Source organism: Pseudoalteromonas sp. MMG022, assembly GCF_021654245.1.
Taxonomy (GTDB): domain Bacteria; phylum Pseudomonadota; class Gammaproteobacteria; order Enterobacterales; family Alteromonadaceae; genus Pseudoalteromonas; species Pseudoalteromonas amylolytica.
Genome location: NZ_JAKFZQ010000028.1, coordinates 1 through 46,247 on the forward strand (window position 1 = coordinate 1; position 46,247 = coordinate 46,247).

Consider the following 46,247-nt stretch of genomic DNA (forward strand, 5'->3'; position numbering starts at 1 on the left):
CACACCAAGTGTTCATTTTTACAACTTTTGCAGCGGCGTTTTGGACAAAAAACATACATAAATTACGTTGATTTGTCTTTTCTTCTAAATCTTAACCCGTTTTGAGCTAGCGTATTAGCAAACGTAAAAATTATCGTGGCCGCCAGTACTGCAGGTGAAGTCAGCCCCATTACTTAGATTAGTAGCGCTAAACGATATCGTTGGAGAGATACCTTAGGCACTCAGAAAGTATGAAAACTGGACAAGTTTTCATGTAAGGGAGGGACTTATCATAAGCAATCCATTTCTTCTGACAGATCAACGGCCACAGAAAATTTAGCATTTTCTACGTTCAAGGTGCCTCTATTGAACTTTCGGGCGATGCTGAGCGAGGCAACGTGCACTATTCATTACTTTTGGTATGGAGATATCAGCTACTGGACTTGAGCCGAGATATAGCCCTGAGAGTACTTTCATTGCAAAAAATAGGTGTGATTGGTATTCCAAGCAACATTGCTAAACACGGGAGTCACGACAATCACCTAGATTACGCCTTCATAGGGACTTTTAATTTACAGAAAGAACTCCAAAACGAAAAAAGCCGAGCGATAGCTCGGCTTTTTTAATGTCTTATAAAGACTTACTCTGCAGACTGTGCGTCTTCTTGAGCTTCTTCCGCAACTGGGCGGTCTAGAAGTTCAACGTAAGCCATTGGTGCATTATCACCAGCACGGAAGCCACACTTAAGAATACGAGTGTAACCACCTGGACGACCCTCAAAACGAGGACCGATTTCGCTGAATAATTTACCAACTACTTCTTTATCACGCGTGCGAGCAAACGCTAAACGACGGTTTGCTACACTGTCAGTCTTAGCCAGTGTGATTAAAGGTTCAATTACACGGCGCAACTCTTTCGCTTTAGGCAAAGTTGTTTTGATGATTTCGTGCTTCACCAAAGAACCAGCCATGTTGCTGAACATCGCTTTGCGATGGCTGCTGTTACGGTTTAATTGACGACCACTCTTACGATGGCGCATGACCCTATCCTTCTAACTAAAATATAGTAACTTAGCTTATTCAGCTAAGCTTGCCGGCGGCCAATTCTCTAGGCGCATACCTAGTGATAGACCACGTGAAGCCAGTACATCTTTGATTTCAGTTAGAGACTTCTTACCAAGGTTTGGTGTTTTCAGAAGCTCAACTTCAGTACGCTGTACTAAGTCACCGATATATTGAATTTGCTCGGCTTTCAGACAGTTTGCTGAACGTACTGTTAGCTCAAGATCATCAACTGGACGAAGTAGAATAGGATCGAATTCTGGCTTCTCTTCTTTCTCTTCTGGCTCAGAAACATCACGTAAATCTACGAATGCTTCTAATTGCTCAGCTAAGATAGTAGACGCACGGCGGATCGCTTCTTCAGGATCTAAAGTGCCGTTTGTTTCCATATCAATGATTAACTTGTCTAAGTCTGTACGTTGTTCAACACGGGCTGACTCAACCGAGTACGCAATACGCTCAACTGGACTGAATGATGCATCAAGCAACAAACGACCAATTGGACGCTCATCGTCATCAGAGGATAAACGGCTAGACGCAGGCACATAACCACGACCACGCTCAACACGAATTCTCATGCTAATTTCACTATTGTCAGCAGTTAAGTGACAAATGACGTGATCTGGGTTGGCGATTGTTACATCTCCATCGTGCTGAATATCTGCCGCAGTCACAGGGCCTACACCAGACTTAGTCAGGGTCAGAAAAACTTCATCTTTACCTTCTAGAGATACCGCTAAACCTTTAAGGTTCAACAAAATTTCAATGATGTCTTCTTGAACGCCTTCTTTCGCGCTGTACTCGTGCAATACACCGTCGATTTCAACTTCAGTTACTGCACATCCTGGCATAGATGACAACAGTATACGGCGTAAAGCGTTACCCAAAGTGTGGCCAAAACCACGCTCTAGTGGTTCTAAAACTACTTTAGAACGCGTTGGGTTGATAGCGTCGATATCGACTAACCTTGGCTTTAGGAATTCGGTTACAGAACCCTGCATTTTATCCTCTCTTAACTCTTAACTTTACTTCGAGTAAAGTTCGACGATTAGTTGTTCGTTAATGTCCGCAGACAGATCAGAACGCTCTGGTAGGCGCTTGAAGCTACCTTCCATTTTCTTACCGTCAACTTCAATCCAAGTTGGCTTTTCACGTTGCTCAGCCAACTCTAGAGCAGCGATGATACGCGCTTGCTTTTTAGACTTCTCGCGAATTACTACTACATCTTCAGGAGTAACTACGAAAGAAGGGATATTAACAACACGACCATTAACCATAACCGCTTTGTGGCTAACTAGCTGACGTGCTTCAGCACGTGTGCTTGCAAAACCCATGCGATATACAACATTGTCTAAACGTTGCTCTAGAAGCTGTAGTAGGTTTTCACCTGTATTACCCTTAAGGCGAGCAGCTTCTTTATAATAGTTACGGAATTGCTTCTCAAGAATGCCGTAGATACGACGTACTTTTTGCTTTTCACGTAATTGTAAACCGTAATCAGATAGACGACCTTTACGAGCGCCGTGCTGACCAGGTGCTGTCTCAAGCTTACACTTTGAGTCGATAGCTCTCACGCCGCTCTTAAGGAACAGGTCAGTACCTTCACGACGACTCAGCTTGAGCTTAGGGCCCAAATATCTTGCCATGTTCTTTCTCCTAACCTATTGTTAAACGCGACGTTTCTTCGGTGGACGACAACCATTATGAGGGATTGGCGTCACGTCAGTGATGTTTGTGATACGGTAACCCGCAGCATTCAATGCACGTACAGCAGACTCACGGCCTGGACCTGGACCTTTAATGAATACTTCTAGGTTCTTAAGACCATACTCTTGTGCAGCAGTACCTGCGCGCTCAGCAGCAACCTGTGCAGCGAACGGAGTAGACTTACGTGAACCACGGAAACCAGAACCACCTGCAGTCGCCCAAGAAAGAGCATTACCTTGACGGTCAGTAATGGTTACGATTGTGTTGTTGAATGATGCATGAACATGCGCCATACCATCAACAACTTGCTTTTTGACCTTTTTACGACGAATTGGTGCTTTAGCCATAACTTACCCCACCTTATTTCTTGATAGGCTTGCGAGGACCCTTACGAGTACGCGCGTTAGTCTTAGTACGTTGACCACGTAGTGGTAACGAACGACGATGACGTAAGCCACGGAAACAACCAAGGTCCATAAGACGCTTGATGTTTAAAGTCACTTCACGACGAAGATCACCTTCGACTGTGTACTTGCCAACTTCTTCACGAAGTACGTCAAGTGTTTCGTCAGAAAGATCACCGATTTTTGTAGTTTCGGCGATACCAGTCGCTGCTAAGATCGCCTTAGCGCGAGTTTTACCTACACCATAGATGCTAGTTAAACCAATAACTGCATGCTTATGATCAGGGACGTTAATGCCAGCGATACGGGCCACTAACACATCTCCTATATTTAGATCCGATACCCATCTGTTTGAAAAGCCCGCAAGGATACTCAAACGAAGATCAGATCATATTCAAAAACACAGGCTAAGTAGTATTTACTTAGCCTGCATGACTTTTATTAGCCTTGCCTTTGCTTGTGCTTAGGCTCACTGCAGATCACACGTACTACACCAGCACGCTTGATAACTTTACAGTTACGGCAAATTTTCTTAACGGAAGCACGTACTTTCATTGCTCAACTCCGTGAAAATAACCTTATCGGCCATAGCCTTTAAGGTTTGCTTTTTTCAGCACAGAATCATACTGATGTGACATCATATGAGTCTGTACTTGTGCCATAAAGTCCATGATCACAACCACGATAATCAAAATTGATGTACCGCCGAAGTAGAATGGCGTTTGCCATGCCATGGTCATAAACTCGGGCACCAGACAGATAAAGGTTATATACAAAGCACCTGCCAATGTCAGGCGTGTCATCACTTTATCAATGTATTTAGATGTCTGCTCACCTGGACGAATGCCTGGAATAAAAGCGCCAGATTTTTTCAGGTTGTCTGCTGTCTCACGCGGGTTAAATACCAACGCAGTGTAGAAGAAGCAGAAGAAGATAATAGCCGCAGCTAAAACCATCGCATACAGAGGTTGACCAGGAGTCAATACCGCAGAGATAGCCTGTAGCACATCAGCGACCGGACCTTCACCTTGGCCGAACCAGCTTGCAATTGTACCAGGGAACAAAATTATACTGCTAGCAAAGATTGGTGGAATAACACCCGCCATGTTTACTTTTAGTGGTAAATGCGTGCTTTGAGCAGCAAATACTTGACGACCTTGCTGGCGTTTAGCGTAGTTAACGACGATACGACGTTGACCACGTTCAAAGAACACCACAAGATAAGTAACTGCGAATACGATTACCGCAATCAATAGCAGTACAAGAGCATTCAGATCACCTTGGCGCGCCATTTCAGCTGTCGAACCAATTGCAGACGGCAGGTTAGCTACAATACCAACAAAAATCAGGACTGAGATACCGTTACCAATACCTCGTTCTGTGATTTGTTCGCCCAGCCACATCAAGAACATGGTACCAGTCACTAAACTCACCACTGCGGTGAAGTAGAAACCGAAACCTGGGTTAACAACTAACCCGTCCATCATGCTTGGTAAGCCAGTAGCTATACCAATTGACTGGAATGTAGCAAGCACAAGCGTACCATAACGCGTGTACTGACTAATTTTCTTACGCCCTTGTTCGCCTTCTTTCTTAAGCTCTATCATCGCAGGATGTATATGCGTTAATAGCTGCATTATGATTGAAGCCGAAATATACGGCATAATACCTAGCGCCAGTACCGAAGCACGCTCAAGCGCACCACCGCTGAACATGTTGAACATTTCAACAATGGTGCCCTTTTGTTGCTCGAAGAAATCGGCAAGTACAGCGGCATCAATCCCAGGGATCGGCACGAATGAACCTAGACGGTAAATAATGATAGCACCCAATACAAATAGTAATCGGCGCTTCAGTTCCGCAAGCCCACTTTGTGCACTTTGCATATCTTGACCTGGTTTAGCCATAGTGTACTTCCTTATTCTTCTACCTTGCCTCCGGCAGCTTCGATAGCTTCGCGAGCACCTTTAGACACTTTAATGCCTTTAACAGTTACTGCGCGTGAAACTTCGCCAGATTTAACAACTTTAACGAACAGAACGTTCTTTTTAACTAGACCAGCTGCTTGTAACGCGTTTAGGTCTACCACATCGCCTTCAACTTTAGCGATTTCGTATAGGTTAACTTCTGTAGATACTAAAGATTTACGTGAAGTGAAACCAAACTTAGGTAGACGACGTTGCATAGGCATTTGACCGCCTTCGAAACCAACGCGTACTTTACCGCCAGAACGTGATTTTTGGCCTTTATGACCACGGCCACCAGTCTTACCAAGACCAGAACCAATACCACGACCTAGACGTTTCTTTTCAGTTTTTGCACCAGCAGCAGGTGAAAGTGTATTCAAATGCATTCGAATTACCCCTCAACCTTAACCATGTAAGAAACTTGGTTGATCATACCACGTACACATGCTGTGTCTTCTAACTCAACAGTGTGGTTGATACGACGTAAACCAAGGCCACGTAAAGTTGCTTTATGCTTCGGTAAACGACCGATAGAGCTCTTTACTTGAGTAACTTTTACAGTTTTATTAGCCATGGTTAATTACCCCTGAATCTGTTCAACAGTTAAACCACGTTTTGCAGCAATACGCTCTGGAGAATTCATGTTCTCTAGCGCTGAAATTGTTGCACGAACGATGTTGATTGGGTTTGTTGAACCGTATGCTTTAGATAGTACGTTTTGTACGCCTGTTACTTCTAGTACCGCACGCATCGCACCACCGGCGATGATACCAGTACCTTCAGATGCAGGCTGCATGTATACTTTAGAACCCGCGTGGCGACCCTTGATTGGGTGCTGTAACGTGTTACCGTTTAGTTCAACGTTGATCATGTTGCGACGCGCTTTTTCCATTGCTTTTTGAATAGCCGCTGGAACTTCACGTGCTTTACCATAACCAAAACCTACTTTACCTGCGCCGTCACCAACTACAGTTAGTGCAGTGAAGCTAAAGATACGACCACCTTTAACCACTTTAGACACACGGTTTACCGCGATTAGCTTTTCAGCCAATTCAGGCTGTTGTGCTTTTGCTTCTACGTTAGCCATTGTCTACTCCTAGAATTGCAGACCGGCTTCACGCGCTGCATCAGCAAGCGCCTTCACACGGCCGTGATATTTAAAGCCACTGCGATCAAAGGCTAGTTTTTCAACACCTTTGTCAGCTGCACGTTCTGCGATCGCTTTACCTACAGCTTGCGCTGCAGCGATGTTGCTTGTGCCTGATACTGATTCAGCAATTGCTTTTTCAACTGTAGAAGCAGCAGCCAGTACTTTACCTTCAGCGTTTACTAGCTGAGCGTAAATGTGACGTGGCGTGCGGTGGATAACAAGACGCGTTGTGCCTTGTTCAATAAAATTTCTACGGGTGCGTTTAGCACGACGTAGACGAGCTGTTTTCTTATCCATCGTCTTACCTTACTTCTTCTTAGCTTCTTTACGACGCACGTGCTCATCAGCATAACGTACACCTTTACCTTTATAAGGCTCTGGTTCACGGTATGAACGGATGTTAGCAGCAGTTTGACCAACTAGTTGTTTGTCAGCGCCTTTAACTACAAGTTCAGTTTGGCTTGGAGCTTCGATAGTGATGCCCTCAGGGATATCAAAGTTCACTGGGTGAGAGAAGCCAAGAGTTAAGTCTACAACTTTACCCTTAACAGCCGCACGGTAACCAACACCAACTAGTTGAAGTTTTTTCTCATAACCTTCGTTAGTACCAACAATCATGTTGTTGATAAGTGCACGAGCAGTACCTGCTTGTGCCCACGCGTTCGCAACGTCACGAGGAGTCGTTGTGATCACGTTGTCAGCTAGAGTTACTTCAACTGCGTCGTTGATAGTACGAGACAACTCACCATTTTTGCCTTTAACTGTGATGTCCTGGCCTTTAATTGTAACTTCTACACCGGCAGGAACTGTAATTGGAGCCTTCGCTATACGAGACATTGTTCCCCTCCGATTAAGCTACAAAGCCAATGATTTCACCACCAACGCCTGCACTACGTGCTGCGCGGTCTGTCATCAAGCCTTGAGAAGTTGATACGATAGCGATACCTAGACCACCCATTACCTTAGGTAATGCGTCACGTTTCTTATAGATACGTAGACCAGGGCGGCTAACACGCTGGATGTTTTCGATTACAGCTTTGCCTTCGAAGTACTTTAATTCGATAGTCAATTCTGGTTTTGCGTCGCCAGCTACTGCGAAGTCAGTGATGTAACCTTCTTCTTTTAGTACTTTAGCAACTGCTACTTTCAGCTTTGAAGTTGGCATAGAAACTGATACCTTCTTCGCAGTCTGACCGTTACGGATACGTGTGAACAAATCCGCAATAGGATCTTGCAAGCTCATGTCTTACTCCCGTGACTCTATTACCAAGAAGCCTTTTTAAGGCCAGGAATTTCACCGCGCATAGCTGCTTCGCGAACTTTAATACGGCTCATGCCGAATTTGCGAAGGAAACCATGTGGGCGGCCCGTGATGTTACAACGGTTACGTTGACGTGCAGGGCTTGAATCACGCGGTAAGCTTTGAAGCTTTAATACCGCATCCCAACGATCATCTTCAGATGCGTTAACATCGCTGATGATAGCTTTTAGTGCCGCACGCTTTTCAGCATACTGAGCAACTAATTTAGTGCGCTTTGCTTCGCGCGCTTTCATAGAATTCTTTGCCATAACCCTACCCTTATTTCTTGAATGGGAAGTTAAATGCTTCTAACAACGCACGGCCTTCCTCATCAGTTTTCGCAGAAGTAGTGATTGTGATATCCATACCGCGAACGCGGTCTACTTTATCATAATCGATTTCTGGGAAGATGATTTGCTCACGTACGCCCATAGAGTAGTTACCGCGACCGTCGAAAGACTTAGCGCTAACACCGCGGAAGTCACGAATACGTGGCATCGCAATTGAGACTAAACGCTCAAGGAAATCCCACATACGCTCGCCGCGTAGGGTTACTTTACAGCCAATTGGGTAGCCTTCACGAATTTTAAAACCAGCAACTGATTTACGTGCTTTCGTGATAAGAGCTTTCTGACCAGAGATGGCTTCTAGATCCGCAACAGCGTTTTCTAGAATTTTCTTGTCAGCTAGGGCTTCGCCCACACCCATGTTTAATGTGATCTTTTCGATCTGAGGGACTTGCATGACAGAGCTGAAACCAAACTTCTCTTGAAGTTCAGCGACTACTTTGTCTTTATATACTTCATGCAGTTTCGCCATCGTCTACTCCAACTATTAGATAGTTTTACCAGTAGATTTGAAGATACGTAATTTCTTACCGTCTTCAATCTTGAAACCTACACGATCTGCTTTACCAGTTTCCTGGTTGAAGATCGCAACGTTTGATACGTCGATTGACGCTTCTTTCTCAACAATACCGCCAGCTTGCTGCAATTGTGGAACAGGCTTCTGGTGCTTCTTGATTAAGTTAATGCCTTCGACAAATACTCGACCAGTTTCAGTTACAACTGAAAGCACTTTACCGCGCTTACCTTTGTCTTTACCGGCTAGTACGATTACTTCGTCATCACGACGGATTTTTGCTGCCATGATAGACTCCTTATAGTACTTCTGGGGCTAGTGAAACGATTTTCATGAACTTTTCAGTACGTAGTTCACGAGTCACAGGGCCGAAGATACGAGTACCAATAGGCTGTAAGTTATCATTTAAGATAACAGCCGCATTGCTATCGAAACGGATCAATGAACCGTCCGGACGACGAACGCCTTTTTTAGTACGCACAACTACCGCGTTTTTAACATCACCTTTCTTCACTTTACCGCGAGGAATAGCTTCTTTAACAGAAACTTTAATGATGTCACCAACAGCCGCGTAGCGACGGTGCGAACCACCAAGGACTTTAATACACTGCACTTTGCGAGCGCCGCTGTTATCAGCAACGTCCAGCTGAGTTTGCATTTGGATCATATTAATGAGCTCCGGTGTAGTTACAACTCGCTTTAATTTTGTTTAAAATCAAAGCATTTAGATTATTTTCCGCTCAAAAAACGAGTTATTTGTCTTTCAAGGGCGGGCAATTGTACCAGCAAAGTATGCGTATTGATAGTTCAATTTTTAATTAATTTAGCAAACACGGTCATTGTAGTAGGTACAGTTTTACTAGGTGGGGGCATAAGTTAGCGATTTCAACAGCAAACTCCCTTTACACTTCATTAGGTTAAAAAACAACCTAACTTTTTAGCTTAGTCTGTATCTACTTAATAGGTGCACGATTTTTCTTTATGTGCTTGGTTATATTATCCACGGTATCTAGCCAATAACCATTTTTCGGCTGTTTTAGGTAAATGATTAGCTGCGCCAATGCCACACTATCTACCGTATAAGGCCCCTTCTTACCTACATCATGCCCAGCAAGTATGACCCAACTATTACGAAAGCGTAATAAATCCAACAATTGTTTGATTTCATCAAAGCTCATACCATCAATGCGGATACCCGTTAGTTGGGCAAAGTCTGTATAAGTCGGGTCATTAGCGGTTTCATCTAACCAGGTGCGGCCAGACTCAAACAGTGTAGCGACCATCGGCACGTAGCTTTTTACATTTTGTCCGCGACCTACAAACGTGTTCCCACAGGGGTAGGCAAACGACCGAGGTTTTACTTTCAGATGTTTTTCAATGTATATGTTTGTTTGTTCTATATCTTTGCGAAGCCAATCTAAACTGGTTTGCTCCAACCCTTTATTTTGCTTTCGCAACCACTGAAAATTGCCTGTGCATACGTGTGACGTAGTGTGATTGCCGATTTCGTGACCGTTTGCTACCACTTTTTGCCAATCCGGTAAACGCGCGACAACATTATCCCGACTAACATAGAAGGTTGCTTTTATACCGTGCTTGTTGAGTATAGGGACACCAATGTCCAACTGGCTATGCCTACCATCATCAAAAGTGATACTCACCGCATTGCTTGCACCGTTGGGGTAAAAAGGCTGTTCACTGTAGTCTTCATCAGCAATACTTACGAAGGATGCACTTGCCAGCAGGTATACTGTAAGCCTGACCCCCTGTGTGGCAGCCCTCATTCATCGCTCCTTGTTATGACGTAACTAATATATCACTAGAACATACGTTCTAGCGGCCATCAAATGAATAATATTGAATTTGGGTTACTCGTGAATGAGATTAACATGGCCTCTCTCGGTTCAAACTTCACTGCCTTAATGTTGCGCTAAGGTCAGCAACTTAAAAGGGGCTACATAGCCCCTTTTTTAGTATCAAATAAATGTTTCAATTATTAGCCGCCAAATAACCCCTTCAGTTTATCTTTTAGCTTGTCTTTCGCTTTGTCTTTTAGTTTATCTTTGGCTGTGCTGCTTACATCAAGGTTTACATCAACTTTATGGAATGGACCCTTTATACGCAACGGAACTTTAAAACCTGTACTGTCATCGCTACTAGCTTGACCTTCAATGGTATCAACAATGCCAGTAACTAGGCGATAATTTACATTGGTTTGTGGTAAGTCCACTTCGCCTTCACCCGTTATGCGTATTAATGGGCTGGCAAGATACAAATCGGTATTACGCCCCACCCCATTAGTGAATATCAAACTGCCAGTTAAGGACGAGAAGTCCGTCTTTTGATCAGGGTTAAAATCAGCGTTGAGACCTTCTTTTAAAGATGAAAAGTCGCCTTTGAGCATTTCCTTAGCTTGGCGTGTCATCTCAGCAATATTTGCGCCCTTTACGCCACCATCTTTCAAATCAAAGTTAAACTTTCCTGCAAGCGCCGAAACAAAGTCTTTTTGGCTTTGCCCTTGCGTCGCTAACTGCCACTGCATACCGCCTTTACCCAATACTTTATCAAAGCCGACTGCGTCAGTGAGCAGTGGCTCTGCATTAATATTATCGAGCTTAAATTGAGTATTAACCTTGTACGGTACGCGGCTGGCATCGACCTTAACAGTCCCCTGACCAACCCCCTCATAGGCGTTAAACTCATCTAGACTCAAATTGGCTGCGCCATTTTTGAGCGTCAATGATAGCTGGTTTTTACCCAACTTAATTTCTCGCGCTTTAAGGCCTGTCGAACGCACCACAACATTCGCATCCAGCGCGTTTAATGCCGATAAATTCAGTTTCGTATCATCCCACACAATTGGTGCAGCCCCCTCTGGCTCGCTAGGTTCCTCTGGTTGTGCGACTGGTTCTGGCAAATAAGGATTAAGGTCAAGCATTCCCAGATCTACATTAGCCTTTACATTCAAGCGCCCACCCAATCCAACTGTACTTTTGCCGGATATGGACAATGCATCTAATTTTGCGCTGAGCTGCTCAAGCGTAAACGTCTGCTTTTGCATTCGCATACTTCCTGTTACTTCAAAGGCGTTGAACGCATCTTCTTTAGCGTTGAGGTCAACACCTTGCCACTGTGCAATGGCTTTTACAGAGTCCCCTTTTAAGCTCAGATCTCCCTGTATATCTTTGCCCATTTGCGCGACTTCACCCTTGAAATTCATATCGGCAAGCGCCGAGTTGATTGTTTGTGTCACTGTAAAGGCTTCGCCTTTTAACAACTTTACAGGTGTTGCCAAAGTTGCATTTAGCTCAAATGCTTGCTGCTGATAGGTCACCGCGCCCGCAACCGCTAATGTCTCGTATAATGAAGGTAATTGCACACTCACGTCGATATCACTTAACTGGTGCTGCGCGCCAGTCTGACCGTCTTTAAACGTAAACTTCCCACCGTAAATCGCAACTTCACCGAGTTTAATATCAAAACCTTCTGGTAGCGATGTAGGTTTACTTGATTGCTGCTCAGTCTCTGTGCGAGTTGGCGTAGGCTGCTCAGGTAGGATCTGCCAGTTTGCGATACCATTTTTGTCTGTTTCTAGTAAAATATCCGGCTTACGAATTACAAACTTTTCCAATTTCGCTTCGCCGGTAAAAATTGACAACCAAGGAATATAGACCTCTAACGACTGCATACTGACCATGTCAGGCCTTGAACCCGTTGTCGCATTTGCAAAGTGAACATCATTTAATTCAATTTTCAGGCTCGGTATGACTGAGAGCTCACTTTGCCCCTTAATTTGCAGTTGACGCCCAGTGTTTAACTCTACTTGCTCAGATAACTCACTTATGATCCGTTCTGTGGGGACAAAAAAAGGTGCGGCCACTGCCACCACCATTAAGAGCACAATAGCCCCAACCAATATCTTCAACGCGGTTTTCATAACATTCCTTAATTAAACATAGTTCAAGCTAGTACTACTATAGTAGCGCCGCCAAACATTAAATTCATGCATATTTATGATAATTCCAAGAAAACTCCCCTTGATCTTGCTAGGCACCCCATCATAAAACTAGTAAATACCATCACTGTGATTGTAACTTCAAGATTCTTAGGTATGATCGCCCGCCCTTGTCAATTTTAGCTGGCAACGGCTAAACTTTTATGATGAATTATTAAGCTAATGTGTGGAGAACCAAACTAGCATGAAGAAGTTGCTCATTTCCCCGTCAAAGATGGCTCTAGGTGAACAAGAAAGCCAGATTTACCAAAATATTTTAAAGCAAGCGACGGAGATCAGTCTAAACCTGATGGCGGTGAAAGTAGACAACCATCCAGAAGACTTTTTGCTATGGTGCTATGAATTGTTAGATATAGCGAAAAACCGCATAAACTTCGATTTGCTGGATGACCATCAGCTTCCCATTGTTAAAAAGCTGCAAGACTTACTGAGCAACGCGATTAGCTTTTTGCAACTTAAAACGTTACGTATTACCCCTTGGCCAGTACTCGTTTCGTTTATTGAACAACACAAAGCACTACTGGCGCTTGACGAACAAATGAAGCTCATCCGTTATTTGGCAGATAAACGCTCAACACCATTGAAGGAAATGATTGTTGAGGACAGACTAGCCTTTAGCGGTAAACATACAACTTCGCTGGATACCAGTGTTTATAATTTTGATGTGGAATGGTTTAGTTCAACAAAAACAGCGAAGGGTTTTCATCAACTACTTGCTGACTTACCAGGTGCATTCGATGAGGCACTTGCACATATACCTCATGAAGGTGAAGTTAGTGAACAAGATTATCAGCGTTTTGTAGTGGCCTATTTTATGGCATTTAACGACAGCGACGAAAAGCCAACGCTCGCGCCCGCAACACGCTTACTCGCTATGCGCCGACCTGATGTATTCACGCCAGTCACCAGCTCAAAGTTAGATCCTTTATGCTCAGCGTTAGGCATCACCAAACTGAGCAACCGTGATTTTGAACGATATTGGCAAGATATCGTACTATCGATACATGCCATGCCTTGGTTTACCATGCCAAGTGCAGCAAATGAGTTTGAGCATGAGCTAGCGGCAATCAAAGCATTACTGCCTTGCTGGTTTTATTATACCGATAAAGAGACAGCAGAAAATTCGAATTACCTTAAATTACTCAATAAACCCGTACGCGCCTCAAGTACCTCAGGAAAAAAAGCCACACGCCGAGGTAAGGAATCAGCAGAAGTATTGGTTGATAGAGCGCTTAGCGATGAATCAATTCCAGAGCATATTCGTGCCAAACGTGACTCTATCGTAGCAGAGGTAGAAAAAGGCCGCAGTGTAGATGAAACTATTTCATTAATGCGCACCATTTTCGGTTAACGCTTTGCCCTTAATCTTGCACATGTCTTTGCTAGGTACATGTGCAAATTTCATCTTCAGCGCACCATACCAGTGCATCACTTCAACAAAAGCGTTTCCTTCTCACCTTAATTTAAATAAGGAAAACCATAAAAATCAAAGGTATATTTCCAGTTTGCAATTTCTCAAAAAAATGGCGTGAGCGTTGCTAATATTAATAATATCTCACAGCGCTTTTAGGAAACATCATAATGAATAAAACAACTCCTTTATTAGTCTTAGCTCTTCTATCTATTAGTTCTTTTAATTCACAGGCTGCAGTCACCGCCAACGTCGCAGCCAGCTCCAATTATTACTGGCGTGGCGTAACCCAAACTGACGACGGAGCAGCCGTTTCAGGAGGGTTAGACTACAGTAACGAAAGTGGCTTCTATGCTGGTACTTGGATGTCAAACGTAGATTTTGGCGATCAAACCAGTTACGAGTTAGACATTTATGGAGGCTTTAGTGGCGAGACCCAAGGCCTAGGCTATGATGTTGGTTATATATATTACGCGTATCCTGATGCCGAAGGCGACAGTGACTTTGGTGAAATCTATGGTTCATTGAGCTGGCAATGGCTCAGTGTAAAAGCAAGCTACATGACGCATGCGCAAAACGATGCGAGCGCCGAAGAAGATATGCTATACCTAGAACTCAACGCCAGCTTTAATGTGTTTAACGACAGTGAACTGGCATTACATATTGCACGCTCTAGTGGCGACACTGTTATGGAGTGGACGGGTGAAGATGACAGCTACATGGATTACGGAGTAAGCCTAAGCAAAGCCGGATTCACGCTAGGCTTAGTAAAAACTGATTTAGATTCACAAGACGGCGTCAAAGCATTTGTCCAATACAGTGTTGACTTCGATTTGTAACCGCTTTTATATACTTGCTGCAAACCAAGGGCCGAAAGGCCCTTTTCTCGCACGCTTTATGGCACACTGTGCCCGGTAGAGCCCTGCCAAATTCGATACCATTGTTCACGAGACAAGTGAATACTTTGCGACTCAACCGACGTTTTAACACGCTCTATATTACCAGTGCCTAATACCACAGACGGTTGACTAGGTAAGCAATTTAACCATGCATAGGCAACTTGATCGATTGAGCTGGCAGACACTTCGCGAGCAATCTCTTCCAACACGGTACGTAAACGCTTGGCCTTGATGTCTGCTTCATCAAAGAGCTTACCACCAGCCAACGGCGACCAAATCATTGGATGTACACGGTGTTGTTGACACTGTTCTAACGTACCATCATCCAGTGCTTTCATTTCATACGCCGAACATTCAATTTGATTGGTGATCAAAGGAAAGTCCAAACGAGATTGTAGCAACTCAAATTGCGAAGGCGTGAAGTTTGATACCCCGAAGTGCAGCACATCCCCTTGCTGTTTGAGTGTAATAAAAGCTTCCGCCACTTCATCAGCCGACATCAAATAATCTGGACGATGGATAAGCAACACATCTAACCTATCGGTATTAAAGTTTTTTAAGCTTTGTTGTGCTGAGGCAATAATATGTGCTTTGCTCGAATCGTAGTGATTAGCCTTACCCGCCAACCCCTTCTTAGCTAGGGCCGGGCGAATGCCGCACTTAGTGATAATATTAATATCTTCACGAACATGAGGCGCCAACTTCAGTGCTTGGCCAAAAGCCGCCTCGCACTCATATTGACCATAGATATCTGCGTGATCTGTGTCACGAATTCCCAGCTCAATACAGCGCTGTAAAAAACCTAAGCACTGTTGATCGCTCCAATGCCAATCCAGTAATCGCCAAAACCCCTGCACTAATGGCGCTATGACCCGTTGCTGTGCGTTTTTAGTCATAGTGAGATACCCACTGCATCTGAGACCTGTACCGCCTTGTTAACTGCCATTTCTAAGGTGTCTGCACGAGCTAAGGCCACCCCCATACGGCGCGTCCCCACTACCTCAGGTTTACCAAATAGGCGTATATCTGTATCGGGTTGGCTCAAAGCCTCAACCAAATTACTATATTGAACTTGCTTCGATTCACCTGTGACTAACACCACACTTGATGCCGATGGGCCATGAAAGTGGATATTTGGAATAGGCAGTCCAAGAATGGCCCTCACGTGTAACGCAAACTCACTAAGATCTTGAGATATCAAGGTCACCATACCGGTATCATGCGGCCTTGGCGAAACCTCACTAAAATAGACGTCATCACCTTTCACAAAAAGTTCCACACCAAATAAACCACGGCCACCGAGTGCTTCTGTCACTTTATGAGCGATTTCTTGGCTGCGAGCTAAGGCCAACTCACTCATCTGTTGAGGTTGCCAGCTTTGTTGATAATCACCGTTTTCCTGCCTGTGGCCTATCGGTTCACAAAAGCTTGTGCCATTGATGTGTCGTATGGTCAACAAAGTAATCTCATAATCAAAATCGACAAAACCCTCTACTATCACCCTGCCTTGACCGGCGCGTCCGCCTTCTTGTGCATACAACCAAGCAGACTCGATATCTTGGGAAGACTTCACCACACTTTGCCCTTTACCAGATGAGCTCATTATCGGCTTGACCACGCAGGGCATACCGATTTTCCCGATAGCATGTTTAAAGTCTTCTAACGTGTCAACAAAGCGATATTTTGAGGTAGTAAGGTTCAACCCTTCGGCAGCTAAGCGCCTGATCCCCTCACGGTTCATCGTCAATTGTGCCGCTTTAGCACTTGGGATGACGGTAAAGCCCTCTGCTTCTAGCGTCACTAACTTATCTGTAGCAATTGCTTCAATTTCAGGCACGATATAGTCTGGTTGCTCCTGTTTGATAATCGCTTCGAGGCGTTCTCCATCGAGCATTGACAGCACATAACTTCTATCTGCAACCTGCATAGCGGGCGCATGTTGATATCGGTCTAACACCACAACCTCACAACCTAAACGCTTGAACTCAATAACAACTTCTTTGCCAAGCTCTCCGCCTCCGCACAACAAAACTTTACACGCGGTTGCTGAAAACGGCGTGCCCAGTGGTTTAATTTTCATTTATTTTCCTATGGTAACTCGTCACTGAAACAGCGATTACTGAATCCTTACAAGCGCTGTAAAAGGCTTTTCTTCATTCAGTTGCAAACGCACTTCTGCATTATTTGTAAGCTTGCCTACCCCCTCTGGGGTACCAGTTAAAATAACATCTCCAGGCAACAGTGTGCAAAATTGACAAATATCCGACAACAGCTTTTCGTACGAAAAAATCATGTGCTGTGAATGGCCAACCTGTTTTAGTTCATTATTGAGCCAAAATCGCACTTCATTATTTTTTAGCTGTTCGATAGATGTGATGGGAGAAAATGCAGTAATAGGGCAACTACCATCGTATGCCTTGGCTCGTTCCCAAGGTTGGCCAAGCTTTTTCAACTTATCTTGTTCATCGCGCAGCGTTACATCCAGTGCCAACCCCACCCCTACAACAGCGTCGAGCACCGATGTGCTATGCTTATCAAGCTGCTTACCAATCAACAAAGCGATTTCTGCTTCATAATGGTGTGCTCCCAAAGCAGCATCTAGAACAATATCACCCGCAAAATGCTGATAAGCAGTCATAGGTTTAATAAAGAGCAACGGAACACTTGGGACTGGGTTGTTGAGCTCTTTTGCATGCGCTACATAATTGCGACCCACACACACCACTTTTCCAGCAGGTAAATTGGCTTCAGTGCCATTGACCCATTGATGCTTATACATACATTCTCCGCCTAGCTTATACAACGTCATTAAACTTCACTGCTATATAATAAGCCAATTCAAAGTGAATTAATTCCAAACAAGCTAACAAAGCTGTAATAGAGACTATCACGGTAATTTATATAACATATTATTTTATAAAGAGTTAGATAAACCCGTTTGCTCATTGATAGACACCTCTCCGCAAGCTGATGCTTTATCGTAGATATAATGAGGGTCTAGACAAAAATTTACCCAGTCATCATCACCAAGAAAGCTCAGCTTTCTCATGAACTCCCCTAAGTTCAAAGGGCCATAGTCAGGCAATAGAGCATATTCTACATAGGCATCCATTTGTGTTATTTGTTGCTGTGTCGCCTGTGAATAAAACAATGGTTGAAGGTAGTTAAAGCGCATGGTCTTTGCCCTGCGTGAAAGGCGCTGTTGCATACCTTCACTAAAGAAAGCCTGAGCTTGCTTGTCCAGCTTATATTTATATCGATAGGCCGTTGTTGAGTCTTCTAAATGTTGAGAGACTAAGGTGAGTGGAAACTGTCCCGCCACCATTTCGTCTCCTTTTTGGTAAGACAGCTCAATGTAGGCATTGTCAGATTGGCCGGGAAGTGGCTCTTTAGTCACTAGGTAAATCTCCCAATCAGTGGTCTCAGAGGTAAACAGCTCAGCTGTAAAATAGACTTTTTGGATAAACTCGGGATAACTTGTTCTGACAGACACTGGTTGTAACTGCCAACCGATAGTACCCGCCTCCAACGTAGCCTCGCTTATTTTACCTACCACACTACATCCAGTGCCAACAGACAACAATCCTATCAATACCAATATACGCTTAAGTCGCATTACTCAGCTCCTTGATAAACTGCTGGGCTTTGTCACTACTACTGATAACCTTATCAATGATACGCCCAGTACTTGGGTCAAAAATAAACTGCTTATTAGTGTTAGTTTCAAACATTAAATTGAGTGAAATACTGAATGCACTGGGCGCAACCTGTAGATGAGCATCTTTGGAGGGTTCGTAAAAGATGACTTCGTGCTTACTTAACTGATGCATACCGCAAAACTTTAAGGTGCTAGCACAGTCTACATCTAATTCATCACAATACTGATACTGATAAAAACGCGAAATATAGCCTGGTCCGTAGTAATTCGTAGTAAGAAAGCCAAAGTTATGGTCATGTAGGCACTGGTAGACATTCATCTTGTCATTCTGTCGCTTTTGCTCTCCGTCGGGGTGCCAAAAGCACACCCTCACTTGAAAAAATGGCGAACGATTTACATATAGCACAAAGGAATCATTGCCATACACGTTGCCAGTTTCAACACTTAGGGCATTTTGTAAAACATGCTCACTAATGATCCGACTCAAAAAGTACTTATTATTGGCTAGTAACTGTAACTGCATTGCCAGGTAGTGTAAGTTATGCTCTGTTAAGCTTTCAGGCCCATCATAACTTGCCGCCACATTTTCGATGAACTCTTGTAAAGAAATAGAGTGAGTTGTGGTGAATTTGAACGAATATGTCATTGTTATGCCTCCATCAACTCTAATGAAGGCAGCATCGCACTTGCACGATTACGCACAACTTCAGAACAATGGGATATTTGATATTCACGAACCAGTTGAGAAGCTTTATATCTATCTCTTAGGTAAATACCTTCAATCGCCCGCCAAGCTAGTTCATCAATATGACTGGCAGATAGCATCAATAGTGCTTGAAAACTCTTTTCACAGGTTGAACGGGCCAGTACTTCAATAAAGTTGAACAAACGTGCGTGATTTTGGTAAAGCAAAGACGTTATTATCGGCTCAAGGGTTACGGCACAAAGCTTCACACTTTTCGTGTGTATTACGTCTTTATCGTACAAAGCCAGCCAGTAAGCATCTTTTGATGCTTGATAGTCAAATGCTTGTAAATAATCGACCTGTATCGAATCACTGGGATTTAAATCACTCACCGTTGCACTGCCACAGGCTCTAAATATGCTGGCCGTACCATTGTTTATCAACTTTTCTTCTAGCGTGACTTGCTTTATCCGCAATGCGCCTTGCAATACACACAACGAATGAGGGGCCGAATTACACAACGTAGCGCCAAAACAGCTAGGGCCCTTATATAACACCAATCGATGCGATGGGCTGTCCTTGAGTACCAAGCGGCTCTTATCTGTTGTAAACGTATGCTCTGATTGCAACGCGAGCATATCAAGTACCGCTTGAATTGAATTCAAATTTTCAAATGTATTGTCATTGTTCATGATGATGTCCTTATCTATTTAGTTATCCTTAACCGTATTGCTCGTATGCCCCAACTAGCGCTGGGGCAACCCTGTTGTTAATTAGTTTGAAACGATAATAATGATCGGGATCACAAACACGGGGTCTAATGCTTGAGGATCAAAAAGTTGTACATCAAAGTTACCTAATGTATTGACTACTTCTGTAATGATTTCCATGACTATCTTCCTTTTTAGTATGTAACATATTGATGTGAGTGAGGTTCCTCCTCACTTACAGATTTGGTCGGTACAATTTTTCCGACACTGAAAAGCTAGGCGAGCAAAAGTGAAATATCAATCCAAAGTACAATTTTTCATGTACCCAAGATTGCCGAGTTATTTCAATTTTTTGAATTGCAAAGCTTGAGAACAATGCGCTTTCAATTGTGGGCGCAAAATAAAATATCTCGGGATGTCACTTTGTTAAATTAAGTTTAATAAAACACTTCATTAATGTACTGGCACGCCTCCCCTCTTGCAGCTTCCACAACATGGTGAATTTCACAATAATGAGCAACTGAAAATGTAAACATTAATAGTTTTGACTGTGGTCAACATGAAGAAAACTCATACATCATCAGTGAGTTCTTAGTTATAACAATTCTCGTATTGACGCCTTTAGATGTCAGTCATACTCTGCTTAGCGGTATATACCATTTTAAGTGCTGACAGCTCGCCTAGAGTATCGAAAGTAATGGAGATCAGCGCTGACATAAACAAGTCAAACTCTAACAATCGAACACAACAATGGACTAACACTATGCAGAATCACAAAAGCGTCCCTCTCAATGATTTTATTGAATACTCTCAACAAGATATGCTGAAACGGGCAGAAGAAAATTTGAGTGAGTACCAACGACGCCATACTATTCGAAGCTTTAGCGATCGCCCTGTTCCTGAAGAAGTTATCGCTGCATGTATAAAAGCGGCAGCCAGTGCACCTAGTGGTGCAAACCATCAACCTTGGCATTTTGTAGCAATTCACAGTGCCGATGTTAAAAAAAAAATTAGAGACGCAGCGGAAGATTTAGAGCGCTCCTTTTACCAAGGACGTGCAGGTGATGAATGGCTTGATGCGCTGAAGCCACTTGGCACGGATGCTGAAAAACCATACCTAGAGCACGCGCCTTGGTTAATTGCGATATTTAGTCAAAAGAAAGGCGGGATCCATAGCGAAGATAAGAATGCCAACTACTATGTGCATGAATCCGTCGGGATTGCGACCGGTTTCCTGATCCAAGCGTTACACCATGCTGGGCTAGCAACGTTAACCCACACACCAAAACCTATGAGCTTTCTAACAGATATTTGCGGTCGTGATAAAGATAACGAGCGCCCCTATATGCTGCTTATCGCGGGCTACCCCAGTGAAGATGCCACTGTCCCGGAGCACGCACTGGTGAAAAAACCATTCGAGGAAATTGCCACCTTTCTGTAAAAGGCTTTCGCTCTAATGATACTGGTGGTTAGCGTACTGCCAGTATCTCACCCACTGCTAATCCCGTTAACACCTCAACTTGATTACCCACCTCTTGCCCCAAGCGTACGAAACGTCGATGCAACTGCCCCTGCTCTACCACCTCAACCATAGTGAGCTGCCCATATCGCTTTACTAACTCGCGAGGAATAAGAATATGCATCTGTGGTTTTGTGGGTATAAAAAGCTGCGCATACATACCTGGCTTCACATTTTTTGCTAACTCAATATCCAGCTTCACCATAAAGCGTCTAGCGTTACTATCGGCTACGGGGACAATTTCACTGACGCTAACATACTGCGTCATGCCATTAGCCGGTATGTGTATTTTCAATTTATCACCCAACTGCAAATGACTGGCCAGTTGTTCACGTACCGCAGCTGTCACTTGGAGTTGTGCAGGATTATAAAGTGCAACTATCGGTGTTCCTGGTGTCAACATGGCACCAGGTTCTTGCAATCGTTCCACCACGATGCCATCAATTGGAGCCAAAATTTGGGTATCGCTCAAGGCCACTAATGCGCCTTCTAACTGCTGTGCCAACGCAAGTTGCTGAGCTTTAAGTTCATTGACCTTAGTACGCCACTCATCCACTACATTCTCAGCAACTAAACCTTGGTTTTGAAGCGTTTCACTACGCATTAACTGCTTATTGGCTTGCTTCAACTGAACGCCAACTGCGTCTTGTTGTGCTCTGACCCGCGATGCGTTTGCTTTCAAATCCGCATCATCAATTGTGGCTAATAACTCTCCAGCATTGACATTCTGCCCGGCTCGCACATGTAAGCTCTTCAGCTGCGCTAACAACCGACTGGCTACAAGCGTATTTACCTTTGCTGTTATGTTCGCATTTACCATTTCATTGTGGATAATCGCACGCTCATCCACTACATACTCAGCGCCCTGATAGGCTTGAGGCATAGGCTTGGTGCCTGGCATAACCACTTTGTCGAATATACCCGCCATATATGCCACGATAACCAACAGTCCAATGAGCGCTGATATTGGCAGTATCGCTTTGTGAACATTATTACTTATCCATGACATAACTATCGCCTTCTGTATTTTTAAAGACCAAGAAATAAACTAGCGGCACGACCAGCATAGAAAAAATGGTTGATGCGATAATGCCAAAAATAATTGCCAACGCTAATCCACTGAAAACAGGATCAAGAATAATAACCAGATTCCCCAGCAAGGTGGTGCCTGCAGTTAATAACACGGGTCGCATGCGTACTTCACCGGCTTGAATCAGTGCTTGTTTTAGCGCCATTCCTTTTGCGCGGGCTTGGTTTATAAATTCGACTAAGATGAGTGAGTTACGAACGACTATACCCGCCAGTGCAATCATGCCAATCATCGCTGTGGCAGTAAATAAAACGGGTTCAGGCGCGCCTGCTATCTCTCGCTCACCAAATTGATTCAGCAACCAAAACCCAGGCATGATGCCTATCATGGTCAACGGAATAGCAGACATAATGATCAAAGCCAGTGCGTTGGATGCAGTTTGCCAGCGTAAAATGACAAATATTGCGACGAGGGCAAACATGAATGCTATCCCCATATCGCGAAATACATCAACGGTGATACGCCACTCTCCCTCGCCACTAAAGCTATACGATGTACCTTCGGGCAGCTGCCACACAAGGCCTGCGCCACTGGTCAGATAACTTCGCTGTGACCAATGCGTTTGCTCACGCTCATCACTATTTTCATCTGCGACCACATCAGCGATAACTTCAGCTGGCGTACGACCATTGAGTTCAGCGGTAACATAAATCACATTTTGTAGATCTTTACGAATGATCGGCTGTGGTGCCACAAAGTTTTGCCAGTGCCCCAACTCTGATAGAGCAACCATGGGCCTAGTGGCACTTTCAAGGCCATACTCACCACCCACTTTGCTCAATGCCCTTTGCCCTCTAACTTGTAACGCATCCAAAGTAGACTGCTTATTTCTTACTTCATAGGGTAAGCGTAAATTAATAGCTACGGGTTCGGACTCATGGGGTAGGTACAATAAACCAACATTTAAACCTTCGCTGGCAATACGCAGTGATTGGTTTATATCTTCTGTACTAACACCAGATAAGGCCGCTTTGCCTTTATCGACAATAAACCTTGAAAGCTGAGTGGAATCGGCCATTGAACTATCCACTTCAACAACATGTGCTTCGCGGGATAACCTTGTCATAAGGGCTTTCGCCGCTTGCTGATGGGTTTGTGCTGATACGAATGGCTCTGCATAAACTTGAGCGACCAGTGTGCTTAGCACGGGAGGCCCAGGAGGCACCTCAACAACTTTCACTTTTACACCATTGTGATTAAACTCTTCTAGTGCTTCGCGCAGACGCAGCACCACAGCATGAGACTGATGGGCGCGCTGCGTTTTATCGAGTAACAGTACTCTTAAATCCGCTAAATGAGGTGCTTGGCGACGATAGTAGCCTCGTACCATACCATTAAAATCCATACTCGATGGTTTACCAACATAGGCGGCAATAGCAGATACTTCCTGCTGCAGCCAAACTGCTTGCTGCACCTGGCGCGTCAATTTTGCGGTTTGCTCCAAAGTGCTGCCCTCTGGCAACTCAATTAACACCTGAATTTCATTTTTATTATCGAAGGGCAATAGCTTTAAGGGAACTGCACGGAACACGGGCAGACTGACACTAACCACAAATAGCCCTAGCGTGATCCATAACACCACTTTTGCACGCCAAGGCTTGACGAACATCGGCATTAATATTCGACTGTATCCAGAAGCTTTTTGTGAGACTTGCGACTCTTTGAGCGGGTGACCATGTAATAACTTCTTTGCTAGCCAAGGAGTTACTAGGAATGCAACCACTGTGGACGCTATCACACTAACAGGTACATTGAATGCCATTGGGGCCATGTAAGGCCCCATCATGCCCGTGATATAAGCAAGTGGTAAAAATGCTACGCTGATAGTCAGAGTCGACATAAGCAATGCCCCCTTTACCTCCGACATGGCAGCGGTCACTTGTCGATCTGTGTGCGCTTGTGATGAGTTTTTTCGTACCGACAAGAAGCGACTAATATTTTCGACCCCAGTAATAGGGTCATCCACCAGCAAGCCCAGCGATAGAATCAAAGCAAACAAAGTCACTCTGTTGATGGTATAACCAAAGGAGAAATCCAGTGCCAGTGTGATCCCGTAGCAAATGGGCACCGCAAGGCCAACCACAATCGCAGGCCGCCACCCCAAAAATACACCAACAAAAATAACCACTGTTAACACTGCAAAACTCAGGCTCGCGATCAGATCATTTACCTTTTCATTTGCCGTATCCCCATAATTTCTCAATACTTTTACATCTATATCTGAGGGTAACAACTGTGCTTTTAAGGTCTCTATCAGTGCCAAACTCTGTTCGGCGACCACAACGGCATTACTACCTCGTTGCTTAGCAATACTGAGCGTTACTAAAGGCAAGTTTTGATTCTTCTCATCAATTGCTAACCATTGATAAGCATGAGGTTCACTGGGCCCATCCATTACCTTCGCCACATCTTTTAGTAATACTTGTTGGCCATTAAGTACGTTGACCGTCAGTTGTGATACCTGCTCCGCACTGCGCAATACATCCCCTGACTGTAAGGCGATCAGTTGCTGACCATTTAGCAATGAACCTATTTGCTGTAACTGGTTACTGACTTGCAGCGCCATTAATACGTCTAAAGGTGTAGTCTGGTGGGCCGCAAGTGCTGTCGCATCCAGTTGTACTTGCACTTGTCGCTTTCGCCCAGTAATCACTTTCACTTCACTTGTGTTGGGTAGTGTTTGTAACTGAGTTGAAAGCTCTTGAGCAAAGCGAGTTAATTCGAAGTCACTATAGCGCTCGGTCGATTGACTATACAAACCCAACATCATGATCGGCACATCATCCACTTCAATGGGTTGAATTTGCCAATCTTTCACCACTTGAGCCATATTATGTTGGTTGGCATACAACTTGGTATAGGTATTTAGAATGGCTTGCTCTCGACTTTGTCCTACATGAAAGCGCAATGTTGCAACCGTGCCACCGGTATCCGTCGTGGAATATACATGTTCCACTCCAGGAATTTGTAATAGCAACTTTTCAAGCGGTTCAGTCACCAAGCGTGCGACTTCAGGCCCACTTAAATTGGGTGTATTGACTCTAATATCCAGCATTGGCACAACTATCTGCGGCTCTTCTTCTCTGGCTGTAAATTGCATAGCCAACAGACCCATAACTAAAGCCATGAAAAGAATAAACACTGGAAGCCTTCCCGCTAGACTCGTAGTCATTACTCTATCAAAAAGTGTCATGTGACTTTTTCCTAAGGAGCGCAAAATAATTGATAAAGTTTAAGAAGTATGGCTTTTACTTTGTCATCTACCACTTTGTAGTAGATAGTCTGGCCTTCTCGACGCGTCGCCACCACATTAGCTTTACGTAGACTTGCCAAGTGCTGAGATAAAGCAGATTGCGTAAGAGGCACAGTCTCATTGAGTTCACTGACGCTGAGCTCTTCTTCCATTAAGCTACACAAAATCATTAGGCGGTTTTTATTCGCCATCATTTTTAACAACGCTTCCGCCTTTTGAGCGTTATCTGCCATCGTTGCAAAGTCCATATTTACCCCGTTCTTCACTATGAGTGGGCAAAGTATAGACAAATACATTAGCAATGTCTAATATTAGTGGTTACTAATATATTTGGAGATCTGTTATGAAACTAAATCCAATGCTGCGGTTAATCGCTGGTATGATGTTTTTAATATCATTGGCACTAACACACTATGTGAACCAAAATTGGCTATGGTTTAGTGTGTTTATCGCTGCTAATTTAATTCAATCGGCATTTACAAATTCATGCCCCATGATCACCCTACTTAAAAAGCTCGGTGTAAAGGAATAAGCTATGTTGACTTCAGTACAAGACCTACTAAAGATTGTAAAACCTACCCAACGCTGTATTGATGCACAGCAAGCGAAAGCGGAAATAGCTCACAATAGTGGACTTTTGATCGATGTGAGAGAGCCACAAGAATACAGCCAAAAATCGGCAACAGGAGCCGTTAATATCCCAAGAGGGCTACTTGAGTTTAAACTTCCTGAGATAGAAAAAAATGCCGAGCGACCTATCTATGTGCATTGTGCAGCAGGAAGTCGAGCAGTCTTAGCAGCAGAGCAACTTACCCGTTTGGGCTATCAAAATGTCAGCGTGATATCTTGTAAGGCGGAGGAGATCTGTAACACCTTTTAACTGCGTGTATCGCCACAATTTCAGTTGTCAATCCGAAGCGAAGCAATGCGGTGATATTATCACCGCATTACGATTTAAGCTTTGTTTGGAATAATTTGAATTTCTACGCGGCGATTTTGTGCACGCCCTTGTTCTGTGTCGTTACTCGCGATAGGTTGTGACTCCCCCATGCCTTGGGTGTGAAGCCTTGCAGCAAGTACCTGCTGACCTAATAAATAATTTTTCACACTGTTCGCTCGCTGTTCACTCAAGCGCTGATTCAGTTCACTTGTTCCTGTGCTATCTGTGTGGCCAACAATGTTCAGGAAAGTTTTTTCGTATTTGTTCATCACCTTAGTGATAGCGTCTAGCGTGTTGTAAAAACTGGGTGAAATAGTTGCTTGGTTCGATGCAAAGGTAATATTACTTGGCATCACTAGCCTCATATTGTCACCCTCTCGGATCACTTCTACCCCAGAACCCGCGAGCTCCTTACGAAACGCAGCTTCTTGCTTATCCATATAATCACCGATCGCGGCCCCTGCAATCGCACCAATGGCAGCGCCGATAAAAATACGTTTATCTTTGTGGTTACCAGTCGCTTTACCTAACACAGCGCCCGTAGCAGCACCAATGGCTGCCCCTTTTCCTGTATTTGTCATCTCACAACCCGATAGTAGCGCCAAACTTAAGGTTGCTGCAATGAGCCCTTGTTTACTCAAAGTCATGATCTTCTCCAATGATTTTTCGCCTAGGCTAACGATTGCTTAGTGAATGTAAGATTAACTTTAGCAGATTATTTTAGTAGGCTTTCTGGTATTGGAGGCAATGCATAGGGGGCAATGATTTTGTCTAACTGTTTGCTTTTTGCCATATCCATAACCGCACGGCGCAAATACTGTGCAGCGTCACTTTGAGCAAACTCTTTACTGGTCACCATATATCCATAAATCACATTAGTATAACGGTAATTCATTTTTTCAAGCTGGGAAATAGGCTGTTTGAGCACTTTCATGGCGACTTCAGCGGTATCCTCAACAGCAATGGCAAGATCCACCCGCTCTTTGAGTACCAAGTCAAACGCAACTTGTTCTGATGTCACCTCGATTTTTGATAGTTTTGAATCTTTATCAAAGCGCTCAAAAAATGCAGCGCCTCTCATCACGGCAATACGCTTATTGTACAAGTCTTCAAACTGATTAACGGTAATGTTGCTACCTTTTTTGGTATAGAAAACAAATGAAGATGATAAAGCCATGTAGGGAGGCTCAATAAAAACCATGTTGGCTTCACGCTGAGGTGTTTTAAGAAGACCTCCCATGATGTCAACATCTCCCTGCTCTAGCATACGCAAACACCTAGATAATGGACAAGGAACAGGGCGGATATGGTATTTGTCGGCAACAGCGGCGCGGGTAATGTCTAAAATCAGACCTGAGGAGTCACCATCACTGCCTACTTTGCTGTAGGGGGGTGCATGATCAACTGCAACATGAATAGTCTGGTGCTCCGCGCTCGCATTGTTCAGCACGCACATACTCAGAAAATAAAAAGCCAATATCAAGTGTCGCAAATTCTCACACCTCTAACTTCGACCTAAACTTGTGCATAACAGACATGGCATCTAAACCTTGGTAGAACCAAGCCACAGACCAATCGCAATAAAAATGTCACAATACTATGTCAACATGTAATGTTAACTGTATCACAAGGAAAACTATGGCACTGAGTATTTTTTACCAATTTTTTCTACTCGGCTGTACCAGCTTCGGCGGTCCAGCGGCTCATTTAGGCTTTTTTAAAAAACACTTTGTTGATAATTTAGGCTGGATTTCTAATGAGCGCTATGCGGCGATGATCAGTTTATCGCAAATATTACCGGGCCCAGGGTCAAGTCAGGTTGGCTTTGCCATTGGCCTTGAACGAGCTGGAATATTAGGCGGCGTAGCTGCATTTTTGGGCTTTACCTTGCCGTCTTTTTTAATCATGCTGCTGCTGGCGATGACCGCTTCGCAACTAGATAACTCACTTTTAGGTGTGATGAATGGTCTCAAGCTCTTTGCTGTGGTGATAGTCGCTGATGCCGTTTTGTCTATGGCAAAAAGCTTTTGTAAGACTGGCCCCCTTAAACTCGTGGCTTTCATCAGCACTTTGGTGTTATTAATTTTGCCCAGTTTGCACACTCAACTACTGGTATTAGCGTTGGCAGCATTAGTCGCCTGTGTATACCGCTTCTCCCCCATACCGACACATAATACAAGCACGATAAATGGTGGCATCAACTTCCCAGTACTCGCGGCATTTAGTCTACTTTTTATCATTACTTTCTTTGGTCTGCCTAATGAGCTATTTGCACAATTTTATCAAGCAGGTGCGTTGGTATTTGGCGGCGGTCACGTCGTATTACCTCTGTTACAAAACACCGTATCAGAATTGGATCAAAATAGCTTTCTAACTGCCTATGCCGCAGCACAAGCAGTACCTGGACCTATGTTCAGCATCGCCACCTATCTAGGCGCAACCCTTGCCAGCGAACATATATGGCTCTTTGCGGTGATAGCAACCGTTGCGATATTTTTACCAGGTTTACTATTGATGTGGGCGTTCCACAACAACTGGCAGTCATTGAGTAGCCTACCCAGATTTGCCAGCGTGACGTGCGCATTAAATGCAGCGGTGGTTGGTTTGCTCGCAGCGGCACTTTATAACCCCATCTGGCAATCCGCTGTATACACACTTACACACATGATAATAGTTATAGGTGGCTTCGCACTATTTAAGCTTTTTAAGCCACCGATTTGGATGATGTTACTGCTGTTCAGTACCGTTGGCGTGTTGTTGTACTAACTGCCCCGAAATACTTTGGTATGGGCGCAACTGGAATGTGCCCATAATCGCCAACATGTGATCGAGAATATCTGCTTGTAAATGCTCATAGGCCACCCACTTTTTATTGCTGCTGAAACAGTAAAATTCGATGGGCAAACCATAATTTGCGGGAGCCAGTTCCCGCACCATCATGACACACTCTTTATTAATACCTGGGTGTTGCCCTAAATACAGCTCAGCATATCGACGGAACAGTCCCAAGTTTGTGGTCTTATCCGGCCAATCCTCGATGTCGATTAGTTGGCTAAACTCATGCTTTAATGCGTCTATTTCCTGTGGCTCGAGCACTTTGATACTGTGCATATCAATTAATACTGCACGCTTTATACGACGTCCCGCAGACTCCTGCATCGCACGCCAGTTCTTAAACGAGTCTGAGATCAACATATACGTTGGGATAGTCGTCACCGTATTGTCCCAGTTCCTAACCCGCACCGTATTCAAACCAAGATCAATCACCTCACCATCCGCGCCGAATGCATCCACTTGGATCCAATCACCCGTTTTGACTAAACGGTTGGCTGCTATTTGAATGCTGGCCACCAGTCCCAGTATAGTATCTTTAAACACCAGTAAAGTAACCGCAGCTATGGCACCAAAACCAGACAAGATATAGGTGGGTGACTTATCTAGAATTAAACTAATGATGAGAATGCTACAAACCATAAAGGTCATCAGCTTGGTAACCTGCACAATTCCCTGTATTGGTACGTCTTTGGCGAACCTTAGTTGATTATAAATAGCATGAGCGAGATTCACAAAGCCGCTAAATAAAAAGCCTGTGACAATGATTAATACGATTTGCCCAACAGCCAATAAAACGCTCATTAACCACTCAGGTGCCACAAACACCTTTTCATAAAAAGCAATAAAAACAACGCAGCAAAGCATCGCCGCCATTCTGCCTGTGACTTTATTTAGCTCTGAAGATAAGTAGCCAATACGAGTAGGAGAAACTTTAGTGAGTCCTTTTTGAATACTGGGAAACACCAATCTGCGCGTGAACAGATAAAGCAGCAATAACGCGACAACCCCTACACAATTCGCAGTTACAGCACTGAGCAAGCTGCCCTGCGGCAGGCTTTCAAACCAAGTGTCTAATATGTCGGTAATATGAACTAATGTCATAATGGGGCCGCTTCCTCGTTAATCACAGCACCCTTTTTTCCATAGTGTAAATAGAGGTGACTGAGCTGCGTATCTTTATTTTGCCAAAGTGCATTTAAATAATTCTGAAACTGAATACGGTATTGTTTGTCTTGCTGATAACCCCCTTGTGGCACACAAGCGATGTCTATCAATGAAATATCAACATGGACACTGTGCAGCTGCCCCAGCATAAAACTGCGGCATATATGCTCATTTTCAGATTGATACATGATGGTGGTATTCAACAGGCCATCAAGTTGTTCACCTAATACTTCTAGCGCAAACGCCGTGCCACCAGCCTTAGGTTTTAGTAAATGCTTAAAACCACTTTGTTGTTTGTGCTGTTTGGCCTTAGTAAACCTCGTTCCCTCTGCAAAGTTAATCACAGTGGTTGGATGCTGACGGAAGTTACGGCAACTGTGTTTAGTACGCGCTACATCAAGCCCCTTGAGCTTTGGATTTTTTGCCACCTGAGCTTTGCTTGCTCGTTTCATAAACGGCATCCCCATCGCCCATGCACCAGTGCCAATAAAAGGCACATATTTAAGCTCATCTTTTAGAAAGAATTTGGGGGCAGGTAAAGCACGGTTCGCGCTAAGGACCACAATATCCAACCAACTAATATGATTTGCCACCAACAAATACCAACCTTGTGGCTTTACTTGTTGCGGTACATGCATATTGATTTGTTCACAGCCAACGTCCAAAGCCAGTTTATTCCCTTGGCACCAAACCCCATAAGCAAAATGAAGTAATTCAGAGACAAACCGAATTGGCAGGATTAGTTTGACCAGACCCAATAAAAAAACCACGACGCCGCACACTAACGTGTTCAACAACAGTATCAAAGTCGCAGATACGCCGAAAAACCAATTTGGTAAAACATTTCTTAGCATGGAGCAACCTCGCTTTGTTTAATTTTAGCTGCGTAACCGCTGTAACTGCTCGTCCTTTTGGTTCCACAACTGATTCAATTCCGCTTGAAAACGTACTCTAAAATCATTGTCATTACTATAGTCACCGATCAGGTTCTCACTCACGGGCAACACGTCCACATGCACATCTATTTGTTTCACTCGGCCACTGACGAAATCAACAAATGTAGGAATCCCATCTGGATAATGAATCGTCACATTGACCACTTTACTTAACTGCTCGCCCATTGCCTGCATAACAAATGCTATACCACCGGCCTTAGGCTTAAGTAAGTGTTTAAAAGGGCTATTTTGGCGTTGATGTTTTTGCGGTGTGTAGCGAGTGCCTTCCACAAAATTTACGATGCTCACCGGCATAGCTTTAAACTTTTCACATGCTTTTCTAGTAGTTTCAACGTCTTTGCCTTTGAGCTTTGGGTTTTTCTTTAGCTGACTTTTACTGATGCGAGTCATAAATGGAAAGTCCAACGCCCACCACGCGAGCCCAAGAAAAGGAACGTACAACAATTCCTTTTTTAAGAAGAAATTCAAAAAAGGAATTTGCCGATGCAGCACACGTTGCATCACCAAAATATCTACCCAGCTTTGATGATTCGCAATCACTAAATACCAGTCTTGTCGTTTAAGGTCAGTCAAACCTTCAACATTCAGTTTGAATGGCGATAACAGGTTTTGGGTTAAGTTATTGCCTGCGACCCAAAAGCTTGCACACTCCTTTGCCAGCCAACTACACACCTTTTGCAAGGGCGTGATAGGCAAAAGTTTAATCAAGCCAAATATGAATATTGGGACAAACCATACTAGTGTGTTCAATGTATACAGTATCAAACTCAGAATACAGCGTAACAACGACATGCAATGCTTCCTTTACAACCTAGCCAAGTAGCTGAGTCATAAGTAAACGACTCAGCCTTTAATATGGCCGATGATGATACCTTGTTTTTAACCAGCAAAAAACCTAGCACACTACATTTTATCTAATCTTCAAAGTAGGTATACCCAGCCAGTCCAGCATTGAGTTCTTGCAAATATTGTGTACGCAGCACTTCATCCTGAACCGTTTCACCGACACGAGCCACAAAGTTATTTGCAAGCTGAGTGTGATCGTAATGAACAAATTTTAATACGTCCTGAACACTGTCTCCTTTGATAGCATTAGTCAAGCTATAGCCCTCATCACACAGTTCAACGTGCACTGAATCAGTATCCCCAAACAGGTTATGTAAATCACCTAAAATTTCTTGATAAGCACCAACCATGAACATCGCGATATGATATTGCTCACCGGGGACATACGGCGGAATAGGTAAGCTTGACTCAATACCCGATCCCTCAACATAGTCACGGATCTGGCCATCCGAGTCACAGGTAATATCCTGCAAAATCGCCCTTTGGGTCAATGGTTTATCTAGGGATTCTATTGGCATAACTGGGAATAGCTGCTGAATGCCCCATACATCTGGTAATGATTGAAACAGTGAAAAGTTAACAAACAATTTATCTGCCAATTTTTCATTTAAGTCATCCAAAACCTCACGGTGAGCACGCGCATTTTCATTTAGCAACTCTCTCACTCGATGCAGGATGGTAAAATATAACTGCTCAATTTGTGCCCACTGGGTCATGCTCACCATACCATGGACATACTGCGCATGGGCTTCACTGAACAAATGCATAGCATCGTGGTATGTCTCCAACGCCAAGCGCGCAGTAATCCGGCTATAAGCTTGCCATAGCTCTTGTATGATCACATGCGCATCAGAGGCAGGTACAACTGGAGTATGTTGATTAGGCGCTTTCTCAACGTCAATCACATCGGTAATTAACACCGCATGATGTGCCGTCAACGCGCGACCAGACTCAGTAATAATAGCAGGGTGCACTAAGTCATGCTGCTCACACACCTCAGCAAAGGCACTGACCACATTACGCGCATATTCGGCTACTGTGTAATTCATAGAACATGCGCTACGTGAACCTGACCCCTCATAGTCAACGCCTAAGCCACCACCCACATCTACAGTTTTAAGCGGTACACCCAACTGCGATAGCTCAGCAAAATGACGTGCACATTCTTTCAATGCTCGGTGAATATCACGAATATTGGCAATTTGAGAGCCTATGTGAAAATGAACCAAATTCATCAAATGTAGTTTGTCGGCTTGTTTGAGCATCTCAACCGCTTCAAGCACTTGCCCAGCGGTTAAACCAAACTTACCTTTTTCTCCACCTGTGTTTTGCCACTTTCCCTTGCCCACAGAATTTAAACGAATGCGGATACCTATCGCAGGTTCAATCTTTAAATCATCAATTTCTTTGATAAGCGTGGTCAGCTCTGATAGCTTTTCAACCACGATATTCACTTTGTGGCCCATGGCTTGACCAATACAGGCAAGCCTTAAAAACTCACTGTCTTTATAGCCATTACACACAATAGTGATAGGCTTAGTAGCAACACCAAGAATCGCCATTAACTCTGGTTTAGAGCCCGCCTCTAAGCCTACTTGACCGCTTGGATGTGCCAATAATTTTGTCACCACAGAACGCTGTTGATTCACCTTTATTGGGTAAACACAATTATATTGACCTTGGTAGTCTCGCTGCTGACAAGCCTGTGCAAATGCATCGGTCATCGTATCGACACGATGTTTTAAGATATCGGTAAAACGCACCAACACGGGTAAAGTTAAGCCTTGTGCCTTGAAATCTTCGGTCAACTGGTTGAGGGAAATTGGGGTTTTGTTGTGGTCGCCGTCTGGGTAAGCGACTAACTCACCGTTATTATTAATATCAAAATATCCTTCACTCCAATGCGCGACATTGTATAAAGCACGTGCTGTGTCTAAACCCCAAGTCATGGCTTTCTCGTTTATTCATGGTTAAAACGTGTAGTTTAATACGCACTGACCCAGATGGCGATGATATTTTCAGATAACACAATCAATCATCTGATACTCACCAATAAAAATAATATTAACAACTTTCTTCAACCAAACTTTTGAGAAAGTAAGAATACAAATGCCAGAAAAGGCAATCCAAGCTGACAACCAATTTGGATCTTCCAGTTAAAAAGTGCGTAACTTTTATGGAAGTTTATACTGACTTCTAAATGGCAAGCACATACAAAGACTGGTAATACGATGAATTAGGCGTCACAACCAAAGTGACAAACTACTGCCGCTTAAAATTTCGTAAAATGCCTTTTTTTCATTGAATTAGTCAATTTTTCTACAAAACATGCCGCCATAATTTCCCTTAATGCGCTAAAATAAATTGAGCAAAACTCAAAGCACTGGCAAAATTGCCAACAATTTATAGTAAGTGTGAAAATAGATATGTCGAATTTAGAAGCAAACCGTTGGTTTACAGAGGTCAGCGACCGTGATGGCAGCGCTTTTTCATTGCGCATCAACAAAAAGCTGGATGAGATCCAATCTCCTTTTCAGAATGTTGAGATGTATGAAACAACCAATTTTGGTAACCTCATGATCATCGATGGTTGCACTATGGTCAGCACCAGAGAAAACTTTTTCTATCATGAGATGATGAGCCATCCGGCACTTTTTTCTCACCCTGCACCAAAGAATGTCGTGATCATCGGCGGCGGTGACTGCGGTACACTGCGTGAAGTATTGAAACACCCAGGTGTTGAGAGCGTAACGCAAATCGACATCGACGAAGTCGTCACACAGATGTCGTTAAAGTATTTCCCTGAACTATGTGAGTCAAACAACGATCCTCGTGCCACTGTAATGTTTGACGATGGCATCAAATACATGCGTGAAGCTACACCTGAATCAATTGACGTCGTTATCGTTGATGGTACTGATCCAGTAGGGCCTGGTGAAGGCTTATTCAACCACGCGTTTTACAAGAGCTGTTTAGAAGCATTGCGCCCTGGTGGAATTATGGTACAACAAAGTGAGTCACCACTTACTCACATGCCACTACTTCTAGAAATGCGAGATGCAATGCTTGAAGTTGGCTTTGTTGACTTACAAACACTGCCTTTTCCTCAGCCTATCTACCCAAGCGGCTTATGGTCAGCAACCATGGCACGTAAGGGCGAGTCATTCAATGGCTTCAGAGAAAGTGACGCTGACAAGGCACAGTTTGATACTGAGTATTACAACACCGGCATTCATAAAGGGGCGCTAGCAACTCCTAACTTTATGAAGCGCGCGTTTAACAAGTAATACTTTACCTACTAGGCAGGCAATAAAAAACCCAGACTAAGTCTGGGTTTTTTGTCTTTTTTCGTTTACCAAATTACTTGTGGTATTTGCCGCTGAATTCGTGCACAGCATTAATAAACACACCTGCATTTTCAGGATCTACATCAGGTGTAATACCATGACCAAGGTTAAATACGTGGCCAGACCCTTCACCAAACCCAGCAAGAATTGATTGCACTTCTTCACGAATACGCTCAGGTGTACCATGTAACATCGCGGGATCCATGTTGCCCTGTAATGCCACCTTATCGCCAACACGACGTTTTGCATCAGCAATATCAATCGTCCAATCCAGACCAATCGCATCACACCCGGTCGCGGCGATAGCTTCAATCCACTGACCGCCATTTTTAGTAAATAGCGTTACAGGCACTTTACGCCCATCGTGATCGCGGATCAGTCCGTCTACGATTTTATGCATGTACTGTAAAGAGAACTCTTTGTAATCACGTGGGCTAAGTACCCCACCCCATGAATCAAATACCATGAGTGATTGTGCACCCGCTTTCACCTGCGCATTTAAATAGTCAATCACTGAATCAGCCAGTTTATCTAGCAACAGGTGTAGAGTTTGTGGCTCAGCAAATGCCATTTTCTTAATTTTACCGAAAGTTTTGCTGCTACCACCTTCAACCATGTAAGTTGCAAGCGTCCAAGGTGACCCCGAGAAACCAATTAGTGGTACTTCACCTTTTAGTTCTCGACGAATGGTACTTACCGCATTCATAACATATCCCAACTCGTCTGTAGGGTCGATATTTGGGATGTTTTTTACATCTTGTAGCGAGCTAATTGGCCGTTCAAATTTAGGGCCTTCTCCAGTTTCGAAATATAAACCCAGTCCCATCGCATCAGGAATGGTCAAAATATCACTGAACAAGATTGCCGCATCTAGCGGATAACGACGCAACGGCTGCAAAGTAACCTCGCAAGCAAGCTCAGCATTTTTGCATAGACTCATAAAGTCACCAGCTTGTGCACGGGTTGCACGATATTCAGGTAAGTAGCGCCCAGCTTGACGCATCATCCAAACTGGCGTGACATCAACTGGCTGTTTCATCAACGCACGTAAATAACGATCGTTTTTCAATTCGCTCATAGCGTATCTCGATTCCAATGCTTTAAAAATTGCGCAGATTGTATCACTATCTTGGCCCTCACTCTATCTAAACCAAAGCGCAAAATCGTGTAACTATGATCTAGATTAAACTGCCCATAACTCAAAATGTTAGAAAAATTGTACTGAAATTAGGCAAAAATCATGTGTGAGGGTATTTACAACGAGGGTAAAAACTTGCTATAAAAATGCCGCGTTACAAAAATAACAACAAAACACCTTTATAATAATAACAATAATAGTTATCAACTAGCTAAACTGCATTCAAACCACCTTCAAGGTGGTTTTTTCTTTTTTATAACCCCAAAAGCGGAACTCATTAAAAATCATATAGTTAATTTGTTTTTAGATAATAAAAATAAAAATAGGTTGACCTTTGCAGCAGATTTCCTTTTTATAGAGTAAAACAATCCGCAATAGGAGATCACTATGCTTTCGAGGTTAGAACAAGCCCAAGAAAAGTGGGGAGGCAGCCATAGTGTTATTGATGCATGGTTAGCAGAGCGACAAGAATTATTACTGCAATACTGTAAAATTGCGGGTTTTTCTCCTTATGACAAAAAAGATCATGCATTACCCGATCAACTGCAAATCCAGTCATTTTGTCAGATACTCATGGATTATTTGTCTGCAGGTCATTTTGAAATTTACGACAACCTAGTAGAGGCTTGCGAAGAGAAAGGCCCTGATAGTGCTAAACTTGCTCAAGCACTGTACCCACGTATTGCTGATACTACTGATGTAGCTTTAGACTTCAACGATAAATACGCTGAGAATTCACAAGAGCAGGTATTAAGAGACTTTGACCGTGACCTGTCGAATTTAGGCGAAGTGCTAGAATTACGTTTTGAATTAGAAGATGAGTTAATCGATAACTTATACGCAAATCACACTGATTAGTGACTGATAAGCTGCGGACGTATTCAGACACTAAAAAAGGGCCATTGGGCCCTTTTTTCGTACTTTTAACTGTTGCGTATTATTCAGCTTCAGCTTTTTTCTCGTCTTCTTGGATCTCAAGTAGCTCAACTTCAAAAATCAATGTTGAATTAGCAGGGATCTTGCCTAAGTTACGCTCACCGTAGCCAAGCTCAGGTGGAATGGTGAACTTGAACTTAGAGCCAACAGGCATTAACTGTAAACCTTCAGTCCAACCTTTGATAACTTGACGTAGACCAAAGCTTGCTGGTTGATTACGTGCATAAGAGCTATCAAACTCAGTGCCATCTAACAATGTGCCTTTGTAGTGTACTTTAACGTGATCAGTGTCAACTGGCTTTTTGCCTTCACCTTCAGTAAGTACTTCGTATTGAAGGCCAGATTCAGTGACAACTACACCGTCTTTCTTCGCGTTTTCAGCAAGGTATTTCTCACCTTCAACTTTGTTTTGCTCAGCTTCTAGTTTTACTTTTTCAGCTTGCTTCTCACGTACTGACGTGTCTAATGCTGTTAATACTTCGCGAATTTTCGCTTCATCAAGCTGTGCTTTACCTGCAAGCGCATCTTCAAAGCCACGCATTAATAGCGCTTGGTCAAGCTCAATACCAAAGCTGCTTTTATCTTCCAAGTCTTTTTGTAAGAAATTACCTACTGAAGCACCAATACCATAGGCTTGTTGCTGAGCTTCAGTTTCTAGTTTTAGTTCTGCAGGTTTTTCTTCTGCTTTTTGGTTACATGCAGCCAGTGCTAACACTGATGCTGCCACCAAAGACAGTTTAATCGTCTGTTTCATTCTCTCTCTCCGACAGGTCTGTCGACCGTCTGTTAATATTATATTAATGGTTAAAGCTGTGTAGCCACATTATCATTCATCACTAAATATGCCAAATTGTATAGCACTTTGGCAGATATTTAATGTTTTCTGTGACTTGTAGCGACTTTGCGGCAACGATACGCTACTATCAAACTGATACTATCAATAAACTGTGTCGATTTTTATAGTCTAACCCAGTGAAATTCACAGCGTTAAGGGGAAATGCCCATTTTATGCTCAAACTCCATCGTTTATGGCTGCTTTTTGTCTGTATACTGCTAAGCAGCTGTACTCCAGCCGATAAAAAAGCCGATTTTACCGTTGAGCATGCAGCACGAGGCGCATTTGCTGCCGCCATTTCACATGATGGTCGTTACAGTTTAGTGTCATCCGTAGAACATGGTGTCAGTCTTTGGGACAATCAAGTCCATGGCTTAAAATATCAGTGGCAACAATCCAAGCCCGATGGCAATTTAGTTCATTCTCTTGCTATCGCCTATGACAACAGCGTGGCTGTTACCGCAGAAAACGAAACCTTCGCAGTTTGGAGCATCACAACTGGTAAAAACCTAGGCTATTACCAAATCCAAACAGGTACCATCAGAGACATTGCCATTAGCAATCAGGGCCGCTATGTGCTTTATGGACGCAGTGACAATGTGGTCGTGCATCTGGACTTAGAAAGCGGAAGACGTATAGAGTTCCTCGGTCATCAAGAAAAAATTAACTCTATCGCCTTATCCCCCAACGGACACTTTGCACTGACGGGGGCAAATGACTACAGCGCATACTTTTGGGATACCAGAACAGGACAAGTGATCCACCGCTTTAACCACCCAAGCCGAGTAACGAAAGTCGCGCTTGATGCAACGGGTCAATATGCTTTTACCGCTGATAGCCTAAAAAAAGCCAGCATTTGGCAACTGGCTTCGGGTGATCTTGTTTCACAATTGCAGTATATTGCGCGGCAGAAAATATTTAGCGCAGTACGCTTTAATCAAGCTGGCACTTTACTCGCCACGGGCGCGCCAAATAGAGAGCTTACTCTATGGCGCGTTGCAGACGGTGAAAAGCTTGGCCTATGGAAAGTGCAGCCACGCGAAGGCAGCCGCCCAAAATCAGCAGTTGTGTTCGATGTCACATTTGTTGAGCAAGACACAGCCCTAATGGCGGAAAGTTCAAGCGGGCTATTAGAGCGTTTTAATCAAGTGGAGTCCCGATGACAGAGTTAGAAAATCGCGTTATGGAGCTTGAAGCCAAGGTGGCCTTTCAAGACGATACCATTGAAACCCTCAATGATGAACTCAAGACTCATCAACAAAGGCTTGCAAGAATGCAACGGCAAATAGAGTTATTAGGTGAAAAGATCAAAGAGAGCCAAGAAGAAGGCCTGATGCCTCAGCACCAAGAGCCTCCCCCCCCGCATTACTAACGTTAAGCCAGAGTTACTCTGGCTTAAACACTCCTATCACTTGCTCAAAGTGGCGAGTCGATGCTTGAACGGCTTCCTTAGGTTGAGTCATCACATGGCCACACTTAACACATTCTACTTTTTCAACATCGTGCTCTTTAAATAGCATCATCACATCAAGCTCTTTACACTCAGGGCACGATGCCCCAGCAATAAAACGTTTTTTCTGTCTCACGGCTTTGCCCCTACTACACTATTAAGCCAATCTCGAATTGTGTTCATTTTAACCTAAAGCAACATCTATAGATACGATTGTAAGCACTGAACAGCCCAATAAGTACGACAGTGCTGACTTATATACCAACCTTCATGTTATGATTACCTACATTCGGGTTTAACAACAAAGCATTATGATCCAGCTGTCTGATATTGAATTATTGCGTGGCACCAAAAGCCTATTGAAAAATGCCAGCGCCACTTTATTTCCTGAGCATAAAGTGGGCCTAGTGGGAGCCAATGGCTGCGGAAAATCTTCCCTGTTTGCACTATTAAAGGGCGAATTAACACTGGATGCCGGTGAGTTTCTCATCCCAAAAGACTGGTCGATAGCCTCAGTAAAACAGGAAACGCCCGCGCTAGATATCAGTGCTTTGGATTATGTACTACAAGGCCACCCTGAATATTACCAATGTAGAGTGGCACTGCAACAAGCCGAACAAGCGCAAGATGGTGCTAAGCAAGCACAAGTTCACCAACAGCTAGAGCTCATGAAAGGCTACAGCATTGAAGCTAAAGCAGGTGAACTGCTACATGGTTTGGGCTTTAGCAATGAGCAGATAAGCCACCCTGTGAGCGCTTTTTCTGGGGGCTGGCGAATGCGCTTAAACTTAGCGCAGGCACTTATCCGTGACGCAGACTTATTGCTACTCGATGAGCCGACAAACCACTTGGACTTGGATGCGGTTTATTGGCTAGAGCGATTTTTGCGCGCCTACACAGGCACCTTGGTGCTGATCTCTCACGACAGAGAGTTTTTAGATGCGGTAGTGGATCAAATCTGGCACATAGAGCAACAGAAAATTAATGTCTACAAGGGCCATTATTCTCAGTTCGAGCGCCAAAAAGCAGAGCGAATGGCGCAGCATCAGGCTCTATTTGAAAAGCAACAGGAGCAGATTGCTCACTTAGAAAAGTTTATTACGCGCTTCAAGGCCAAAGCCAGTAAGGCTAAACAGGCGCAAAGCCGTGTTAAAGCGCTGGAGCGTATGGAAAAGCTAGCACCCGCTCATGCCGACTCACCATTTGACTTTGAGTTTGCCGAGCCCACAGCCTTGCCCAATCCGCTGATGACATTGGACGGTGCTCAGGCAGGCTACGGCGATGTGACCGTGCTCAACAAAATCAAATTAAATTTAGTACCCGGCAGTCGTATTGCTTTACTCGGCCGCAACGGTGCGGGTAAATCAACCTTGATAAAGTTGCTTGCCGGAGAGCTTAGTCCGCAAGCAGGTGACGTCTTTACTCATCAGGGTTTAAGAATTGGTTACTTTGCACAGCATCAGTTGGAGTCTTTAGATCTCAGTGCCAGTGCAGTCACGCATATTCAGCGTTTAGACCCCAAAGCCAGTGAGCAATCTCTGCGCGACTTTTTAGGAGGGTTTGCGTTTAACGGCGACAGAGCGCTTGAACCTGTAGCACCGTTTTCTGGTGGCGAGAAAGCCAGGCTTGTACTTGCTATGCTGGTGTATCAAAAGCCTAACCTCTTATTACTTGATGAACCAACCAACCATTTGGATCTAGAAATGCGCCATGCTTTAGTCATGGCGCTTCAGGGTTTTGAAGGGGCCATGGTTACCGTCTCGCACGATCGCCATATGTTGAAAAATACCGCCGATGAATACTATTTGGTAGACAATGGTGAGGTAACACAATTTGGCTATGACCTTGATGCCTACTATCAATGGCTATTAAACGCCAACAAGGAAGCGAGTAAAAAACCAGAGACCGAAACCAAGGCCCACTCCAGTAGCAACCGCAAAGAGCAAAAACGCCTTGAAGCAGAATTTCGCAAGTCGGTGCAGCCACTGAAAAAAGAAATCGAAAAGCTTGAAAAATCTCTCGATAAATATTCAGATCAACTATCAACAATAGAGCAACAGTTGGCAAACAACGACTTATATCAAGAGGAAAACAAAGCCCAGCTGACTGAGCTACTTGCACAGCAGGCAAAGATTACGCCACTACTCAACGACGTCGAAGAGTCACTTCTGCTCGCTTTGGAAGAACTCGAAGAAAAGCAAACCTCATTTGAGCAAAGCCTTGAGTTATGAAGCAGTTAAGTGAGCAGGCTTTTTGGGAGTTTTCATGCCAGCTGTATCAGCAAGGGAATACGCAAAACACCTTGCTGATGCTGCAAAATGAGCGCCAGAAAAATATCAATCTGTGCCTGCTATTACTTTACCTAGAAAAATTACAGTTACAGATAAGTGAGCCTGATATCGCTCACTTAACAGTGCTTTGTCAGCAGTTAGACACTCTATTGTTGGCACCACATAGGGCGATAAGAGCAAACCTTAAACAAAGCTACTCACAACACGCTCACTATCAAACACTTCGTAAACAGCTATTACAAAGCGAGCTACAGCTTGAGCGCTTGCAACAAGCAGAGCTGCTTAGACTCACTCAGCAACTTTCATTGCAACCGCTCACCCTTAGTCAAAACCTGTCACTGTACCTCAATAAATACGATGCTACTTTGTTGCTACAAAGCCTAACTGACGGAAAATCATGATCTCGATCAAGGTCTTACTGGCCATAAAACTCGTGCGTTTAGAAACTTGATCTCGATCATATCAGCCGTCCTAAAGGAGGGCTAAGATTACTACATCGACAAGTTAGGAGGCCGCAGCCATGAACGTATTCTTCAGAGATTTTTTTAGTGACCCAGTACTATTTCTCTCTTTTGGGATCTTAGGCACAGTGATTGGGCTATGTGTCTTCTACGTTTATTACTTTGTTAAAAAAGTACAAGAGGCTGAAGTACCTCATTAGTAGGGAAGTCATTCTCAAGCTGTGAGTAGATACAGCAGAACTATAAGTTCCCCCAGCAGTAAAAAAATTAAGCACGACGCACAAAGCACCTTACTAACCTAGTTAGTCGGGTGCTTTTTATTTTGTATGACTTAGCTCAATGCAGCCCCATATCGCCTGTACCTGTTATCCTAAGCAGAGGTTTGCTAAACTTTACTTCCCTTTGATTGTAAGACGCTTTATGGACTATTTATTCAACAGCGCATGGTGGATGCGCAATCGACACGCGCAAACAATTCTGCCGCGCTTTTTTCGCCCGTTGCAAAAAGTACCGGTACAGTTTGAAGAGCTAACTACCCCTGATGGTGACTTTTTAGAGCTCGCATGGGCACAGGAAAAACGTCCAGATGCGCCGCTGGCCATTATTTTACATGGTCTAGAGGGCAACATTAACAGCTTTTACGCCAAAGGTATGCTCAAGGCTTTAACACGCAGTGGCTTTGATGCCGTACTAATGCACTTTCGCAATTGTTCTCGCGCAGCCAATAAATTACCCAGAGCCTATCACAGTGGTGAAACATCAGATCTTGGATTTCTTATCCACACCTTAAAACAGCGCTTTGTTGACAGACCGCTATACGCGGTTGGCTTTTCTTTAGGTGGAAATGTTCTGGCTAAGTATTTGGGCGAGCAGCGTCAGCATAGTGGCTTGCAAGGTGCCGCGGTAATTTCCGCGCCACATCATCTATCTTCCTCATGTCAGGTGATCAGAAAAAGTTGCTATGGGCTATATCAAAAATACCTGCTCGATAGAATGAAACGTTCATTCTCACGCAAACTAGATACCATTGCGGATGTACTCGCCGTCAATGAACAGCAATTGCACGCTATCAATGACCTGTGGCAATTTGATAATTTAATCACCGCACCGCTGCATGGTTTTGACGGCGCGGAAGATTACTACACACAAGCTAGCGCACAGAACTACCTGAAGCATATCGTGACACCCACGCTGTTGATCCACGCACAAGATGACCCAATGCTATCATCACAGGCTGTACCACAATCCGAGCAAGTCAGTGATAGTGTGACTTTAGCAGTGTCTCGCAAGGGCGGCCACGTTGGTTTTATCTCGGGTAACAACCCTTTCAAACCTGAGTTTTGGCTGGAAAAAGCCGTTCCCCATTACTTCAATTCATTGTCAGCAAAGAGCCATGTATGATCATTCCTTATCAACAACTTGATACAACCACACTTAATAACCTGATTGAGCACTATGTGCTGCGCGAAGGCACCGACTATGGTGAACAGGAATTTTCAACAGAAGCAAAAGTAGAACATGTTAAAGCGCAATTGAAATCTGGTGAAGCCTTGATCGTGTATTCGGAGTTACATGAGTCTGTCAATATTGTCTCAAAGGCGCAATTTCAGGCGATGCAAGACGAGGATTACTCTGAATATCAGTAACTGGTCGCAGAGCGTTTAGCCTGCTGGCAATTTCAGTTATAGTCTAGGTAAATCCAGAATAACTTAAGGCAGGCTCATGACATTACGTTTTACTCTTTGCGCTCTTGCTTTGTCGGCTTTGACCGCACAAGCGCAAGATTATCAAGCATCAGAACGCGCACATAGGATAGCGCAAAAAAGCATCCTAATTGATACCCACATTGACGTACCTTATCGACTAGAAGACAAGTGGGATGATGTGAGTAAGGCTACCGAAGGTGGTGACTTCGATTATCCAAGAGCCGTTAAAGGTGGCTTGAACGCACCTTTTATGTCTATTTACATCCCTGCTCACCTTGAGTTTGAAGGCCAAGGTAAAAGCTACCAACTGGCTAACCAGCTTATTGATGGAATGGAAGCCCTTGCATTTAGAGCACCAGACAAGTTCGCCGTCGCTTACTCCAGTAAAGACATTTTTACCCACTTCAAGCAAGGCAAAATGTCCATTGCGATGGGTATGGAAAATGGCTCTCCCATTGAAGGAGATCTCAAAAACTTAAAACACTTTTTTGATAGAGGTGTGCGTTACATTACTTTAGCCCACTCTCAAAGTAATCATATTTCAGATTCTTCATACGATATTCGTCGCAAGTGGAAGGGGTTAAGCCCTTTTGGTAAAGAGCTGGTTGTAGAAATGAACAAAATTGGCATGTTAGTCGATGTGTCACATATTTCTGATGCTGCATTTTATCAAGTTATGGAGCTGTCTAAAGTGCCAGTCATCGCATCGCACTCATCACTGAGAAAGTACACGCCGGGCTTTGAGCGTAATATGGACGATGACATGCTCAAAGCGCTGAAAAAGAACGGCGGTGTCATTCAGATTAACTTTGGTTCAAGCTTCGTCACCTCCAGCGCCCAAAACTGGTATAAAAAGCGTGACAATGCAGCGCAGCGAGAAGACTTCATCAAAGACAATCCATTCCCATTTGCAACTCTTGAGCAGGTCCTAGATCACATAGATCACGTGGTTAAACTCATTGGCATTGACCATGTAGGTATTGGCTCTGACTATGATGGTGTAGGTGACTCTCTACCTGTGGGATTAAAAGACGTATCAAGCTACCCAAATCTAATTCAAGGCTTGCTAGATAGAGGCTACAGTGAAGTAGATATTAAGAAAATCTTATCCGGCAACACATTGCGAGTTTGGAAACAAGCCGAGGAATACGCGGCGCAATTCTAGTCCTACCAAGCAAAGCGCTGTTGCGCTTTGCTTCTGTCCATTTATACCTCACCATCACAACAAAACCACTCCTGTCAAAACTTGCTGTTCAACCAAGAAACAATTTCCAAAGCGATAAAGAGTGAACCGACGACTGTCTGAATACAGGAAGTGGTTGCGGGAGCTGCAACTTATGAAAAGTGAACCGACGACTGACTAAATACAAGAAGTGGTTGCGGGAGCTGTAACTTATGAAAAGTGAACCGACGACTGACTAAATACAAGAAGTGGTTGTGGGAGCTGTAACTTATGAAGAGTGAACCGACGACTAACTAAATACAAGAAGTGGTTGCGGGAGCTGTAACTTATGAAAAGTGAACCGACGACTGACTAAATACAAGAAGTGGTTGCTGGAGCTGTAACTTATGAAAAGTGAACCGACGACTAACTAAATACAAGAAGTGGTTGCGGGAGCTGTAACTTATGAAGAGTGAACCGACGACTGACTAAATACAAGAAGTGGTTGTGG

The 46,247-nt window shown here is 43.8% G+C and carries 53 protein-coding genes; 16 read left to right on the top strand and 37 right to left on the bottom strand.

Annotated features, from left to right (window positions below; translation table 11 throughout):
* Positions 1–619 precede the first annotated feature (619 nt).
* The 19 genes from rplQ to L1070_RS18625 all read right to left on the bottom strand — a co-directional run bounded on the left by rplQ (position 620) and on the right by L1070_RS18625 (position 12,366).
* Positions 620–1,018: a 50S ribosomal protein L17 gene (rplQ, locus tag L1070_RS18535; protein WP_070986501.1), complete on the bottom strand. Its 399-nt coding sequence runs from the start codon at positions 1,016–1,018 to the stop codon at positions 620–622.
* Positions 1,019–1,054: 36 nt separating this feature from the next.
* Entirely contained in the window at positions 1,055–2,041 is a 987-nt protein-coding gene (rpoA, locus tag L1070_RS18540) for a DNA-directed RNA polymerase subunit alpha (protein WP_152084659.1), read from the bottom strand.
* A 24-nt stretch (positions 2,042–2,065) separates the two neighbouring features.
* Entirely contained in the window at positions 2,066–2,686 is a 621-nt protein-coding gene (rpsD, locus tag L1070_RS18545) for a 30S ribosomal protein S4 (RefSeq protein WP_070986503.1), read from the bottom strand.
* 21 nt (positions 2,687–2,707) lie between these two features.
* Positions 2,708–3,094 carry a 30S ribosomal protein S11 gene (gene rpsK, locus L1070_RS18550; protein WP_010363724.1) on the bottom strand — a complete coding sequence of 129 codons (387 nt, stop codon included), beginning with the start codon at positions 3,092–3,094 and terminating at the stop codon, positions 2,708–2,710.
* 13 nt (positions 3,095–3,107) lie between these two features.
* Positions 3,108–3,464, bottom strand: a complete 357-nt coding sequence (rpsM, locus tag L1070_RS18555; RefSeq protein WP_058031679.1) for a 30S ribosomal protein S13 — start codon at positions 3,462–3,464, stop codon at positions 3,108–3,110.
* A 128-nt stretch (positions 3,465–3,592) separates the two neighbouring features.
* A complete protein-coding gene (gene rpmJ / locus L1070_RS18560) occupies positions 3,593–3,706 on the bottom strand; it encodes a 50S ribosomal protein L36 (protein ID WP_002959476.1) in 114 nt (37 codons plus the stop codon).
* A 23-nt stretch (positions 3,707–3,729) separates the two neighbouring features.
* The gene (gene secY, locus L1070_RS18565; RefSeq protein ID WP_070986504.1) at positions 3,730–5,058 is read right to left on the bottom strand and encodes a preprotein translocase subunit SecY; all 1,329 of its coding nucleotides are present in this window, start codon (positions 5,056–5,058) and stop codon (positions 3,730–3,732) included.
* 11 nt (positions 5,059–5,069) lie between these two features.
* Complete coding sequence (gene rplO / locus L1070_RS18570; protein ID WP_070986505.1) at positions 5,070–5,504, bottom strand: 50S ribosomal protein L15; 435 nt, start codon at positions 5,502–5,504, stop codon at positions 5,070–5,072.
* 5 nt (positions 5,505–5,509) lie between these two features.
* A complete protein-coding gene (rpmD, locus tag L1070_RS18575) occupies positions 5,510–5,692 on the bottom strand; it encodes a 50S ribosomal protein L30 (RefSeq protein WP_016710201.1) in 183 nt (60 codons plus the stop codon).
* A gap of 6 nt (positions 5,693–5,698) precedes the next feature.
* Entirely contained in the window at positions 5,699–6,205 is a 507-nt protein-coding gene (gene rpsE / locus L1070_RS18580) for a 30S ribosomal protein S5 (protein ID WP_070986506.1), read from the bottom strand.
* Positions 6,206–6,214: 9 nt separating this feature from the next.
* On the bottom strand, positions 6,215–6,565 hold the full coding sequence (rplR, locus tag L1070_RS18585; RefSeq protein WP_070986507.1) for a 50S ribosomal protein L18: 351 nt from the start codon (positions 6,563–6,565) through the stop codon (positions 6,215–6,217).
* A gap of 9 nt (positions 6,566–6,574) precedes the next feature.
* Positions 6,575–7,105: a 50S ribosomal protein L6 gene (gene rplF, locus L1070_RS18590; protein ID WP_070986508.1), complete on the bottom strand. Its 531-nt coding sequence runs from the start codon at positions 7,103–7,105 to the stop codon at positions 6,575–6,577.
* A 13-nt stretch (positions 7,106–7,118) separates the two neighbouring features.
* On the bottom strand, positions 7,119–7,511 hold the full coding sequence (rpsH, locus tag L1070_RS18595) for a 30S ribosomal protein S8 (RefSeq protein ID WP_070986509.1): 393 nt from the start codon (positions 7,509–7,511) through the stop codon (positions 7,119–7,121).
* 20 nt (positions 7,512–7,531) lie between these two features.
* Positions 7,532–7,837, bottom strand: coding sequence for a 30S ribosomal protein S14 (gene rpsN / locus L1070_RS18600; protein WP_058031299.1), 306 nt, complete (start codon positions 7,835–7,837; stop codon positions 7,532–7,534).
* Positions 7,838–7,847: 10 nt separating this feature from the next.
* Positions 7,848–8,387: a 50S ribosomal protein L5 gene (gene rplE, locus L1070_RS18605; protein ID WP_070986510.1), complete on the bottom strand. Its 540-nt coding sequence runs from the start codon at positions 8,385–8,387 to the stop codon at positions 7,848–7,850.
* A gap of 15 nt (positions 8,388–8,402) precedes the next feature.
* Positions 8,403–8,717 carry a 50S ribosomal protein L24 gene (gene rplX / locus L1070_RS18610; RefSeq protein WP_070986511.1) on the bottom strand — a complete coding sequence of 105 codons (315 nt, stop codon included), beginning with the start codon at positions 8,715–8,717 and terminating at the stop codon, positions 8,403–8,405.
* Between the two features lie 10 nt (positions 8,718–8,727).
* A complete protein-coding gene (rplN, locus tag L1070_RS18615) occupies positions 8,728–9,096 on the bottom strand; it encodes a 50S ribosomal protein L14 (protein ID WP_010378257.1) in 369 nt (122 codons plus the stop codon).
* Positions 9,097–9,382: 286 nt separating this feature from the next.
* Positions 9,383–10,213 carry a polysaccharide deacetylase family protein gene (locus L1070_RS18620; RefSeq protein ID WP_237126675.1) on the bottom strand — a complete coding sequence of 277 codons (831 nt, stop codon included), beginning with the start codon at positions 10,211–10,213 and terminating at the stop codon, positions 9,383–9,385.
* A gap of 212 nt (positions 10,214–10,425) precedes the next feature.
* A complete protein-coding gene (locus L1070_RS18625) occupies positions 10,426–12,366 on the bottom strand; it encodes an AsmA family protein (RefSeq protein WP_237126676.1) in 1,941 nt (646 codons plus the stop codon).
* A gap of 262 nt (positions 12,367–12,628) precedes the next feature.
* Between L1070_RS18625 and L1070_RS18630 the strand changes: the two genes are divergently transcribed.
* Together L1070_RS18630 and L1070_RS18635 are read left to right on the top strand one after the other, a co-directional pair.
* Entirely contained in the window at positions 12,629–13,795 is a 1,167-nt protein-coding gene (locus L1070_RS18630) for a hypothetical protein (RefSeq protein ID WP_070986513.1), read from the top strand.
* A gap of 230 nt (positions 13,796–14,025) precedes the next feature.
* Positions 14,026–14,694 carry a TorF family putative porin gene (locus L1070_RS18635; protein WP_237126677.1) on the top strand — a complete coding sequence of 223 codons (669 nt, stop codon included), beginning with the start codon at positions 14,026–14,028 and terminating at the stop codon, positions 14,692–14,694.
* Positions 14,695–14,750: 56 nt separating this feature from the next.
* On the opposite strand, the gene L1070_RS18640 is transcribed toward L1070_RS18635, so the two are convergent.
* The 6 genes from L1070_RS18640 to L1070_RS18665 form a co-directional block, all read right to left on the bottom strand.
* Positions 14,751–15,650, bottom strand: a complete 900-nt coding sequence (locus L1070_RS18640) for an aldo/keto reductase (protein ID WP_237126678.1) — start codon at positions 15,648–15,650, stop codon at positions 14,751–14,753.
* Positions 15,647–16,834 carry a formate-dependent phosphoribosylglycinamide formyltransferase gene (purT, locus tag L1070_RS18645; protein WP_237126679.1) on the bottom strand — a complete coding sequence of 396 codons (1,188 nt, stop codon included), beginning with the start codon at positions 16,832–16,834 and terminating at the stop codon, positions 15,647–15,649. The genes L1070_RS18640 and purT overlap by 4 nt, the downstream gene beginning before the upstream one ends.
* A 36-nt stretch (positions 16,835–16,870) precedes the next feature.
* On the bottom strand, positions 16,871–17,533 hold the full coding sequence (locus L1070_RS18650; protein WP_237126680.1) for a fumarylacetoacetate hydrolase family protein: 663 nt from the start codon (positions 17,531–17,533) through the stop codon (positions 16,871–16,873).
* Positions 17,534–17,668: 135 nt separating this feature from the next.
* Positions 17,669–18,370 carry a hypothetical protein gene (locus tag L1070_RS18655; RefSeq protein WP_237126681.1) on the bottom strand — a complete coding sequence of 234 codons (702 nt, stop codon included), beginning with the start codon at positions 18,368–18,370 and terminating at the stop codon, positions 17,669–17,671.
* Entirely contained in the window at positions 18,360–19,058 is a 699-nt protein-coding gene (locus L1070_RS18660) for a hypothetical protein (protein WP_237126682.1), read from the bottom strand. Before L1070_RS18660 ends, L1070_RS18655 begins: the two co-directional genes overlap by 11 nt.
* Positions 19,059–19,060: 2 nt before the next feature.
* Positions 19,061–19,789: a hypothetical protein gene (locus L1070_RS18665; protein WP_237126683.1), complete on the bottom strand. Its 729-nt coding sequence runs from the start codon at positions 19,787–19,789 to the stop codon at positions 19,061–19,063.
* Between the two features lie 781 nt (positions 19,790–20,570).
* Here L1070_RS18665 and L1070_RS18670 point away from each other — a divergent pair.
* The gene (locus tag L1070_RS18670) at positions 20,571–21,248 is read left to right on the top strand and encodes a nitroreductase family protein (RefSeq protein ID WP_237126696.1); all 678 of its coding nucleotides are present in this window, start codon (positions 20,571–20,573) and stop codon (positions 21,246–21,248) included.
* Positions 21,249–21,276: 28 nt separating this feature from the next.
* Here the strand turns inward: L1070_RS18670 and L1070_RS18675 are convergent, their stop codons facing one another.
* The 3 genes from L1070_RS18675 to L1070_RS18685 are packed head-to-tail and all read right to left on the bottom strand — an operon-like array spanning position 21,277 to position 25,917.
* Positions 21,277–22,335: an efflux RND transporter periplasmic adaptor subunit gene (locus L1070_RS18675; RefSeq protein ID WP_237126684.1), complete on the bottom strand. Its 1,059-nt coding sequence runs from the start codon at positions 22,333–22,335 to the stop codon at positions 21,277–21,279.
* Positions 22,319–25,609 carry an efflux RND transporter permease subunit gene (locus L1070_RS18680; RefSeq protein WP_237126685.1) on the bottom strand — a complete coding sequence of 1,097 codons (3,291 nt, stop codon included), beginning with the start codon at positions 25,607–25,609 and terminating at the stop codon, positions 22,319–22,321. The genes L1070_RS18675 and L1070_RS18680 overlap by 17 nt, the downstream gene beginning before the upstream one ends.
* 11 nt (positions 25,610–25,620) lie before the next feature.
* Positions 25,621–25,917, bottom strand: a complete 297-nt coding sequence (locus L1070_RS18685; protein ID WP_070986523.1) for a metalloregulator ArsR/SmtB family transcription factor — start codon at positions 25,915–25,917, stop codon at positions 25,621–25,623.
* Between the two features lie 95 nt (positions 25,918–26,012).
* Here L1070_RS18685 and L1070_RS18690 point away from each other — a divergent pair, with 95 nt between their 5' ends.
* Positions 26,013–26,201, top strand: a complete 189-nt coding sequence (locus L1070_RS18690) for a DUF2892 domain-containing protein (protein WP_070986524.1) — start codon at positions 26,013–26,015, stop codon at positions 26,199–26,201.
* A gap of 3 nt (positions 26,202–26,204) precedes the next feature.
* A complete protein-coding gene (locus L1070_RS18695) occupies positions 26,205–26,549 on the top strand; it encodes a rhodanese-like domain-containing protein (protein WP_237126686.1) in 345 nt (114 codons plus the stop codon).
* A 74-nt stretch (positions 26,550–26,623) separates the two neighbouring features.
* Here the strand turns inward: L1070_RS18695 and L1070_RS18700 are convergent, their stop codons facing one another.
* Together L1070_RS18700 and L1070_RS18705 are read right to left on the bottom strand one after the other, a co-directional pair.
* Positions 26,624–27,256 carry an OmpA family protein gene (locus tag L1070_RS18700; protein ID WP_070986526.1) on the bottom strand — a complete coding sequence of 211 codons (633 nt, stop codon included), beginning with the start codon at positions 27,254–27,256 and terminating at the stop codon, positions 26,624–26,626.
* A 68-nt stretch (positions 27,257–27,324) separates the two neighbouring features.
* Positions 27,325–28,065, bottom strand: a complete 741-nt coding sequence (locus tag L1070_RS18705; protein WP_237126697.1) for a transporter substrate-binding domain-containing protein — start codon at positions 28,063–28,065, stop codon at positions 27,325–27,327.
* A 182-nt stretch (positions 28,066–28,247) separates the two neighbouring features.
* Between L1070_RS18705 and chrA the strand changes: the two genes are divergently transcribed.
* Positions 28,248–29,375, top strand: a complete 1,128-nt coding sequence (gene chrA, locus L1070_RS18710; protein ID WP_070986527.1) for a chromate efflux transporter — start codon at positions 28,248–28,250, stop codon at positions 29,373–29,375.
* On the opposite strand, the gene L1070_RS18715 is transcribed toward chrA, so the two are convergent.
* From L1070_RS18715 to speA, 4 genes are all read right to left on the bottom strand, one after another.
* Positions 29,337–30,545 carry a mechanosensitive ion channel family protein gene (locus tag L1070_RS18715; RefSeq protein WP_070986528.1) on the bottom strand — a complete coding sequence of 403 codons (1,209 nt, stop codon included), beginning with the start codon at positions 30,543–30,545 and terminating at the stop codon, positions 29,337–29,339. The genes chrA and L1070_RS18715 overlap by 39 nt on opposite strands.
* Positions 30,542–31,462 (bottom strand): acetyltransferase, encoded by a 921-nt coding sequence (locus L1070_RS18720; protein ID WP_237126687.1) that lies wholly within the window; start codon positions 31,460–31,462, stop codon positions 30,542–30,544. Before L1070_RS18720 ends, L1070_RS18715 begins: the two co-directional genes overlap by 4 nt.
* Positions 31,463–31,486: 24 nt before the next feature.
* Positions 31,487–32,356 carry an acyltransferase gene (locus L1070_RS18725; protein WP_237126688.1) on the bottom strand — a complete coding sequence of 290 codons (870 nt, stop codon included), beginning with the start codon at positions 32,354–32,356 and terminating at the stop codon, positions 31,487–31,489.
* Positions 32,357–32,478: 122 nt separating this feature from the next.
* Entirely contained in the window at positions 32,479–34,359 is a 1,881-nt protein-coding gene (gene speA / locus L1070_RS18730; protein WP_237126689.1) for a biosynthetic arginine decarboxylase, read from the bottom strand.
* Positions 34,360–34,836: 477 nt separating this feature from the next.
* Between speA and speE the strand changes: the two genes are divergently transcribed.
* Positions 34,837–35,697 carry a polyamine aminopropyltransferase gene (speE, locus tag L1070_RS18735; RefSeq protein WP_070986534.1) on the top strand — a complete coding sequence of 287 codons (861 nt, stop codon included), beginning with the start codon at positions 34,837–34,839 and terminating at the stop codon, positions 35,695–35,697.
* A gap of 73 nt (positions 35,698–35,770) precedes the next feature.
* Here the strand turns inward: speE and hemE are convergent, their stop codons facing one another.
* A complete protein-coding gene (gene hemE, locus L1070_RS18740) occupies positions 35,771–36,835 on the bottom strand; it encodes a uroporphyrinogen decarboxylase (protein WP_237126690.1) in 1,065 nt (354 codons plus the stop codon).
* A gap of 447 nt (positions 36,836–37,282) precedes the next feature.
* Here hemE and L1070_RS18745 point away from each other — a divergent pair, with 447 nt between their 5' ends.
* Entirely contained in the window at positions 37,283–37,753 is a 471-nt protein-coding gene (locus tag L1070_RS18745) for an Rsd/AlgQ family anti-sigma factor (RefSeq protein WP_070986536.1), read from the top strand.
* Between the two features lie 79 nt (positions 37,754–37,832).
* Here the strand turns inward: L1070_RS18745 and fkpA are convergent, their stop codons facing one another.
* Positions 37,833–38,585 carry an FKBP-type peptidyl-prolyl cis-trans isomerase gene (fkpA, locus tag L1070_RS18750; RefSeq protein WP_070986537.1) on the bottom strand — a complete coding sequence of 251 codons (753 nt, stop codon included), beginning with the start codon at positions 38,583–38,585 and terminating at the stop codon, positions 37,833–37,835.
* A 254-nt stretch (positions 38,586–38,839) separates the two neighbouring features.
* On the opposite strand from fkpA, the gene L1070_RS18755 reads away from it, so the two are divergent.
* Positions 38,840–39,829, top strand: a complete 990-nt coding sequence (locus L1070_RS18755) for a hypothetical protein (protein WP_237126691.1) — start codon at positions 38,840–38,842, stop codon at positions 39,827–39,829.
* Entirely contained in the window at positions 39,826–40,038 is a 213-nt protein-coding gene (locus tag L1070_RS18760) for a SlyX family protein (protein WP_070986539.1), read from the top strand. Before L1070_RS18755 ends, L1070_RS18760 begins: the two co-directional genes overlap by 4 nt.
* Positions 40,039–40,051: 13 nt before the next feature.
* Here L1070_RS18760 and L1070_RS18765 read toward each other — a convergent pair whose 3' ends face one another.
* Positions 40,052–40,252 (bottom strand): YheV family putative zinc ribbon protein, encoded by a 201-nt coding sequence (locus L1070_RS18765; RefSeq protein WP_070986540.1) that lies wholly within the window; start codon positions 40,250–40,252, stop codon positions 40,052–40,054.
* A 175-nt stretch (positions 40,253–40,427) separates the two neighbouring features.
* Between L1070_RS18765 and L1070_RS18770 the strand changes: the two genes are divergently transcribed.
* The 6 genes from L1070_RS18770 (at position 40,428) to L1070_RS18795 (ending at position 45,739) form a co-directional block, all read left to right on the top strand.
* Positions 40,428–42,347 carry an ATP-binding cassette domain-containing protein gene (locus L1070_RS18770; RefSeq protein WP_070986541.1) on the top strand — a complete coding sequence of 640 codons (1,920 nt, stop codon included), beginning with the start codon at positions 40,428–40,430 and terminating at the stop codon, positions 42,345–42,347.
* On the top strand, positions 42,344–42,808 hold the full coding sequence (locus tag L1070_RS18775; protein ID WP_237126692.1) for a TIGR02444 family protein: 465 nt from the start codon (positions 42,344–42,346) through the stop codon (positions 42,806–42,808). The genes L1070_RS18770 and L1070_RS18775 overlap by 4 nt, the downstream gene beginning before the upstream one ends.
* Before the next feature lie 119 nt (positions 42,809–42,927).
* A complete protein-coding gene (locus L1070_RS18780) occupies positions 42,928–43,068 on the top strand; it encodes a DUF3149 domain-containing protein (protein WP_237126693.1) in 141 nt (46 codons plus the stop codon).
* Between the two features lie 220 nt (positions 43,069–43,288).
* A complete protein-coding gene (locus L1070_RS18785) occupies positions 43,289–44,269 on the top strand; it encodes a hydrolase (RefSeq protein WP_237126694.1) in 981 nt (326 codons plus the stop codon).
* Entirely contained in the window at positions 44,266–44,514 is a 249-nt protein-coding gene (locus tag L1070_RS18790) for a YheU family protein (protein ID WP_070986544.1), read from the top strand. Before L1070_RS18785 ends, L1070_RS18790 begins: the two co-directional genes overlap by 4 nt.
* 76 nt (positions 44,515–44,590) lie before the next feature.
* On the top strand, positions 44,591–45,739 hold the full coding sequence (locus tag L1070_RS18795) for a dipeptidase (RefSeq protein ID WP_237126695.1): 1,149 nt from the start codon (positions 44,591–44,593) through the stop codon (positions 45,737–45,739).
* Positions 45,740–46,247 lie beyond the last annotated feature (508 nt).

Bases quoted from the DNA above. Each gene is read 5' to 3' on its own strand.
- rplQ (WP_070986501.1), bottom strand. From the start codon at position 1,018: ATGCGCCATCGTAAGAGTGGTCGTCAATTAAACCGTAACAGCAGCCAT.
- rpoA (WP_152084659.1), bottom strand. From the start codon at position 2,041: ATGCAGGGTTCTGTAACCGAATTCCTAAAGCCAAGGTTAGTCGATATC.
- rpsD (WP_070986503.1), bottom strand. From the start codon at position 2,686: ATGGCAAGATATTTGGGCCCTAAGCTCAAGCTGAGTCGTCGTGAAGGT.
- rpsK (WP_010363724.1), bottom strand. From the start codon at position 3,094: ATGGCTAAAGCACCAATTCGTCGTAAAAAGGTCAAAAAGCAAGTTGTT.
- rpmJ (WP_002959476.1), bottom strand. From the start codon at position 3,706: ATGAAAGTACGTGCTTCCGTTAAGAAAATTTGCCGTAACTGTAAAGTT.
- secY (WP_070986504.1), bottom strand. From the start codon at position 5,058: ATGGCTAAACCAGGTCAAGATATGCAAAGTGCACAAAGTGGGCTTGCG.
- rplO (WP_070986505.1), bottom strand. From the start codon at position 5,504: ATGCATTTGAATACACTTTCACCTGCTGCTGGTGCAAAAACTGAAAAG.
- rpmD (WP_016710201.1), bottom strand. From the start codon at position 5,692: ATGGCTAATAAAACTGTAAAAGTTACTCAAGTAAAGAGCTCTATCGGT.
- rpsE (WP_070986506.1), bottom strand. From the start codon at position 6,205: ATGGCTAACGTAGAAGCAAAAGCACAACAGCCTGAATTGGCTGAAAAG.
- rplR (WP_070986507.1), bottom strand. From the start codon at position 6,565: ATGGATAAGAAAACAGCTCGTCTACGTCGTGCTAAACGCACCCGTAGA.
- rplF (WP_070986508.1), bottom strand. From the start codon at position 7,105: ATGTCTCGTATAGCGAAGGCTCCAATTACAGTTCCTGCCGGTGTAGAA.
- rpsH (WP_070986509.1), bottom strand. From the start codon at position 7,511: ATGAGCTTGCAAGATCCTATTGCGGATTTGTTCACACGTATCCGTAAC.
- rpsN (WP_058031299.1), bottom strand. From the start codon at position 7,837: ATGGCAAAGAATTCTATGAAAGCGCGCGAAGCAAAGCGCACTAAATTA.
- rplE (WP_070986510.1), bottom strand. From the start codon at position 8,387: ATGGCGAAACTGCATGAAGTATATAAAGACAAAGTAGTCGCTGAACTT.
- rplX (WP_070986511.1), bottom strand. From the start codon at position 8,717: ATGGCAGCAAAAATCCGTCGTGATGACGAAGTAATCGTACTAGCCGGT.
- rplN (WP_010378257.1), bottom strand. From the start codon at position 9,096: ATGATCCAAATGCAAACTCAGCTGGACGTTGCTGATAACAGCGGCGCT.
- L1070_RS18620 (WP_237126675.1), bottom strand. From the start codon at position 10,213: ATGAGGGCTGCCACACAGGGGGTCAGGCTTACAGTATACCTGCTGGCA.
- L1070_RS18625 (WP_237126676.1), bottom strand. From the start codon at position 12,366: ATGAAAACCGCGTTGAAGATATTGGTTGGGGCTATTGTGCTCTTAATG.
- L1070_RS18630 (WP_070986513.1), top strand. From the start codon at position 12,629: ATGAAGAAGTTGCTCATTTCCCCGTCAAAGATGGCTCTAGGTGAACAA.
- L1070_RS18635 (WP_237126677.1), top strand. From the start codon at position 14,026: ATGAATAAAACAACTCCTTTATTAGTCTTAGCTCTTCTATCTATTAGT.
- L1070_RS18640 (WP_237126678.1), bottom strand. From the start codon at position 15,650: ATGACTAAAAACGCACAGCAACGGGTCATAGCGCCATTAGTGCAGGGG.
- purT (WP_237126679.1), bottom strand. From the start codon at position 16,834: ATGAAAATTAAACCACTGGGCACGCCGTTTTCAGCAACCGCGTGTAAA.
- L1070_RS18650 (WP_237126680.1), bottom strand. From the start codon at position 17,533: ATGTATAAGCATCAATGGGTCAATGGCACTGAAGCCAATTTACCTGCT.
- L1070_RS18655 (WP_237126681.1), bottom strand. From the start codon at position 18,370: ATGCGACTTAAGCGTATATTGGTATTGATAGGATTGTTGTCTGTTGGC.
- L1070_RS18660 (WP_237126682.1), bottom strand. From the start codon at position 19,058: ATGACATATTCGTTCAAATTCACCACAACTCACTCTATTTCTTTACAA.
- L1070_RS18665 (WP_237126683.1), bottom strand. From the start codon at position 19,789: ATGAACAATGACAATACATTTGAAAATTTGAATTCAATTCAAGCGGTA.
- L1070_RS18670 (WP_237126696.1), top strand. From the start codon at position 20,571: ATGCAGAATCACAAAAGCGTCCCTCTCAATGATTTTATTGAATACTCT.
- L1070_RS18675 (WP_237126684.1), bottom strand. From the start codon at position 22,335: ATGTCATGGATAAGTAATAATGTTCACAAAGCGATACTGCCAATATCA.
- L1070_RS18680 (WP_237126685.1), bottom strand. From the start codon at position 25,609: ATGACACTTTTTGATAGAGTAATGACTACGAGTCTAGCGGGAAGGCTT.
- L1070_RS18685 (WP_070986523.1), bottom strand. From the start codon at position 25,917: ATGGACTTTGCAACGATGGCAGATAACGCTCAAAAGGCGGAAGCGTTG.
- L1070_RS18690 (WP_070986524.1), top strand. From the start codon at position 26,013: ATGAAACTAAATCCAATGCTGCGGTTAATCGCTGGTATGATGTTTTTA.
- L1070_RS18695 (WP_237126686.1), top strand. From the start codon at position 26,205: ATGTTGACTTCAGTACAAGACCTACTAAAGATTGTAAAACCTACCCAA.
- L1070_RS18700 (WP_070986526.1), bottom strand. From the start codon at position 27,256: ATGACTTTGAGTAAACAAGGGCTCATTGCAGCAACCTTAAGTTTGGCG.
- L1070_RS18705 (WP_237126697.1), bottom strand. From the start codon at position 28,065: ATGTGCGTGCTGAACAATGCGAGCGCGGAGCACCAGACTATTCATGTT.
- chrA (WP_070986527.1), top strand. From the start codon at position 28,248: ATGGCACTGAGTATTTTTTACCAATTTTTTCTACTCGGCTGTACCAGC.
- L1070_RS18715 (WP_070986528.1), bottom strand. From the start codon at position 30,545: ATGACATTAGTTCATATTACCGACATATTAGACACTTGGTTTGAAAGC.
- L1070_RS18720 (WP_237126687.1), bottom strand. From the start codon at position 31,462: ATGCTAAGAAATGTTTTACCAAATTGGTTTTTCGGCGTATCTGCGACT.
- L1070_RS18725 (WP_237126688.1), bottom strand. From the start codon at position 32,356: ATGTCGTTGTTACGCTGTATTCTGAGTTTGATACTGTATACATTGAAC.
- speA (WP_237126689.1), bottom strand. From the start codon at position 34,359: ATGACTTGGGGTTTAGACACAGCACGTGCTTTATACAATGTCGCGCAT.
- speE (WP_070986534.1), top strand. From the start codon at position 34,837: ATGTCGAATTTAGAAGCAAACCGTTGGTTTACAGAGGTCAGCGACCGT.
- hemE (WP_237126690.1), bottom strand. From the start codon at position 36,835: ATGAGCGAATTGAAAAACGATCGTTATTTACGTGCGTTGATGAAACAG.
- L1070_RS18745 (WP_070986536.1), top strand. From the start codon at position 37,283: ATGCTTTCGAGGTTAGAACAAGCCCAAGAAAAGTGGGGAGGCAGCCAT.
- fkpA (WP_070986537.1), bottom strand. From the start codon at position 38,585: ATGAAACAGACGATTAAACTGTCTTTGGTGGCAGCATCAGTGTTAGCA.
- L1070_RS18755 (WP_237126691.1), top strand. From the start codon at position 38,840: ATGCTCAAACTCCATCGTTTATGGCTGCTTTTTGTCTGTATACTGCTA.
- L1070_RS18760 (WP_070986539.1), top strand. From the start codon at position 39,826: ATGACAGAGTTAGAAAATCGCGTTATGGAGCTTGAAGCCAAGGTGGCC.
- L1070_RS18770 (WP_070986541.1), top strand. From the start codon at position 40,428: ATGATCCAGCTGTCTGATATTGAATTATTGCGTGGCACCAAAAGCCTA.
- L1070_RS18775 (WP_237126692.1), top strand. From the start codon at position 42,344: ATGAAGCAGTTAAGTGAGCAGGCTTTTTGGGAGTTTTCATGCCAGCTG.
- L1070_RS18780 (WP_237126693.1), top strand. From the start codon at position 42,928: ATGAACGTATTCTTCAGAGATTTTTTTAGTGACCCAGTACTATTTCTC.
- L1070_RS18785 (WP_237126694.1), top strand. From the start codon at position 43,289: ATGGACTATTTATTCAACAGCGCATGGTGGATGCGCAATCGACACGCG.
- L1070_RS18790 (WP_070986544.1), top strand. From the start codon at position 44,266: ATGATCATTCCTTATCAACAACTTGATACAACCACACTTAATAACCTG.
- L1070_RS18795 (WP_237126695.1), top strand. From the start codon at position 44,591: ATGACATTACGTTTTACTCTTTGCGCTCTTGCTTTGTCGGCTTTGACC.